Raw genomic sequence first — 56,302 nt, forward strand, 5'->3', positions numbered from 1 at the left:
TCGTCGGCGATGATGCCGAAGGGGCCGTCTGGGGTCTCTGTGAATTGGATCGTTGCCGTCATGGGGTGGTTGTCCTTGGTTTCTTGGCTGGCGCTGGGCGGCGTGGTGTGGTGGATGTTCCGATCGAGTCATCTCCCGCGTCAGCTTCGCCGACGCCTGCCAGGCCCACCAATGACTCGATCGGAACATCCACCACACCACGCCGCCCGGGTTTCGCAGAGGGCCTTGTGGGGGTGAGGGGGGAAGTGGCGGTGGGGCGGGGGGCTGAGGCTCGCCAGAGGTGGAGGGAGAGGTAGGTGCGCCAGGGGGTGAAGGGGGCCGACCAGGTGGTGAGGGACTTGGGGGTGTCGGGGAGGGTGAGGGCTCGGGCGCCGGCTCGGAGGGCCGAGTCGCCGGGGAGGAGGATGTCGGGGGCGTGGAGGAGGCGCATGGCGAGGTAGCCGGCGGTCCAGGGGCCGATGCCGGGGAGGGCGGTGAGGCGGGCGTGCAGGTCGTCGGGGTCGGCCGCGATGGAGAGGTCGAGGGCGCCCTCGGCTAGGGCCTCGGCGGTGGCGACGATGGTGCGGATCTTGGCGCGGGGGCCTGTGAGCACGGCCTCGGCGTGGGTGGCGACCTCGGCGGCGGTCGGGAAGAGGAGGGTGAGGGGCTGGTGGCCGTCGGCGGCGTCGCCGTCCTGGCTGCCCGGCGCGTGCGGGTAGGGGGTGCCGGCTGCCGCGGCGAGGCGGTGCAGGAGGGTGCGGGCGGAGGCGACGGAGATCTGCTGGCCGAGGATGGCGCGGAACAGCATCTCGTCCGGGTCGACCGCACCGGGCATCCGGATGCCGGGGAGTTCGCGGAGGTGGGCCTCGAGAGCGGGCGAACCCAGGGTCGCGGCGGCCTCGCGGAGGGCGTCGTCGATGGCTGAGGGGTCGGCGTCGAGGTCGAAGAGGCGGCGCACACGGGCCACGAGCACGGGGAGGTCGGCGAGCGCGGTGAGGTGGGCCTCGAGGTGGAGGAGGCCGGGGGTGCCGGGGTCGTGGCTCACCGTGAAGCGGGCGGGGCCGGCGGGCAGGCGCAGGGTGCGGGAGTAGTGGGCGGGGCCGGCGTCTTCGATGCCGGGGACCGCGCGGGCGGCGAGCCAGGTGAAGACGCCGGCCGCGTCGAAGGGCTCGCGGTACGGGAGGGTGAGCGTGAGAGCACTCGGCGCAGTGGGGCCGGACGCAGGGCCGGATGCAGGACCGGACGCGGGGCCGGAAGCAGGACCGGTCGTGGCGCCGGAAGCGGCCCCGGGGGCCGGAGCCCGGTGGGACTGGCGGGCGCGGACCTCGCTGGGGGTCAGCCGGAAGACCTCGGCGATGGTCTCGTTGAACTGGCGGATGCTGCGGAAGCCCGCGGCGTAGGCGATGTCGGCCATCGGCAGGTCGGTCGAGGTGAGGAGCGTGCGGGCGGTCTGCGCCCGGTGCGCGCGGGCGAGGGCGAGGGGCCCGGCGCCGAGCTCCTGGCGCAGCACGCGGGTGAGGTGGCGGGGCGAGTAGCCGAGCCGGGAGGCGAGGCCGTCGACGCCTTCGCGCTCCACGAGGCCGTCGCCGATGAGGCGCATGGCGCGGGCGGTGAGGTCGTGCCGGAGGTTCCAGTCGGGGGTGCCGGGCACCGCCTCAGGCAGGCAGCGCTTGCAAGCGCGGTAGCCGGCCTCGTGGGCCGCGGCGCTCGTGGCGTAGAAGGTGACGTTGCCGGGCTTCGGAGTGCGGGCCGGGCAGCTCGGGCGGCAGTAGATGCCGGTGGAGCTCACGGCGGTGATGAACTGGCCGTCGAAACGGGCGTCGCGCGACTGGATGATGCGGTAGCGCGAGTCGAAGTCCATGCAGGCAGTCTCACACGCGCCGCGGCCACCTGCTAGCGGAAATCGGACACGGCTGTGGAGGAGCGCGCCCGCGCCCCTGGGGGATGTCGGCGGGGCCACGTAGGGTCGGCCTCATGGCGCACTCCATCGTTCCCCCGTATCTGCTCGCCCGCCTCGCCGAGACGGATGCCGAAGGCCTCCAGCGCGCCGCCCTCGCCGCGCGGCGCTCGCTCGCCGCCGACCCGCCGCTCCGGGCGGAACGGCAGCGGGAGGGCGTGTTCGTGCCGTCGTCGGTGGTGCTCGACGCGGCCGAGCCGGGCATGGCATCCTTCACCGGGCTCGCCGGCGTCACGGAGCCCCAGCGCACGATCTCGGATGCCGAGGGGCGCGAGCGCCTGCCGGGCACCGTGGTGCGGCGCGAGACGGACGGTCCGGTCGACGACGTGGCGGTGAACGAGGCCTACGACGGGCTCGGCGCCACCCACGCCCTGCTGCTCGAGGCCTTCGGCCGCGCCTCGATCGACGGGCTCGGCCTGCCGCTGGACGCGACGGTGCACTACGGCGAGGACTACGACAACGCTTTCTGGGACGGCGAGCGCATGGTCTTCGGCGACGGCGACGGCGAGGTCTTCGGCCGGTTCACCGCGTCGCTCTCGGTGATCGGGCACGAGCTCGCGCACGGGGTGACGCAGTACACGGCGGGGCTCGCCTACGAGGGCCAGTCCGGCGCGCTCAACGAGTCGTTCTCGGATGTGATCGGGGCACTCGTGGAGCAGCACCGGCTGGGGCAGACGGCGGGAGAGGCCGGCTGGCTGATCGGCGAGGGGCTCTTCACCGATGCGGTGGAGGGGCGGGCGCTGCGGTCGATGATCGAGCCGGGGTCTGCCTACGACGACGACGTGCTGGGGCGCGATCCGCAGCCGGGCAACATGGCGGGCTACGTCGAGACCGACGACGACAACGGGGGCGTGCACCTGAACTCCGGCATCCCGAACCGTGCCTTCGCGCTCGCTGCGCGGGCGGTGGGCGGATTCGCTTGGGAGGGTGTGGGGGCCGTCTGGTACGACGCCATGACCGGGCCACTGGACGAGCGGGCCGACTTCGCAGCGTTCGCGGAGGCCACGCTCGTCGCCTCGGACGCGCGGTTCGGGGCGGGCTCAGAGGTGTCGAGCGCGATCGCGGAGGCGTGGCGTACGGTGGGCGTGAGGAGCGATGAGCGAGCAGACTGACGACGAGACGGGCACCGGAGCCGACGCGGGCGACGGTGCGGACGCGGGCGACACCGCGGCGGGCGACGCCGAGGCGGGCGCACGTGCGCTGCGCATCACGGTGGCGCGATCCGGCGGTGTGGCGGGCATGTCGCCGAGCTGGACCGTGACGGCCGAGGGCGAGAGCGATGTCGACGGATGGCTCGACCTCGTGGAGTCGTGCCCGTGGGATGCCGGCGATCCGGGTGATCCGGATGGAGCCGACCGCTTCGTCTACACGATCCGCGTGCTCGTGCAGGCCCCGAAGGTCGCGGGCGAGCGCGATGCGCGGGTGCCCGAGCGCGACCTCACCGGCCCGTGGCGCGACCTCGTCGACCGGGTCAAGGCCGAGGCGGCGCCCCGCCCCCGGCGCGCGAAGCGGTAGGTCCGCTCAGCCGAAGACGCCGTTGACGTAGTCGAAGGTGCGCGAGTCGATCGGGCTCGAGAACATCGCCTCGGTGCTGCCGTGCTCGACGATGGCGCCCGGCTGCCCCTGCGAGGCGAGGAAGAACGCGCACTGGGTCGAGACGCGCTGCGCCTGCTGCATGTTGTGGGTGACGATGACGATCGTGACGTCGTTCACGAGCTCGAGCATGGTCTCCTCGATCACTCGCGTGGAGGTGGGGTCGAGCGCCGAGCACGGCTCGTCCATGAGCAGCACCTTCGGCTTCACCGCGAGCGAGCGGGCGATGCAGAGCCGCTGCTGCTGTCCGCCCGAGAGGCCGCCGCCGGGGGCGCGCAGGCGGTCGCGCACCTCCTTCCAAAGGCCGGCCTTGGTGAGGCAGGTCTCGACGAGGTGGTCCTTGCGGTCGCGGTCGGCCTTCGTGCCGGTGAGCTTGAGCCCGGCGAGCACGTTGTCGTAGATCGACATCGCGGGGAACGGGTTGGGCTTCTGGAACACCATGCCGATGGCCTTGCGGGCCTCCACGAGACGACGCGACGGGTCGTAGATGTCTTCGCCGTCGATGAGCACCTCGCCCGCGAGGCTCGCGGAGGGGATGAGCTCGTGCATGCGGTTGAGGATGCGCAGGAAGGTCGACTTGCCGCAGCCCGAGGGCCCGATGAGCGAGGTCACGACGCCGGCGGGCATGGTGAGCGAGACACGGTCGAGCACCTGGTGGTCGCCGAACCAGGCCGAGATGTTGCGGGCGTCGAGCTCGGCGAGCGGCGGCCGCTCGGCCTGCACGATCGCCTGCTCGAAGCTCGCGGCCGAACCCGCTCCGGTGACCTGGTGCTGCACCGTGATCGGGCCGGGGTTCAGACGATCGGAGGGTCTCGCGAGCGGTGGGAGGAGGGCCGCGCCCTTCATGATCTTGCGCTGGTCGCGGCGGCTGAGCGGCGGCAGCACGGTGGTCACGTCGTCGGTGGGGGTGTCGGTCACGGCTTCATCACTCTCATCGGGTCACAGCAGGTTCGGGAGGAGGCGGGTGACCTGGTCGGCGACCAGGAGCCCGGCGAGGAACATCACGGGCACGAACACGACCCAGACCTTCTGGGCGCCGATGCGGCGGTAGGCCCAGACGGCGGCGATCTCGGCCACCACGAAGAACTGCAGGGCGAACACGAGCGCCCAGACCGTGGAGGTGTCGGTGGCCATCTCGAGGTCCTCGAGCGGCAGGGTGCGGTAGGCGGTCTGCCTCGCGCCCGCCGGCTCCGCGTCCGACACGAGCTGCGCATCCACCCGCGCCGTGCCGGACGGGATGAACGCGGGACCACGAGCGGTCTCGAGGATGAGCCGGCTCTCCCCCGCGATCGGGTTGGGAGGCGAAGGATCGCCGGCGTAGCGCACGCCGATGACCTCGAACTCCTGCAGCCCCTGGCCGGTGAGCACCGAGAACTCCTCGCCGGGGGCGAGCTCCTGGATGCGGCTGAACGGCCCGCCGTACGCGGCCGCTCGCCCCATGACGATGCTGAGCCCCTCCTGCCCGGGGAGCACGGTGTCTCGGCGATGCGCGGGCCCGGACGTCGTGTCGCCGGACGACGAGCCCTCCACGATCACCTCCCGCACTCCGAGCGACGGGATCTCGATGATCCCGACGGGTGCGCCGTCCAGCAGCAGCGTGTCGTCGAAGGCGCCCTCGCTCACGGGGGCGGTGCCCGCCGAGAGCTGAGCGCGGTAGGAGTCGGAGAGCTGCTGCTGCGCGACCGCGTGCTGCAGGTGGCTCAGCAGCATCAGGTTGAGGGCGAACGCGAAGATGAGCGACGCCACGACCACGAGGGCGCTCCGCGAGAAGACCTGCCCTGAGGTCAGCGGGGCCAGCGGCTGCAGCGATCGCGGGAGCCGCTTCGGCATGCGCGGAACCGGTGCGGGAGGGGGCGTGTAGGCGGTCGACCGCCTCGCCGTGGGAGCGCTCACGCGGCGCTCTCCGTGAGCGCGGGCACGCGCATGGCGCGCACGAGTTGCACGACCACGAAGGCCAGGCCGGCGAGCGCGGCGGTGCCGAGCAGGAACCACGGCGGCAGCACCACGAAGGCATCGCGCGTCACCGGGGTGAGCGCGACCCCGTCGACCGACTCGGGCGGGGTGAAGGTGTAGTGCGCGGTGGCGAAGGTGTACTGGCCCACCCCGGTGAGGGTCGCCGAGACGACCTTCGACTCCTGCGGCTTCAGCCCCGAGAGCTCCACGTCGTCCTGAGCACTGAGCTCGGTGCCGAAGGGGCTCGAGACCCAGAACCTGGCCGACCCCGAGAGCTCACCCGTCGAGACGTTGCGCACCGTGAACCAGGTCTTCAGCTCGCCGCCGAGCGGATCGATCGAGGGCAGGTACTCCGTGCTGAGGCCACTGACGTAGAGCACGCCGCCGATGCTGTACTCGTCGTCGGTGGGAGCAGGCGGGTTCAGGGGGTCGTTCACGACCACGGAGCCGCCCACGTTCGTGCTCGTGGTCGTGCTCGGCCGCGAGGCGGGCGGCACCGGTGCGGGCGACGACGTCGCGCCGCCTGGGCCGACCGTCACGGTGAGGCCGATGCCCTCCGGCGCCGGATCCGTCGCAGCAGAGGCCGCGCCTGCGCCCATCGAGACGGCGGCGAAGGCGGCGATCCCGGCGAGCACCGCCACGGCGGCACCGCGTCGGAGGACCGTCGGCAGCGCGCGCCTCATCGCCGCTCGTTCGAGGCGACCGGGGCCGACTCCTCGAGTGCCGCTCGCCGCGCTTCGGCCTGGGTGTAGGCGATCCACTCCCGCGCGGTCTTCTCGTCGCGCGCGCGGCGGATGCGCAGGAAGCCCCAGACGAGTGCCGCGAGCACGAGCGCGGCGAGCAGCAGCCACGGCACGGCGAACGCCACGGTGTCGCGGTTCACCTGGTCGAGGGCGCCCGGGTCCATGGCGTCGGCGTCGACGCGGGGCTGGAGGGTGACGTAGGGGTTGAGGTAGCCGAGCTGAGCGACGCCGGGCACGGTCATCGTGATGGTGCGCGTGGCGCCCGGCAGCATCTCGGAGAGCTCCTGGCGGGAGAGCTCACCGGCGCCGATGCCGAAGTACGTCTTCACCCCGGCCACCATGTCGGCCGACAGCGCCACGTTGCCGGCGTTGGTGACCGTGAAGGTGACGTCGGTGGTGCCGTCGAGCGGGTTGACCTCGCCGTTGTAGTCGGCGGCGATGCTCGAGATCGAGAGGGCGGGCTGCAGCTCGCCGGGAACGCGGACGTAGACGCGCGTGGCGACACGGCGGTCGACGACGATCTGGCCGTCGGGGGTCGCCACCGAGATCACGATGCCGGCCGCGTGGTCGCCGGGAGCGGCGTCGGCGGGGACGGTGACGGAGAACGGCACGACCTGCGAGGTGCCGGGCTCCAAGGGGAGGTCGACCTCGGCGGCGCCGTTGATGAACCCGAACCAGCTCCCGGCGTCGGTCGGAGCGGCGCCGGTCTCGAGCAGGCCGTACGATCCGTCCTCGGTGTTGAAGGCATCCGTGCCGTAGATCTTCATGACCTGTGGGGTGGTTCCGGTGTTGCTCACCTCGTAGTAGTCGAGGATCTGCTGGCCGGGCGCGACCTCGTAGCTGAAACGGCTCCGGTTGTCGGCAGCGGTCTCCCCAGAAGGCGATCCGGAGATGCCATCGGTGTCGTCCGCGACGGCGGGCGCGGCCGAGAGCGTCGAGGCGCCCACGGCGAGCGCAAGAGCCACGAGGGCGGCAAGACGCGGCACCGCATTCGTGAGCGGGCGGCTGGAGCGGACGGCTCGGGCCGAAGACAAGTAGGGAAGCACAGTTCATTCATCCAGGGTCGGTTGGCTTTACGGGAGAGTTCGAGCGAACTACAGGTGAACGAGAGGGGACCGCACCGTGAGCGCGACCCCCTCCCAGTGCGACTACTTCGAGACCAGCGTGAGCGTGAGCTTCGAGGTGTAAGTGCCGACCGGTGACCCCGCCGGAGCGACGAACTTCAGGTCGGCGTCGAACTCGACCGTGCCCGCCGCGGGCTGGTCGGCGTTCGCCTGCGCGAATACCGACGGGTAGGCGGCGGAGCCGGCGACCTGGGGAGCCGCGACGACCACGTTCGGGTTCTGCGCAGTGATCGGCGAGACGCCGAGCTGCCTCGCCCCGATCTTCTTGGTGGCGTCGGCCGAGTTCGAGAACTCGGTGACCGATGTCGTCAGGGTCCAACCCGGGTGCGTGCGGTAACGGGTGTCCGTCACCGAGAAGACACCGAGTGTTCCCGTGGAGGTCGAAAGGCCGTCGACGGCGGAGGGGCTGCCGATCGTGGCCGTGTTCGACTTCGGAGCGGTGAGGGTCAGTTTCTCGGGCACCGACGGATCGATGACCTCGGCATTCAGCGTCACGTCGAACTCGCCTCCGTTCTCGACGGGAGGGACGACGGCACCGGGCGTCGCGAACTTGAACGTGCCACCGTTGTCGACGTTGATGTACGTGAAGTACGCGCCTCCGTCGGAGACCGTCAGCCCGTTGTTCTTCATGAACGCGAAGCCGAGGCTGAAGTCACCCCCGGCCTTGACTGTGCTGAGGTTCCCGGAGGTCTGGTTGCCGAGCGACAGCACCGGGAGGTACATGTTCTTGTTGTCGTCGAGGTAGGTGTCGGTCCACGCGACCCACTTGCTCGGGTCGTTCTCCTGGCCGCGCGGGGCGACGAAGGTCTTGGCGATGGTCGTGTCCGGCGAACCCGGGAACGTCGCATTGATGTCGACGGTGTCGGGACGGGCGATGACCGGGTCTTCGAAGCCGAGCTGGGTGCCCTTGGGGTAGATGGTCCCGTCGGCGCCGCTGGCAGCGAAAAGGGGGCCTTTGGAGCCGACGGTGGCGACGGGCTCGGTGGCGGCGAGTGCGGCCGTCGCGGAGCCCGCGACGAGCGCGGCGGCGAGGATGCCGACCGCGGCAACGCGGATGCTGGTGGAGCGGATCATGATGATCGAATGCCTTTCAGGTTCTCGCGGCTCAGAGAGTCGCGTAGGCGCGGATGATGTCGGTGGTCGACGGCTCGAGGAAGCCGAACTTGCGCTTCACCGCACCGGAGGTGGAACCGAAAGTCCCCATGTTGGTCAGACCCGACGTGGTCGCCGGGTCGAGCAGACGCTGGAGGTTCGCGTCGAAGTTCGCGCTCGACGAGTCGATCCGCGCGTACTCGACGACGAGGAAGGTGTTGCGGCCGAACTTCGCGTCGGCGTAGAACGCGGCGCTCGGGGTGGTGACGGTGCCGGAGACCGACACAGGAGCCACGCCGGTGGGAGCGCCGAGCTTGACGTTCGTGCCGGCGATCGTGTTGCTCGGGGTTGCGCCGTTGGCCTGAGCGGTCCAGCTGGCCACCGAGAACGGGATGATCTCGTCGGCCTGAAGGATGGATGCGTCGTTCTCGGGGCGGGTGTTGTTCGTGTCGTTGACGGTCGAGCCGACGGCGGTCACGTTGATGGCACCGAGGAAGAAGCTGCGCGTGCCTGATCCGTTCTGGGGCAGGCGCGGCTTGACGGTGGTCCCACCGATGACGACGGGGGTGTTCGACTCGTAGATCTGCTTCAGCTGAGCCGCGGTGAGGTTCGCGAGGTCGCTGTTCGTGCCGTTGTAGGCATACGACACGGCGTCACGGGCGTAGGGGACGTAGGCGAGCTTGCCCTCACTCGAAGCATTGCTGCCGGGCGAGCTCGAGGAGCGCGCGATGTCGACCTGGCCGGTGATGACCTTGCCGTTGTAGAGGTTGCCCGAGATCGATGCACGCAGAGCGGTCACACCCGCGCCCGAACCGGCGGGGCGCACGAAGTACGGCCCACCCGTCTTGGTCTGGATCAGGCCGGAACCGAAGGCGTCGTACGAACCGAGGTTCGTGCCGCCGGAGGTGACGCGCACCGGCGAACCGGAGATGCGGGTTCCGTTGGTCAGGGCGTTCGTGGAGTCCTGAAGCGTGTCGGACCCGACGAGCACGTATCCGTTGGAGACGGGCTCGGCGTTCGCCGGCATGGCGAGGCCCAGTCCGGCGAGGGCCACGCCGACGGCCGCGCCCAGCGCGACCATTTTCTTCATCTTCACTTCGAGTTTTTCCTTTCGGGAAGGGTGACCGAGCATCCGCGGTGCGGGTGCATCGACTTGGCGTCGGGACGACGGACTTCGTCGGCAGGACGGACTCCAAGAACAGGGGGCATCAGATTCGTCTCCTGATGCGGGAGATGACCGGCACGGCGAGTGCGGCCAGGAGACCGGCGAGGATCGCCAGCGGAACGGCTCCTGAGATCCCGCCGAGCTCCTGGTCGACGGGCGTCGTCTTGCCGAGCAGCGAACCGGCCACCGCTCCGCTGGCGGAGGGCCCGGTCGAGACGGCGGCCGCCGGAGCGGGAGCCGGCTGCACCGCAGCGGGAGCCGGGGGCGTCACGGGCGCGGTCGGCTTCGCCGGTGTGGGCGTAGGAGTCGGAGTGGGTGCCTTCTGTGGGCCCGACTGGATGAGGGCGGCGGCCTCGAGAGCCTGGGCGCGCCAGCCCTCGGGGATCGGTGCATAGCCCTCCGGGAGCATTCCGAACCCGGTCCCCTGCTCCTGCCCGGAGGTCACGGCGTAGTCGATGAAGGCGGCGTAGTCGGCCCTGAGGTCGGCGTCGGTCATCTTCGGGTTGGCCGCGGCGTAGACCGGCACGGCCAGCGGATAGGCACCCGCGGCGCCACGAGCTGCCTCCGACAGGGGGTCGAAGCGGTAGACCTGGGGCTGGGCCGGATCGGCGGTCATGGCGGCAGCCGCGGCCGTGAGCGCCTCGGTGGTGGGGGCCACGAACTCCCCCGCAGGGTTCTGGAGCTCGGCGGAGAACACCTGGTACTTGGCGGCGGACGACGTGTCGGTGAGGCCGATCACCCGCTGGAAGCCCGCGAGGTTGCGACTCGCCTTGGTGTACTTCGGCGGGATCGCCACCGGATCCCAGGGACCGAGGACCTGCCCGTCACCGCGGAGCACGAGGTTCGCGCTCGTCGCCAGATCGTTGGTGTAGGGGCGCCAGGTGACGCTGTTGATAGCGGCGGGTCCGGCCTCGTCAGCGGGCTGCTCCGTCGGATCCGCTTTCGGGAAGTCGTCCCGGGGGAAGGTCAGCGGGAGCCCGGTGCCCCCGTTCGCCGCGTACACGGCCGCATCCGATGACGCCCACGGATTGACCTTCATGCCGAACTCGTCGGCCTCGCCGGCCAGGAACGCGGCCGCCGCCGCATCCGACGTGACGTAGGTCCACAGCGCGCGGGCGGTGTCGCTCCGGCCCTGCGGCACGATGATGTCGGCGACCGAGGGCGCCGTGATCGACTGGTCGGCCCACTCCGGGTCGTTGACCGCGAGGAACTCCGGGTCGAACGTGATGTTGCGGGCGTTGGCGCCGGGCGTCTCGGGGCTGAGGTAGCCCAGGTGGGACTTGTCGGCACCCGTCGGCAGCGAGTCGAGGTAGGAGTTCGTGAGCAGCTTCGCCACGAGGCGCGGCGTGAGCCGCAGTGTCTGGAACGGCAGCCGTTCACGGCCCTTCACCTCGTTCGAGACCTCGCGGAGCGCGGTGACCTCCCGGTCGATCGAGAAGGCGACCGAGATGCCGGTGAGGGCGATCGGCGCATAGGCGAGGCCGTCGACGACATCGGGAGCACTGAGGGCTCTCGACGTCAGGGCGAGTGGGCTCGTGCCGGTCCCGTTGGCGGCGATCACCGCATCCGACTCCGGACCGGTGATGGAGGTGTAGGCGGCGCCGTTCTCGGCTCCGCAGAGGCTCGGCTGCCACGAGGCGATGGCCTCGGAGACGAGCTCGCTGCCCGAGAGCTGGCGCTCGGCGGCACCGATGGTGCAGCGCACGCCGATGGGCAGGAAGTCGAGCTTGACCGCGATCCGGTGCTTCCAGGAGTCCCAGAACAGCCCCGAGCGCGCGATGTCGTTCGTGCCGGCGTCGGCGGTGCCGCGAGGCACCACCACGAGCCAGCAGGACGTGCCGACGTAGCGACCGCCGGCCACGGGCTCGGGGGTGCCGCAGCCGAGGCCGGGCGACTGAGCGGCCGTCTGCAGCTCGAACTTCACCGAGCCCGTGCCGTCGGCTCCCGATCCCGCCCAGCTCACCTCGTTGCTCGTGAGCTTGCTGAAGTACTGGTTGCTGTTGAGGTTGATCTTCTCGGGCCCGGGCTTGCCGCGGTCGGCGAGCACGTTCTTGCCGTTGTCGTCGACCACCTTGACGACCGATCCGCCGTCGGCGCCGTAGAACGGGATGCCGACGTAGGTGGGGTTGCTGAAGCCCGATCCGGTGACCGTGTGCGGCAGATCCTCGGCGGCCGGCACGGTCGAGCCGATCAGCGAGTCCCGGGTGGCGCCCGGCGCGTTCATGCCGCCGTACTGGCATTTGGTGCGGTCGGGCCCTGAGTCGTCGTCGGCACCCCAGCACTGCATGATCTGGAGGAAGTTGGAGCCGCCGGTCGAGGCGTTGGGGGCGATCGACTGGAGGCCGCCGCTCCAGCTGACCTGGATGCCCTGAGCGGCGAGATCCCGGGTCTGCGAGACCGTGACCTTGAGGTTCGGGAAGGGGGCCGTACCGAGATCGGTGTCCTGCTGATTCGCCGAGACCGTCACAGCACTGTCGCTGGCGGCCGCCGCCGGTGCCGACGTGGTGCCGAACCCCGTGACCGAGAGCAGCGTCGCGGTGAGGACGCCGACGCCCGTGCCCGCGACGAGGGCGAGCAGGAGGGACCGGCGACGAGCGTGCCGACGAGCGGCCCGGCGGGGTGATGACGCGGTCGCACGGGAACGGGTGGCCATCAGGCGTCGCCCCCCGCTCGCTTGAGGCGGCGCGAGACGAGCGGAGGCACGACGACCGCGCCGACGAGCAGCACTCCCGCGGCGACCATGAGCCACTGCTGCGGGCCCATGCCCTGATCGGGCAGCGTGAAGGGGCTCGACACCGCCGCCCCCGCGACCGCGCTGCCGCCGCTGATCAGACCGCCGTTCTCGTCGTACACGGGGGCGGAGCCCGCCGCTGCCGCCGCCGGTGACCCCGCTGCCGCTGCCGCTGCTGCTGCCGCCGCTCCCCCTGGCGCATCCGAGGCCGCGCCCCCGTTTCCGGTGCCCGAGGTCTCGGTGGGGGTCTCGGCCGCGCCGCCGGTTCCCGTGACGCACTGGTCAGGGCCCTGGCGGTCGCACTCGGCGGGTGCCGGAGCGGTGTTGGCGAGGGCGTTGCTGTTGGGGCTGTCGCCCGGGCTGAAGGTGGGGTTGTTGCAGGCGTTGACGTCGACGCCCGTCGAACCGGCCCCGGGGATCCGCTTGATCTGCTCGGAACCCGCCAGCACGAGGTTCATCGGCAGCGGCGAGTAGCCGAGCGTATCGGCCTGCTGCTGGCCCTCGCAGAGCATGTACCGGGCGAAGGCTCCGAGGGTGGAGCCCTTCGCGTCCGTGAAGTTCGGCGTGGTGGCCGTCGGCACGATCATGTACGAGTAGCTCGAGAGCGGGTAGGAGCGGTTGTCGCCGTTGTTGTAGACGTTGTCGAGGATCTGGGTGAGGTAGTCGGCCGACGCCGGATCCTCGTTGATCTGCGCCTGCAGGAGGGCCACCGCCACGCTCGTGGCCTTGGGCTCCACGTAGTAGCCCGCGTTGTTCAGCACCTTCGCCACGGGGAAGCCGGCGTTCTTGGCGTAGGAGTACTCCACGTAGGTGATGGCGCCCTCGCCGTAGCCCTGCGAGACGTAGCCGGCCACGCCGAGCGAGCCGTTCTGCGCCTTCATCGCGCCGCTCGCCGGATACTGCGACGTCAGGGCACCGGAGGGGAAGTAGGCGCTCCAGAGCGCCTGGTGCTGCTTCGACATCCAGAGCGTGAACTGGGCGGTGGAACCGGATCCGTCGGAGCGCACGACCGGCACGATGCCCTTGTCGGGCATCGCGAGGCCGGGGTTGTCGGCCTTGATGACGGGGTCGTTCCAGTTGGTGATGGCGCCCGTGAAGATCTTCGTGATCGTCTCGCCGCTCAGCCGGAGGTTCGTCACCCGCTTGCCGTTGATCTGCAGGTTGTACATGAACGCCGTTCCACCGGCCACGATCGGCATGTAGGCGTACGGGCTCTGCGGAGCCTCCGGGGCCGAGCCGTCCTCGGGCGCGGCCTGGAACGGGATCTCGCTGACCGCGAAGTCGACGGTCTGGGCGATGAAGTCGCGGCGGCCGGCGGAGGAGCCGACTCCCGAGTAGTTCACGGTCATGCCGTAGTTCGCCGCCACGTTCTTGCGCCACTGGTCGAGGGCGTTCTGCGACCAGGTCGAACCGGTGCCGGTGATGGGCACGTAGGTCTCGGCGTGCGCGGGGGCGACGGGGCCGGTGACGGCGGCCGTGAGGCACAGCAGGGCGAAGGCGGCCGTCGCGGCGACCGCGCGGAGGGCGCGGAGGGCAGGGGGTACTCGGGTCATGTCTCGGGTTCCGGGTCGGTCGTGCGGTGGGTCAGGAGGGGTCGGCGGTGGGGGGCGCCGTGGGTGGGGCGGAGGGGGCTGCGGGGGAGGGGGCGGCCTCGGTCTGCACGGTCGGCAGCACGCGCGGCGGGTACTCGCCGCGGGCGATGCGGTCGTCGAGCATCGTGATGCGCTGCAGGTCGCGGATCGAGTCGAGCTTCGCCGCACGGCGCTGGCGGTCGGAGAGCTGGCCGGGGCCCTTGCCTCCGATCATGCGGGCGATGATGAAGAGGCCGAGCACGAGCAGGATGAGCACGGCCGCCGTGCCGAAGCCGCGCGCGATCATGTTGGGCTCGGGCGAGCGCACGAAGTCGAAGACCTGCAGCGGGAGCGAGATCATCGGCCCCGAGAACGGGTTGACGTTCATCACCGCGGTGATGCCCGACGTGAGGAGCACGGGCGAGGTCTCGCCGATGCCGCGGGCGGTGCCGAGGATCACCGCGGTCACGAGGCCCGAGCGCGCCGTCGGCAGCACCACGTGCCAGACCGTGCGCCAGCGACTCGTGCCGAGCGCGTACGACGCCTCGCGCAGGTTTCCGGGCACGAGCCGCAGCACGACATCCGAGGCCCGGATGACGATCGGCAGCATCATGACGGTGATCGCCATGGCCGCGGCGAACCCCGAGCGCTGGTGCGTGACGAGCTGGATGATGGCGGCGTAGACGAAGAGCCCCGCGACGATCGAGGGCAACGCGGTCATGGCATCCGCGATGGTGCGGACGAAGCGTGCGAACCGGCCACCGATCTCGTTGAGGAAGACCGCCGTCGTGATGCCGAGCGGCACCGTGATGGCCAGCGCGATGGAGATCTGGATGAGCGTGCCGACGATGGCGTGCAGGATGCCGCCCGAGGAGAGCGGGTCCAGCGGGCCCGTGAGCTCCATGGTCTGCGTGAAGAAGTTGAGGAAGGGCAGCGCCTCGGAGCCGCGGACGAGCGTGTAGACCACGATGAAGACGAGGGCGCCGAACAGCAGCGCGCCGGCGCTGATCATGAGCACGGTGGCCACGCGGTCCTTGACCTCCTGCCAGTCCGAGCGGAGCGACACCAGCAGCACGTAGAGGCCGACGAACGCGAGGAACGCCACCACGAACCAGCCGACGATGCCCGAGAGCGGGCCGATCCAGCCGAACAGCAGGGTCGCGATCGCGAGACCGCCGGCGAGGGCGCCGACCACGTTGAAGCGCTCGTCGAGGGTCGCCGTGCGGAGGGTGCGACGGGGGCCGATCTCCACGCCCTCCGGCGAGGGGATGCGGGTGGGGGGCTCGAAGTCGACGGCGTCGAGGAAGTCGGTGTGGGCATCCGCTTCGGGGGCGTCGGGGCGGGTGGGGAAGGTCGTCGACATGGATCAGAGGCTCTCTGCGCCCGAGCGCGACCGGGCGACGATCGACGACGCCGTGAAGTTCACCACGAGGGTGATCAGGAACAGCACGAGGCCGGCGGCCATGAGCGCCGAGAGGCCGAACTCGCTCGCCTCGCCGTAGCGGAGCGCGATGAGGGCAGAGACGGAGTTGGTGCCGGTCTTCAGCACCTCCCAGTTGATGACGAAGATCGGCGAGATGATCATGTAGACCGCGATGGTCTCGCCGAGCGCACGACCGAGACCGAGCATCGTGCCGCCGATGATGCCGCCACGGCCGAACGGCAGCACGACCGTGGCGATCATGCCCCAGCGGGTGGCGCCGAGGGCGAAGGCGCCCTCGCGCTCCCCCACCGGAGCCTGCGAGAAGGCCTCCCGCATGACCGAGGCCTGGGTGGGGACCACCATCAGGCCCACGACGATGCCCGCGATGAAGGCCGACGAGGTGAAGGCGCTCGCCTCGGTGAGGGTGCTGCCGTCTTCGCCGGTGACCGCGAAGAACGGGATCCACGCGAAGTAGCGCGAGATCCATTCGGCGACCGGAATGATGTTCTCCTGGAGGAAGAAGACGCCCCACAGGCCGAACACGATGCTGGGCACGGCGGCCATGAGGTCGACGAGCGAGACCATGAATGAGCGCAGTCGTCCACGCACGACCTCCGAGAGCAGCAGTGCCGTGCCGAGGGCGAGCGGGAAGCCCACGATGAGCGCGATGACGGCGATCGTGACCGTGCCGAAGAGCACGGCGGCGATGCCGAACTGCTTGGTCTCGGGCGACCACTCCTGGGTGAACAGGAAGCCGATGCCCGCGACCTCGAGGGCCGAGCCCGCGCGGATCGAGAGGAACAGGCCCACCGCGAGCATGATGCCCACCGTCGTCGCACCGGCCGTGAAGGCGACCGTGCGGAAGACGGTGTCGGAGGTCGAACGACGCGACGCGAGCGATCGCCGTTCGGGCGATCCGCTGCCCCCGTCGCCAGGCGTCCCGCCGTTCGACCCCCCGGCGCCACCCGCACCAGGGGCGCCGTCACCGCCGCCGCCGTTGCGCGCGCCGCCGCTGGCGTCGCCGCTGCTGTCGTCGCCCGCGTCATCGACAGCGGTGAGGATGTCTGTCCGCTCGTTCTCGAGGAAGACGTCGTCGATCGTCTGGAAGACGTCGTCCTGCTTCACGATTCACCGGCCATGGCCCTGATCGTGGGCCGCTCAGGTGAACGAGCGACGGCGTCGACCTGAAGTCAGGATGGACGAGATGTGGAGAAAGTACTCAGGTGGCTTTAAGCCTATCCCCCATTGGGGGGTGTAGTCGAAGTGGGCGTGGGCACGGGCGGCGCCTGGGTGGGTGCCGGGGTCGGCGTGGCCGTAGGCTGGCCGGCTGCACGAGGCACCGCGAGCACGACCGTCACGGTGGTGCCGACTTGGGCTTCCGTGCCCTCGGCCGGCACCGTGGCGAGCACGGTGCCGGGGGGTGCGTCGTCCTCGCGCGTGCTCGTGGTCACGTCGAAGCCGGCGGCCCGGATGCTCGAGAGCGCCTCGACCTGGTGGGTGCCGAGAGCTCGGGGCACGAGGTTGGAGCCCGAGGCGACGACCACGTCGACCGCGGTGCCGGGAGCGACCGGGGTGCCGATGGCCGGGGCGACCCTGAGGACGGTGTCGAGCTGGCGGGGGGCGCGCTCGGCGGTCACCGTTCCGAGGGTGAGGCCGAGGGAGGCCAGGGCGGCGCGGGCGTCGGCGAGGGTTCCGTCGGCGAGCGCCGGGACGGGGATCGTCGCGGCGGCGACGGGCGCGGTGGTGGGGGCGGCGGGCGCGGAGGCGCTCGGGAGGGTCGAGGGTGGGCCGGAGGCCTCGGCCGTGGTGTCGGGCTGGGCTCCCGCCGCGAGGGGGGCCGGGGCGCCACCGACGGCCGCGAGCGACCAGGCGACCACGACGACCGCCACGAGGAGCAGGGCGACGAGGCCCAGAACGAAGGCGGGGCGGGAGGCGGCGGTGCTCGTGGGGGGCGGAGGGTCGGTGGCCTTTTGCGACGTGACGGGTGGCAGGGATCCGGAGCGGGTGCCGATGGGGGGCATCGGGCGGGCGGGCGTCGTGGCGCGCGGGGTTCCCGGTCGGTGGGGGGTCGGGGTCTGCGCGCGGTGGGTGGGGCGGGGGTGTGGGTGGGGGTCACGGTCGAACGAGGTGAGCGTGGCGGTGCGGGTGGCGTCGCTCGGCAGCCCTGGGAGGATCGCGGTCGCTGTGGTCGCGGCGGTGGCGGCGGAGGTGGCGGAGGCGGTGGCGGAGGCGGTGGCGATCGCCGGGGTGGTCGCCTCGTCGGCGCTCATCGGGGTCGATGGGCCGGCGCCGGATTCGGCGTGCTCGGGTGGGCGCGTTCCGGGGAGGTGCTGGCGCGCGGCTCGCACCGCGACCTGCATCTCGGCGGCGCTCTGGAAGCGCGTCGTGGGATCCTTCAGGAGGGCCCGCACCACGAGGCGGTCGACGGCCCGGGGCGTGCCCGGCCGCACGACCGAGATCACGGGCGGCGGGGCCTGCAGATGCGCGAGCATCGTGGAGCGGGCGTCGGCCCGCACGAACGGTGGTGTGCCCACGAGGGCGAGGTGGAGGACGGCGCCGAGCTGGTACAGATCGCCGCGGCCGTCGACGGGGTCGCCGCGCGCCTGCTCGGGCGAGAGGTAGTTGACGTTGCCGAGCACGCCCGGGGCGGCATCCGGGGGCGGTTCGGTGGCCGGGGTGAGGGCGGCTTCCGGCGCGGAGTCGGGCGCAATGGCGGCGACGGGATCGGGTGTTCGCAGGAGGTCACGGCCGACGGCGGGGCGGCCCGCGGCATCCGCGAGACCGAAGTCGACGAGGCGCACGCCGGAGGGGCGGAGGGCCCCGCGGCGGTCACGGGCGATGATGATGTTCGAGGGCGAGACGTCGCGGTGTGCGAGGCCCGCGGCGTGCGCGTGGTCGAGGGCCGAAAGCACGCCGTCCGCGAGGGCGAGGGCGTCGGTCAGGGTGAGTGGTCCGTCGCGCTCGACCTCCTCGGCGAGGGTGGTGCCGGCCGCGTGCTCGAGGGCGATCCAGGCCTGCGGGTCTCCCCCGGTCTCGTGCACGCCCATCCCGAGCACCCGCACGATGTTGGGGTGCCGGAGCGGCTCTGCGGCGCGCGCCTCGCGGAAGAAGGCGGTGCGGGCGGCGTCGGATCGGGAGAGGTGGGGGTGCAGGATCTTCAGGGCCACCGCTCCGCCCGTCTCGGTGTCGAGGGCGCGGAAGACCGAGGCGGAGCCGCCGGTGCCGAGGAGCTCGACGAGGCGGTAGCGGCCTGAGATGAGCCCGATGTCAGTCATCGGCACCGCTCGAGTTCGCTGGGGTCGCTGGGCTCGCTGGGCTCGCTGGGGTCGCTGGGGTCGCTGGGCTCGCCGCGGCTGCGCGGGCGGCGTAGTCGTTGGCGGTGGCGGCGATGAGGTCGACGTAGGTCTCGACGTGGTTGTAGGCGAAGACGGCGGTGCGCCACGCGGTGGGGTCGGCGAGGTCGCCGTAGTGGCAGAGGTACCGGCCGGCGGCGAGGGCTGCGTCGTCGATGCGCTGCGGATCGGCGAGGCCGTCGCCGTCGCCGTCGGCTCCCCACTCGGCCCACGTCCCAGGGATGAACTGCAAGGGGCCGGCTGCACGGTCGCCGGTCGGGTCGCCGTCGAGGCTGCCGCCGTCGGTGTCGTCGATGCGGTCGTAGACGGCGCCGTCGAGCGCGGGGCCGAGGATGGGCGGGACGGTCGCGCCGTCGGTGCCGATGGTGGACCCGCCGTGGGTTCCGTGGCCGGACTCGACGGCGCCGAGGGCGGCGAGGGTGTTCCAGCCGAGGCCGCAGCCGGGATCGGTGGCGGCGATCGCGAGGGCGGCACCCGCGTAGCCGCTGAGAGCTCGGAGCGGAATGCCGGTGGCGACCGCCGTCGACTCGGCCCATGCGGGGTCGACGAGGTCGGCGATGCGGTGGCCGCGCGGGACGGAGAGGGAGGAGGCGTCGCCCGTGCCGGTGGGGGTCGCCGCGGAACCGCCTGCCCCGGTGCCCGCTCCGTCGCTGGACGGTGCGGCGATGTCGAGGGGCGGTGCGCCCCCCTCTGCACCCGACGTCGTTCCGGACGTCCCGCTCGCCAGGACCGACGCGTCGGCGGGCACGCGGGCATCCGCCGACGCCATCCCGATCAGCAGCCAGGCGGCGAGGGCCAGCATCCCGGAGACGACGACTCCGAGTCCCACTCGGGCACTCATGCCCGAACCCTCCCGGCAGCCGGTGTCCTCCGCCCGGACACGAGATGAACGGACGGTGACCCCCAGGCGACGCCCTGCCGAGCGCCGTCCCCTCGCGCGCCCGGCAGCCCCCTACCGTCCCCTGCCGCGACTTGACACAAGATGTGCCAAGTGGGCCGTTTTGGGCGCAGCTTCGGTCAAGTCGGCGGTTCCGCGTCCGGGGGAAGTGAGCCGCGATGGGCATTGGGCGGGCGCGCCTTCCTACCCGGGCGGCCAGAATGGAGGGATGTCAGCATCCGCCTCCCCCGTGCTCGAGCTGCGGTCGGTGCGCTTCGTGCGCGCTGGCCGCGTCATCCTCGACGATGTCGATCTGAGGGTGCTGCCGGGTGAGCACTGGGCCCTGATCGGACCGAACGGGGCGGGCAAGAGCACCGTGCTGAGCCTGTGCGGGGCCGTGCAACATCCCACGAGCGGTGAGGTGCACGTGCTCGGCGAGCGGATCGGGCGGGTCGAGCTGCAGAGTCTCCGTCGGTCGATCGGTCATGTCAACCCGCGGCATCCGCTCACGTCGTCGCTCACGATCCGGGAGGTGGTGCTCACGGGACTGACCGGATCCGTCGAGCTCGTGCCGCGGTGGGAGGCTGACGCCGCCTCGCTCGCGCGTGCCGACGAGCTCCTCGACCTGCTGGGACTCGGTGCGAAGGCGTCGGAGCGCTGGACCACGCTCTCGCAGGGCGAGCGCGGGCGCACCCTGATCGCGCGGGCGCTCGTGACCGATCCGCGACTGATCCTCCTCGATGAGCCATCGACCGGACTCGACGTCGCCGCGCGCGAGCAGCTGCTCGACACGCTCGACCGGGTGCGGCTCGCTCATCCGGAGCTCGCGACCGTGCTCGTCACGCACCACCTGGAGGAGCTCCCGCGCTCGACCTCGCATGCGGCCCTCATCGCCGACGGCCGCATCACGGCGGTGGGAGCGGCCGGCGACGTGCTCACCACCGAGGCCGTGAGCGCCTGCTTCGCGCACCCCATCTCGATCGAGCACCGCCACGGCCGCTGGAGCGCCCGAGCCGCCCACGTCTGACGCCCGCGCCACCCCGGCCCGACGCCCGAGCCGCACACCTAGATCTCCCCGACTTGACAGAAGTCGCGCCCAAAACGCCCCACTTGGCACAACTTGTGTCAAGTCACGGAAGGGGTCGAGCCGCGGACCCCTCCCGGCAGTGCCGACTTGACAGAAGGTGCGCCCAAAACGCCCCACTTGGCACAACTTGTGTCAAGTCACGGGAGGGGTCGAGGCGCGGGCCCCTCCCGGAAGTGCCGACTTGACAGAAGTCGCGCCCAAAACTCCCCACTTGGCACAACTTGTGTCAAGTCACGGGAGGGGGCGAGCCGCGGACACCTGCCGGCAGCGTCGACTTGGCAGAAGGTGTGGCTAAGAGGGTCGACTTGGCACTTCTTGTGTCACGTTGCGGTGGGGGCGTGGAGGCGGGCGAGGTAGTGGCGGTGGGGGGCTCGGCGGAGGCGCTCGGGGAGTGCACGGTAGAGGGGGGCCGCCACTCGGATGAGGCGGCGGAAGAGGCGTTCGCGCCGGTCGTCCCAGGGGTAGCCGAAGGCCGCGCGCACTCGCTCGGGTAGGAGGGCGACCGTCACGAATCGCGCGAGCGGCATCCCGGCCCGGATCGGGAGCGGCGCCTTCTCCGCCCGGAGCAGCGCGGCGGCGACTCCGCGCACGGTGTCGTCGACAGTCAGCTGCTTCACGGTGCGGTCGAAGTACCTCCGGAAGGCTGCGCGGTCCGCGGGCCACAGTTTCTCGGGCATCTGCAGGGCGGTGCCAAGCAGCGCGTACTCACGGTAGACCCGATCGGCGGATGCTTCGTCGAGTGGCCCGTGCACCAGCTCGAAGACCGTGATGGCGGTGTCGTAGAGCGTCGCCGCGACCCACAGCTGCAGGTGCGGATCACGCGCGTCGTAGGCGGGGTCACCGGAGTGTGTCGGAGCGGCGTCGTCAGCGGGTGCGGTGTGAGTGGTGACGTCCGGAACGGAGTGCACGGCGGCGGCGGGCCCGGTCGGCCTCGCAGCCTCTGACGCGGTGCGGGTCGTGCCGTCGGGAACGGAGTGCACCGAGCCACCGGGCCTCGTCGGTACGCCGCGGTCTGACGCGGCCGGGACGGTGGGGGCGGTGGGGGCGGTGCCGTCGGGCGCGGGCGGCGCGGGGGCATCCGGGACGTGGCGCACGGGGCGGTGGGCGCGGTTCACCGCGCGGCGCACGGCTCGCTTGTCGGCCTCGGTGCCGGAGGTGAGCGCGTAGATGTAGGTGAGGGTGCCGTTGAGGCGATCCATCGGACGGCTAGCGAAGTCGCTGTGCCGGGCGACCCCGTAGCCGATGGCCGGGTGCGCGATCTGCAGCAGGATCGCGCGACCCGCGCCCGCGAGCAGCACGCTCTCGGGAGCGATGTCGGCCATCGTTGTCATGCCAGCGACGCTAGCCCATCCGCCCGGATGCTCCTCGCGCACGTCACTGCGCATCGAGCGGACTTCGCCACGCCTGCCGCCATCCGGGCTCGGGAGGAGACCGGTTTGCCGCAGACGTGGCGTTGTCCGCGAGATGCGGGCCGGTGGCCGTCTCCCGACATCCTGCAGGCTCCGCGCCACCCCGCACGCACCGCGGCGCCGTGCCCACCTCCGGCCCCCATGCACTCCACGGTGCCGCGCCCGGCAACCGGCACTCCCCCACATCCGCAGCACCGGCGGCGTCCGACAGGTGGCACGTGGTAGGTGGTTGGCGACCCGCCACCTCTCGGCACCGGTACCGGTATCGGCCCCGGGCTGGCGGCGGCGGGCGGATAGGCGGCGGGCTGGCGGGCGGACAGGCGGCGCGCAGTAGCCTGGAGCGATGACCAGCGGGCTCGACGGGACCACGTGGGACGTCGTCGTGGTGGGCGCCGGGCCCGCCGGCTCGAGCGCCGCGCGCGCCGCCGCCCTCGCCGGGTCCTCGGTGCTGCTGCTGGACCGTGCGGCCTTCCCCCGTTACAAGACCTGCGGCGGCGGTCTGCTCGGCGAATCGCTCGCGCTCATCCCGGAGAGCGCCCTCCGCACCGTCGAGTCCCGCGTGCGCGACACCGTGGTGAGCCATCGCTTCAGCCGCCGCTTCCGGCTGACGACCCTCGACCCGCATCTCGCCCTCGTGCGCCGCTCCGAGTTCGACGCCGCCCTCGTGGCCGCCGCCCAGGATGCGGGTGCGCGCTTCGCCGACGGCGTGACCGTGCGCGAGATCATCCCACCAGCCGACGGCGGCACTGGGGTAGCGCCAACTGCTGTTCCCGACGCGGTTTCGCGCAGTTGGCGCTACCCGGCCGGCGGGAGTGGCGGGCAAAACACGAGTGGCGGGCAAGAGGCGAAGACGACCGGGGTGCGCACCTCCGCCGGGACCGTGCACGCGCGGGTGGTGGTGGGCGCCGACGGCACCGGCGGGCGCGTGGGACGGCACGTCGGCGTGGAGGCCGGCGGCGTCGACCTCGGGCTCGAGGACGAGGTGACGATGCCCACCGACGACTCCCGCTGGCGCGACGTCGTGCACCTCGACTGGGGCGACTCTCCCGGGAGCTACGCCTGGGTGTTCCCGAAGCGCGATTCCCTGACGGTGGGGGTGATCCAGCAGAAGGGCGCACCGGATGCCACGCGCCGCTACCTCGCCGAATGGCGACAGCACCTGGGGCTCGACGAGGCGACCGCGCCCACGCTGCACTCCTCCGGCCACCTCACCCAGTGGCGCACAGCCGGCTCACCGCTCCGCCGCGGCGACGTGATCGTGGCCGGCGACGCCGCCGGGCTCCTCGAGCCGTGGACGCGGGAGGGCATCTCGTTCGCCCTCCGCTCCGGCAGCTGGGCGGGTGAGGCCGCGGCGTCCGGCGACCTCGACCGCTACGTGCGCCGCGTGCAGGCCGAGCTCGGCGCCGAGCAGCGCACCGGAGCCGAGCTCCTCCGCACGTTCGAGCGCCGCCCCGGCCTCGTGCACGCCGTGCTGCGCACGCGCCCGGGCGCCCGCTGGTTCGTGCGCTTCTGCCGCGGCGAGACCACCCTGGCCCGCTTCGCCCGCCACCGAATCGTCATGCTCCTCGCCCGCACGCTCGCACGCTGACCGTCGACAGCCCGGGCGGGGAGCGCGATCAGCGCGCGGTGAGGGTGAAGTCGGGAGTCCCGGGCGAGGTCGTCGAGGCCACCTGCACTCCCGCCGTGACCGTCTGGCCGGGCGCCACGAACGCCGCCCACTGCGCGCCCCGGCAGGTCACGACCCCGGAGGCGACCGAGCAGTCCATGCCCCAGGCGCTCACGACCGACGTCGCGCCGGCATCCGGCCACGAGATGCTCCAGCCCGACGACGCTCCCGCGTTCGTGACCGAGATCTCGGTGACGTAGCCGTTCTCCCACTCGCTCTGCAGCGCCCAGACCGCGGAGAGCGATGCGGAGCCGGCACCGGCACCCCCACCCGGCGTTCCCGGACGAGCCGTGCCCGTGGACGGCCCGGCACCGGGCGAGGCTGTCGCACCGGGCGTGGCTGTCGCACCGGGGGCGCGCGGCCCGGGCGCTCCCGGCCCCGCGGTGCCCCCGATCCGCTCGGTGGGTTTCAGCCACGGCGTGCCAGAGGACCCCGGTGACCCGCTCGGGGTCGGCGTGGCCGGAGCACCCGTGCCCGGCACCGGCGACGGGGCGGGCAGCGGCACCCCGGTGGCAGGCGCAGGCGCCGTCACCGCCGTCCCGCTCCCGATGAGGGGCGAGAGCGCGGCGATCTTCTCGGCCTGCGGCGTCGTCCAGTCGTCCTGCACGAGCCCGCCGGTGTCGCCGCTGTTGGGGTTGAACGACCAGTAGGAGAAGCTCATGCCCGAGCCCGCGAGATACGCCACGATGTTCTCGAACCAGGCCCGGTCGCCATCCGTCTGCAGCTTCGAGCCGAACTCGCCCACCAGCACGGGCGCGATGCCCTCCTTGGCGAGGTAGCCCCACTGCGAGTCCCAGAACGCCGGCAGGTTGGCCGGGTAGTCGGGGCTCGTGAACCACTCCTGCGGGTAGATCGACGCCGGGTAGTCGTGCGGCGAGTACACCACCCGGTCGGGCACCGAGAGCGTCACCGGATCGGACCCCGCGTCGGCGAGCCCGCCGCCCCACCAGGTGTAGCTGCCGTCGTTCTGCTTCTCGACGCCCTCGACGATGATGAGCAGTTCGGGGTTGACCGCGAGCACCGCATCGCCTGCCCGCGTGGCCGCGGCCTGCCAGTCGACCGCGGGATCGCCGCAGCCCCAGCAGGCGCTGCCGCGGGGCTCGTTGTGCAGGTCGAAGCCGATGACCGAGGGCTCCCCGGCGTAGCGCTGCGCGAGCATCTGCCAGTCCGAGATCCAGGTCGACTCGGGGAAGCGGTCGGTGTACCAGAGCTCCGACTGCGCCTCGGAACCCGGCCGGTGCCGGTCGAGGATGACGTTCAGCCCGTAGGCCTTCGCACGCTGCACGAACGCGTCCATGAGCTGCAACGGCGTGAGCGAGGCGAGCGTGGGGTTGGCGTAGGCGTTGACTGAGGAGCTCGCAGGCGATGCCAGGCACTCGTTGGAGTAGGGCAGGCGGATCGTGTTGAAGCCCCAGCCCGCGATCTGCGCCAGTCCCGCATCGAGGCTGATCGACCAGAGCCCGTGGGGCGCGCAGTTGCCCGTCTCGAGCCCGAACCAGGAGACCGCTTTGATGACGTAGGGCGAGCCGCCGGCGGTGACGATCGTGCCGCCGTCGGTGTGCAGCCACCCGGGGAGTGCAGCCTGAGGGGCCCCATCGGCCGAGGCCGGAGCAGGAGCCGGACCGGGTGCGGGCACGGCAGGCGATCCGGGCGCACCCTCACCACCCGCAGCCGGGCCGGGCATGACTGTCGGCACGGGAGAGCCTCCGATCGGTCCGGACTGCGCGACGCCGGAATGCTTGGGCCCGGGCACCGAAGAGGACAGCACCGAAGAGGAGAGCCCGGAACCCGCCGTCGCGGCGGACGCCACCGACGCCGTCGCCACGACCCCGGCGACGAGCACGACGGCGGCCAGTGCGCCACCCCAGCGACGCACCCGCCCGAGTGGCGTGCTCTCGATCGAACCCTTCACGGCCACCCTTCGCGGTCGACGACAGATCCGCAGAATACCAGCCACCGCCGACACCCTCCGACACAGCCGGAGAACAGGACAGCCGGAGAACAGGAGCACACTGGAACGATGCCGGCACCCAAGGACCACGACCTAGCCCTCACCTTCGGCCGGGAGGCGGCCGCCTACGACCGAGGCCGCCCGGGCTACCCCGACGAGGCGGTCCTGTGGATCCTGGCGCGCGCGGCATCCGGATCGGGTCGCCCGCACGTGGTGGACGTCGGCGCCGGGACGGGCAAGTTCACCGCGTCCCTGGCGAATCGCCCCACCGAGGTCACGGCCGTCGAGCCCGACCCGGCGATGCGCGACCGTCTCGCCGCCTCCTTCCCCGGAGTCGCGGCCGTCGAGGGCAGTGCCGAGCGCCTCCCCCTCGCCGACTCCTCCGCCGATCTGGTGACGATGGCGCAGGCCTGGCACTGGGTCGACGTCGAACCGGCCTCCCGCGAGATCGCCCGCGTGCTGCGACCCGAAGGGGCTCTCGCGCTCGTCTGGAACGTGCGTGACGCGGAGGTCCCGTGGGTGTCCGAGCTCACCCGGGTGATGGGCAGCTCCATCGCCGAGGACTTCGACACGGAGAAGCCCCCCGTCGCCGCCCCGCTCGAGCGCACGGAGTACGCCGAGTTCCGCTGGACGAACGAGCTCGACCGCGCGGCGTTCCGCGACATGGTGGCCTCGCGCAGCTACGTCATCGCGATGGCCCCGGAGGAGCGCGAACACCTCTTCACCGAGCTGGACACCTTCCTCCGCACGCATCCCGACCTCGCCGGCCACGACCTCATCCCGCTCCCCTACGTGACCCGCGTCACGATTGCGAGGCCCACCGCGGTCTGAGCCGCCGAAGAACGGAGCCAGCAGCCGCTCGGGCCCGGGCCCTCCGCGCCGCTATCGTGGACCCATGGCCCGCCGCCCCCGCCCCGCCAGGCCCCGACGCTTCTCGATCAACGCGCTGCTCGACAACCTGTTCTTCGTGGTGGCGGGTGTCGCAGCCGTCTGGCTCGCCTATCTCGTCCTCTCCGAGGGCTTCTCCTCCGGCTGGGCGCAGCTGTGGTTCTACCTCGTGTTCTGGATCCTGGTGGCGTACATCGCGCTCCCGCGCCTCCACCGCATCCTCACCAACATCTACGTGCCGAACTACTTCATCGGCCGCACCCGCACGAGCGACGGCCTCCTCGGCGATCCGGTCAACCTCGGCCTCCTCGGCAGCGAGGAGCAGGTGCACACCGCCATGGCCGCCGCCGGCTGGACCCGCGCCGACGACCTCACCTTCCGGAGCGCACTCAAGATCGTGGCGTCGACGGTGCTGCGCCGGAGCTACCACGAGGCGCCTGTCAGCCCCCTCATGCTCTTCGGCCGCAACCAGGACTTCGCCTACCAGCAGGAGGTCAAGGGCAACCCCGCCAAGCGCCATCACGTGCGATTCTGGCGCTGCCCGGAGGGCTGGCTGCTGCCGGGCGGCCACGCCACCGACTGGCTCGCCGCCGGAACCTACGACCGCGCGGTCGGCTTCTCGCTCTTCACGCTGCAGATCACCCACAAGATCGACGAGAACACCGACGTGGAGCGGGACCACATCGTGGAGACCGTGCAGACAGCGGATGCCGCCGTGCGGGTGACCGTGCTCGAGGACTTCGCCACGGGCTATCACTCGAGGAACGGCGGCGGCGACGCGATCGTGACCGACGGCGACCTGCCGGTCATCGACCTCCGCGCGGTCACCCCCACGGCGGTGGCGGTCGACGAGGCCGAGGCGCCCGTGCCCACGCCGCACACGGCGACCGCCACGAGCCCGGCTCCCGACAAGGTGGTGCGGCGCCCCGCCCCCACGCTGTTCGGCGCCGTCGTCGTGATGCTGAGCGCCATCACCCCGGTCGTCATCCTCCTGCTCGTGCTCTTCGACTGGCAGGGAGTGCGCGACTCCATCCTCCTCGACACGGATGCCGACCTGCCGAAGACGCTCGACTTCCGCGACGTGACGGTGTGGGCGATCGTGGTCGGCACCGCCGTCTTCGCCCTGTTCGAGCTGGTGCTCGGCCTGTTCGTGCTGTTCGGGAGCAACGCCGCGCGCATCGCCGTGCTCGCCTTCAGCGTGATCGGCATCGTCGCGGCAGCGGTCGACCACGTCGAGGGCCACCAGGCCATCACGCTCGGGACGAACCTGATCAGCCTGTCGCTCGACATCCTGATCCTGATCGCCCTCTCGAGCGATCGCGCCCGCGACTACGCGAGGCGGCCCCGGGAGAAGAAGTCGGAGCTCAGGCCGCGATCATCGTGAGGCTCATGCCCGCGACGGAGATCGCGACGACGGCCGAGACGAGCGCCACGTTCGAGAGCAGGCCGTCGCGCATCCGGAGCCCACTGGCCCGGTCGTCGACGGCGGCCATCGCCTGGGCGACATCGCTGTAGCTGCCGAAGCGCTCCCCAAAGGGTCCGGTCGCGACGAAGTGGCCGGCGGTGTACTCGACCATGCCGGCGTACTCACCGGAGCGGTTGCCCACCCAGAGCTTGGGCTCGGGCGAGTTCCACGCGATGGACTCGCCGGAGACCGAATCCTCACGGACCGACGTGATGCTGGTGACCAGTGCCATGGGTGCTCCTCCGCTTCGGTCGACTGACTATTAGTTAGACTAGCGAAACAGATTCGTTTCGGCAGGGGATTGCATTCCGCGTGTCGCAAGCGCTATAAGCGGTGATCGCGGTCAGCCGCCTGCCGGGACCGCGACGGCGCCCGCGTAGGCTGGGTCGACGGTGAGCGGATCGACGAGAACTCGGGTGGTGGGCGCCGTGCTGGCGATCGCCGGAGTGCTCGCGGCCGCCGCGCTGGCGGGGTGGCTCGTGGTGGGTCTGAGCTCCGGGCAGCGACCGGATGCGACGAGCGGCGACAGCACCGCCACCGCAGCGACACCAGCACCCACCCCGGTCCCGGCCGCGGGCGACGGCGGCTCCGAAGCGGCCCCCACGGGCATCTCGAGCCTTCCGGATGCCGCGTGGGCCGCGCGCACGGCCACCGCGACGGGCGTGCCGCTCCGCGCCCTCCTCGCCTACGCCGGCGCCGAGCTGCGGCTGCGGGCCGAGCAGCCGTCATGCGGCCTGGGCTGGAACACCCTCGCGGCGATCGGCTGGGTCGAGTCCGAGCACGGCTCGATCCACGGCGGCACGATCGGGCCCGACGGGCTCGTCTCCCCCGCGATCGTCGGCATCCCGCTCGACGGAGCGGGCGTCGAGGCGATCGCCGACACCGACGGCGGGCTCCTCGACGGCGACACGGTGTGGGATCGCGCCGTGGGCCCGATGCAGTTCATCCCGGGGACCTGGGAGCAGTTCGCCGCGGACGGCGACGGAGACGGCCGCGCCGACGTGCACCGGATCGACGACGCCGTTCTCACAGCGGCCCACTACCTCTGCGCGTCGGGCGGCGACCTCCGCGACCCCGCCGACTGGATCACGGCCGTCTCCTCCTACAACTCCTCGATCGACTACAACCACCGTGTGGCCGCGGCCGCCGACAGCTACGCCGCCCGCGCCGAGGGCCGGGGCTAGAACCCCGGGAAGTCCGACCCGAAGACCGTCCGCAGGTAGGCCCCGGAGGTCTCGAGGTCACCATCGAGGTAGGCGTTCACGGCTGCGCGAGAGCTCGTGGCAGCCCGCTCCACGGGATACTGCGCCGCCACCGCTCCGGCCAGGGTGGCGGTGGCCCGAACCCCCTGCCTGCCGTCGGGCGAGGTGGGATCCGGCACGCGCGTGAGGCCGTCGAGCCGGAGGCGCTCCCAGACCCAGCAGGCGTCCCAGAGCACGCTGAACGAGTGCTGCTGCAGCGCCTGCCGCAGGGCGACGGTCTCGAGGTAGTAGGAGGAGATCGGTACGGCCTGGCGGTGCTTCCATGCGAGCAGCAGCCGGATCAGGGCACGCACCCCGCCCAGGCTCCCGTCGAGTCGCGACAGCAGCACCGATCGCGCGACCGGGCGGTGCCGCACCCAGCGGCCCGACGCATCCGGAACCCGCAGCTCGCCTGCGCCTGCAGACTCCCCCACGTCGTCCGGATGCTCCGACTCGAGCGCCGGGATGAGCCGGAGCCCCGGGGTGCCCAGCCGCTCGAGCACGAGTGAGCCGTCGGTCTGCGGCTCGACGAGGAGATCGGCGGGCAGCAGCGGGACGAGTGAGCCGGCGAGGCGTGCGGGCGGCCGGGCCCGCGAGCCCACGACCACGAACAGGTCGAGCCGGCTGCGGTCGCGCACCGCCGTGCCGTTCAGCCACGAACCGCCCTCGACCACCCGGAGCACGGTCGGATCGGCCTCGAGCCCGAGGGCGACCTCGTCGCGGAGCGCCCGCACCGGGGCGACGTCGTCCGGCCCCGGTCGCAGGTCTTCGTCGAAGGCCTGGAAAGCGATGCTGATCTCATCGGCCACGGTCGTCCTCCGAGACCGAATCTACTCCCGCACCGGCCGATCACCGAGAGCCCGAGAACCAGCGAGCCCGTGAGCCCGAGAGCCCGAGAGCCCGACGGATCAGCGACGCACCGTGCGCCGGCCGTAGTTCTGGTCGGCCAGGTGCCAGAGGTCGAACTCGCGGAGGCGCCGCATGCGCTCGTCGCGATCGCGCAGGTACTCGTCGTCGACCACGAGCGACGCCGACACCCTGGCGTCGTCGAGTCGCGACTCGATCTCCCGGCTCAGGTCGTCCCACGCCTTCACCCTCGCCTGCTCGACGAGGTCGGCGATGTACTCCGGATCCTGCGCGTCGAGTCGCAGCCGCGCGGCCACCTCGCGGTAGACCCGGCGGCGGGCGTTCAGCAGCTCGAGGTCGCGCAGCTTGTAGTCGTGCTCGTGCCGGGCGGCACCCGAATCCGTCTCCGCGAAGCCGATCACGTCGACGGCGTGCAGGGCGTTCTCGTCCTGCTCCGCCGCGATCGACTCGAGCACCTCGCGGGCGAGCTCCGACGCGTTTTCGGTGCTGAACGGCACCTCGTCGCGGATGGACGCCACGATCAGGCGGTTCTTGAGCGTCAGCGCCGCGGAGAAGCGCGCGATCAGCACACCGTCGGCGATGGCCGCCTCGACCTCGTGCTCGGGCAGCGGCTCCGGCGGCTCGACCGCGCGACCGGTCGCCAGCCACCGCGGACCACGCCCTCTGCGCCGTGCCATCGCGACCTCCTCCACCACCAGGATAATCGTCTGCGGCCCTCGCTTTCCCGTGCGCGGGAGGTCGATCCGGAACCGCATCAGCCGCTACGATCCGAAGTGCCCCGCGCTCACCTGCCGCGGCGTGGCATCGAGGAGGACAAGGGTGGGAAGGCTCGTCTACGGACCGCACAGGTCGGAGTGGGAGTTCGACGATCGGATGCTCGCGCACCTGCGCGTGGTGATCGTCACGAAGTTCCGCCGCCGCGAGTCGTTCACCCTCAGCTGGGAGCTCCACCGCGAGAACGGCGGTGGGCGGATCTCGCTCTGGCTCGACCCGGCCATCCCGCTGGAGTTCCACTTCGTCGGCGGCCGCGAGCCGTCGCTGAACCGCGAGTGGATCGAGCAGCTCGCCACCATCGCCGGCACCACGACGGGCCTCGTGCCCCTCGACGAACCGGGGCCCGGCCCCGCGCGCTGACCCGCGAACTTTCGCGTTGCGAAAACTTTCATGCTGTGAAATTATTGCGGCATGACCGACACCGCCACCCGCGAGCAGCCGGGCCTGCGTGAGCGCAAGAAGCGCGAGACCGCGCGGGCGATCGAGGTCGCGGCGGTCGAGCTCGTCTCCGAGTCGAGTCTCGCCGAGGTCACCGTCGAGGCCATCAGCGCCCGTGCTGATGTGACGAGCCGCACCTTCTTCAACTACTACGCCGGCAAGGAGGACGCGGTTCTCGGCAACTCCCGCGCCTTCCCGCCACCCGACCTGCACGACCTCGCGCACACCCCCGGTGTGCCGATCGTCGACGCCGTGCTCGACGCCGTGCTCGCCGAGTTCGACGCCTTCGATCTCGGCCGGCCCGACCTCGAGGAGCGCAAGCGCGCCATCCTGATCGAGAACCCGGACCTCTTGGCGCGGAGCTTCCGCACCCTCGGCGACATCGAGGAGAACCTGGCCCGGCAGGTGACCCGCGTCCTGACCGACGAGGGTCTCGTTCCGGAGGCCGAGCGCGAGAACCGCGCCTGGTCCGTCGTCTTCCTCGTGGGGGCCGTGCTACGGCTCGCCCTCCGCAACTGGAGCCTCGACGCCGACACCACGCATCCCATCGCCCACCACATCACCGGAGCCCGGCAGTCCCTGTTCGCCGCGGCCGGCCGCTGATCGCCCGTTCCCCTCCCCTTCTCCCCCGACCCGCGAGGAACCCCCATGTCAACCACCCCCAAGGCCGGCACGCCCACCGGCTCCACCCCCGCCGTGTCAGGCGCCGCACCCGCACCGGCGGATCCGCCCAAGCTCGGCGCGAAGCAGGTCAACCTGATCTTCGCCGCGCTGCTCGTGGCGATGCTGCTCTCGGCCCTCGACCAGACCATCCTCGGCACTGCGCTCCCCACCATCGTGGGCGAGCTCGACGGCGTCAACCACATGCTCTGGGTGGCGACCGCCTACATCCTCGCGTCCACCGTCGTGATGCCGGTCTACGGCAAGGTCGGTGACCTGATCGGCCGCAAGTCGCTGTTCGTGATCGCGCTCTCGATCTTCGTCTTCGGCTCGGTCGTGGGCGGTTTCGCGACCTCGATGGAGTGGCTCATCGCCGGGCGCGCCGTGCAGGGCCTCGGCGGCGGCGGGCTCATGATCCTGTCTCAGGCGATCATCGCCGACGTCATCCCCGCCCGCCAGCGCGGCAAGTACATGGGCTTCGTGGGCGTGGTGTTCGGGCTCGCCTCGGTGGCCGGCCCCCTGCTCGGCGGGCTCTTCACCGACGTGCTGAGCTGGCGCCTCGCGTTCTGGATCAACGTGCCACTCGGCATCGCCGCGATCGTGGCCGCCGTCGTCTTCATCAAGCTGCCGAAGATCGAGAACCTCGTGCGGCCGAAGATCGACGTGGCCGGCATGGTCACCCTCGCGATCGCCGCCTCGGGCCTCGTGCTCACCGCCTCGTGGGGCGGCACGGAGTACGACTGGAACTCCCCCGTGATCATCGGCCTCATCGTCGTGACCGTCATCGCCGCCGTGGCCTTCGTGCTGATCGAGCGCCGGAGCTCCGAGCCCGTCATCCCGATGTCGCTCTTCGCGAACCGCAACTTCACGCTCACCACCCTCGGCGGTCTCGCCATCGGCATCTCGATGTTCGGCGCGCTCGGCTACATGCCCACGTTCCTGCAGATCGTCAACAGCGTCAACGCCACCGAGTCGGGCTTCATGCTCCTCCCGATGCTCGCGGGCCTCATGATCACGGGCATCGGCGGCGGCTTCCTGATCTCGAAGACGGGCCGCTACAAGTGGATGCCGATCGCCGGCACGATCGTGGTGGCGGTCGCCCTCGTGCTCTTCTCCACCATGCGGGCCGACACCCCGCTCTGGCTCATCCTCGGCTACCTCACCGTGCTCGGCCTCGGCATCGGGCTCGCCATGCAGGTGCTCGTGCTCATCGTGCAGAACTCGGTGCCGCACAAGATGGTGGGAACGGCGACCGCGGGAAACAACTTCTTCCGCGAGATCGGCGCCTCGCTCGGGTCGGCCATCGTGGGCTCACTCTTCGTGGCGCGGCTCACCGAGCAGCTGAGCTCGCTCGGCAGCTCCGCGGGTGCTGCCGGTGGCGCGGTGCCGACCGACACCAACGCGCTCACTCCCGCGGCCATCAACGCGCTGCCGCCCGAGGTGCACACGATGATCGTGGAGGCCTACTCCAACGCTCTCAGCCCGGTCTACCTCTACCTCGTGCCGCTCATGCTCGTGGCCGCGGTGCTGCTGTGCTTCGTCAAGGAGATCCCGCTCGAGACCACCGTGGTGCAGCAGGAGCACTGAGCCCGGCCGGTCGCCGGTCTCCGCTGACCGGTCAGGCGGATGCTCCATCGGGCGCGGTCCAGAACGGATCGCGCCCGATGAAGCCGGCCAGGCGCTGCTCGGTCGTGGCGTCCTCCGGCACGACGATCCGCGGGCCGTACTGGCCCGACGCGCGGAGCATCTCGTCGAGGGGCGCCATGCCGGCCAGCAGCTGGGCCGCGTAGGCCTCGTCGAGGCCCGGCGCCTGGCCGGTCGCGGTGGCGAGATCCCAGGAGTGCATGAACACGTCGGCCGTGTAGAAGCGGTCGATCGCGTCGGCCAGCGGGAGGTCGCCCGTGTGCGGGTTGCGGAACATCCGCTCGGCCGTCTGCGGGTCGTCGAGCACGGCCTGCACCTGGGCGGCGTGCACGCGCCAGGCCTCGACCGGATCGTCGTCGACCGAGGGGCCCGCGAGCAGCACGATGTCGCTGCCGCCCGCGAGGAAGCCCGGGAACCAGGTGGTGAGATGGCGCACGACATCGCGGGCGGTCCAGCCCTCGACCGGGGCCGGGGCGTCCCAGGCCTCCGGATCGGCACCGACGGCGAGCGCTTCGAACGAGCCCGCCACCCTGCGGTGCCGGTCGGCGGGCGAGGCCGTGGTCACGTCGTCGGATGCCATGCCGACAGCGTAGCCACGACCTCGCGCCGTGTCAGGGGGACGTTCTCCGGCGCGTCCGCTCAGGCCGGTGCGGCGACCTCGCGCGGCAGGCGCTCGAACAGGCGGTCGAACACCGCGTGCCGGTCGAACTGCAGGGCGTACTCCCGCGCCTCCTCGGCCCAGCGGGCGCGCTGCTCCGCCGTCGTCTCGAGGATCGCGCGGTCGATGGCGGCCGCCACCGCATCCGGATCGTTCACCGGCACCACGATCGCGTGGTCGCCGATGGCCTCGCCGATGCCGCCCGTGAGCGTCGTGATGACGGGCCCGCCGCCCGCGAGCATCTTCTCGGCGAGCGCGATGCCGAAGGTCTCCACGAACTCCGGCCGCGGCTTCGACGGCAGCACGAACGCGGCGCAGCCCGCCATGAGGAACGGCTTCTCGGCGTCGCCCACATCGTCGAGGAAGCGGATGCGGTGCGCGAGCGGCGACGCGGCGGCGAGCTCCTGCAGCGCGGCGGCCTGGGGCCCGCGCCCGGCGATCATGAGCGGCAGCTCGGTCTCCCGGCCCACCCGGCTGCGCTCGAAGCCGTGGATGAGGTCGTCGACGCCCTTCGCATCCGTGAGCCGGGAGAGGAAGAGGAGGTAGCCGTCGCGCTCGAGCCCGCGCGCGGCGAGCAGACGCTCCGTCTCGGCGTCGTCGAGCCCGAGGTACTGGGCGGCGTCGATGGCGGGGTACGAGATGCGGATGCGCTCGCGGCACTGCTCGGCGAAGCGCGTGCCGTGCTGGTCGTCGACCCGCTGCGCCTCCTCGATGATGAGGTCGCGGGTGTACTCCGAGACGGCCACGCAGTGGTCCTGGCTCAGGTAGCTCGAGAGGATGTGGGCGGCAGCTCCCAGCCGCCCCTCCTCGACGGCGGTGCGCACGACGTTGGTGACGTCGGAGCCGACGGCCTCGGCGATGGTCGTGACGTTCACGGGCAGCCCCGTGCCCTGCGCCGCCCGCACGGCGTCGGCCACCGCGAGGGTGTGCGGGCTGAGGTAGAGCGAGAGGGCCACGGTGGGCACGCCGTCGGTGAAGAGCTCCACGAGGCGGCCCGTGATGCCGGCGACGTAGCGGCCGTCGGGAACCTTGTAGTCGCCCACGGGCGCGGGTCGCTCCACGATGATGCCCGGGCTGTAGGGCAGCACGGAGTCGGCGGGCTTCAGCGGCAGGCCGGCAGCCTCGAGGCGCTCGAGCGGCCAGGTGACGATGCGCACCTCGTCGAAGCCGCGCACGAGGGCGGTCTCGGCGAGGTTGCGGCCCTCGACGGAGTGCCCGCAGATGACGGGATCGGCGCGGTTGATGATGACGAGGCGCTTGCGGATCGAGGTCACAGGGTGTCTCCTTCGCTCGGAGGCGTGTCGGGGTTGTCGGGGGCGGCGGTGCGGGCGTCGGCGTCTTCCGGCTCCGGATCGGGGACGGCCACTGTGGGCGAGGCGGTGTCGGTGATGATGACGTCGGGCTCGGGGGCCGCGGCCTCCGGATGCGCCGTGAGCATCTCGTCGTCGGCCGGCCACGGGGCGGCCCCGCTGGGTCGACTGGAGGGCGGCACGTCGACGGTCCCCCACGCGCTCGGCCGGGGACCGAGCTCGAGCACGAGCTCACCGCCGGCGTGCAGCTCGGTGCCGTGGATCCAGGTGCGCTCGAGCGGCTCGCCGTTCAGCCACGCGGCCTGCACGTACTGCGCGGGACCGCCCGCGACCGGTTCCACGAAGCCGCGGGTGCGCATCCGGAACTCGCCGCCGGCGACCGCGAGGCGCGACTCGGCGAAGGAGGGGGCGTTGACGAGCACGATGCTCTGCCCGGCCACGGGGAAGAGGCCGAGCGAGGCCCAGACGTACCAGGAGCTCAGGCCGCCGGAGTCGTCGTTGCCCGGGAGGCCGCCGCGGCCCACGCCGAACTGCTGCAGCACGATGTCGTGCACGACCTCGGCCGTGCGGTCCGGGCGGCCGGCGTAGTGGTAGGCCCACGGCGCCTCCATGTCGGGCTCGTTGTTGAGCCCCTCGAAGCGCCCGAGGGCGTAGCCGGCCGCGAGCTCGTCGGCGGGCGGCTTGTTGCCCGGCTGCACCACCGCATCCGCCCCGTAGCCGAAGAAGGCGTCGAGCTGGGCGATGAAGCGCTCGCGGCCGCCGCTCACCGCGATGCGGCCGGCCATGTCGTGCTGCAGCCGGAACGAGTAGTTGTAGCGGCTGCCCTCGTAGTACGTGCTGTCCTTGAGGAGGCCCGACTCGGGGTCGTAGGCGTTGACCCAGCGCTCGGCGAGCTCCTCGAACTGGGCGGCGAGCGCCCGGTCGCCCACGTGGCGGGCGACCTTGGCCGTGCACCAGTAGCCGAAGGCGATGTCGAGGGTGTGGCTGATCGGATGCGCCTCGCCGCGCAGCAGGTACTCCTCGCCGTAGGTGCGGCGCAGGTCGTCGCTCATGTGCACGAGTGCCCAGTCCCAGTCGATGCCCTCCACGCCGAGCTGGCAGAGGTCGGCGAGGAACGTGTGCGCGAGGGCGCTCGCCTGCCGCGAGAAGCGGTCGCCGCCGCGGGCGAGCCGGTAGCCGATCGGGAAGTTGCCCTCCTCCTCGCAGATGGTGAGCAGAGCGTTCGCGAGCTCGACGGCCTTCTCGGGCTGCACGGCCGTGAGCAGGGGCAGCTGGGTGCGGTAGATGTCCCACATCGTGGCGATGTCGAAGGCGAACGGTCCCTCGCTCGGCCAGAACGGGCTCTCCGACTCGGCGAAGCTCGGCTTGATGAGCGAGTGGTAGAGCGCCGTGCGGAACACGGTGCTGCGCTCGGCCGACGGGGTGTCGATGGCGATGGTCTTGAGGTGCTTGCGCCAGGTCTTCTGGGTGCGCTGGCGCCGCGCCTCGAAGCGGGCGGGGCCGGGGCCGCAGTCGTGGCGGAGGTTCTCCTCGGCCTGCTCGACGCCTCGCAGCGAGAAGCCGATGCGGAGCTCGATGGTCTGGCCGGCCCCGCTCGGGCCCGCCCACATGAGGCCGAAGGGGCGGAGGGTCGTGGGGCGGATGTGGTCGAAGTCGAGCCGGGTGCCGCCCGGCATGAGTCGCCGGTCGTACCAGAGCATCTGCCGCCACTGCGGGGTGTCGCACTCGACGTGCACGGCGATGGGGGCGCCCTCGGCCACGATCTCGCCGCGGGCGACGCCGGGCTCCACGGTCTCGAGGTGGGCGCGCAGGGGGATGGTGGAGCCGTAGGGGATGCCGAGGCCGCCCATCGAGAAGTCGATCACGATGCGGGCGTTCGAGTGCTTCGGGAAGGTGTACCGGTGCACCGCGCTCTTCGGGCCGACCGTGATCTCGGCGCGCACGCCGGAGTCGAGGGTGGCGGCGTAGTAGCCGGGCTCGGCGCTCTCGTCCGAGAGGTCCCAGGTGCGGCCGAGCACGTCGAGCGGCTCGATCATGGGGGTGACCCGGAAGTAGTTGTAGTACTTGCGGATGGCTCCCGTGCCCGACTGCTGGAAGTGCGTGAAGCCGCTCGCGAGCTGCCGGTCGTGGATGGTGCTCGGGATGCCCTCGAGGCTGAGGTCGTAGCGACCGTAGCCGGTGGGGTACGCGCCCGAGTAGGAGCAGGCCGAGACCATGCCGAGGGGGTAGGTGGCGCCCGGGTGGGTGTTGCCGATCTGGGGCTTCGGCCACCACCAGGTGGCGGCGAGGCCGGACTGGGGCGGGAGGGCCGTGACGTCGGTGCCGATGAAGGGGTCGACCTGGTCGATCATGCGGGGGCTCCTTCCTTCATGGGCTGCGGCGTGACGGCGGTCGGTGCGAGCGTCGCTGTGGTTGTGGTCGCTGTGGCCGTGGCCGTCGCTGGAGAGTACGCACGGTCGGGTGCGCACGGGTGAACACGGGGTGAATGGCGGGGGCGGGGCTGCATGCTTCTCCTCGGCTCGGGTGGGTGGGGCTACGGGGGCGGGGCGGTGAGCAGGTCGGCGCGCTCGGCGAGGTAGGGCTCGAGCGGCGCGAAGGCGGTGCTGCCGGGCTGTAGGTTCCAGCGCACGAGCACGGTGCCGTCGGGGGCGAGGGCGAGGAGGTGGGCGGCGGCGGCGGGCGCGCTCGTGGCGGGGCCCGGTCTCGTCGGGTCGGTGCTCCGGATGCTGGCCGCATCCGTTGCCACCGGGGTCGTGTCGAAGTTGACGGTGTCGCCGTCGGCGAACTTCGCCTGGAAGGCGGCGCGCCGGTGATCGCGGCGGATCTCGGCGCGCTCGGACTGGTTCGTGACGCGACCGGGGTCGACGGCGCGCGTGATGGTGCCGATGGTGTGGAGGCCGCCGCTCTCATCCAGGAGCAGCACGCCGAGGCGCCACACCCGCCCCTTGGCGACCATCACGGGCCCGCGGGCGATGCCCAGGATCGGCTTCCGCGCCCGGTACTCGGCGAGCGCCTCGGTGCGGGCGCCGGATGCCTGCAGCTTCTGCACGGCGCCCCGCAGGATCTGCTGCACCCGCTCCTCGAGAGCCCCGTCGCCCATCCCGCCGTCCATACCCAGACGCTACCCGGCCGCGTATGTCGCCCGTGTTACGAGTTCCTGCCGAGTGGTCGTCTGGCATCTCGCATGTCTGCGTAGACATCCAGAAGGATCACGCCGCCCACGATGGCGAGCGAGCACTGAAGTGACAGGACGACCGCCTCGGGGTCACCTGTCGTCCACGCCGCCATGCACCAGACTGTCGCGGCGACCGGCGGGATCGCGACGAGCGAGACGAACGCCGCGCGCCCCAGCCCCAGTGGACGGACCACGGCCATCCCGACCGCGATGAGGCCACCCGCGAGAGCCCCCGATGCTTGGCCGACGACCCAGGAGCCGAGGAGCGAGAGGATCAGAGTGACCTCATTCCCCGTCGACGCCAGCGCAGGATCCGACGCGAGCGTCAGGGCTGTCAGGTAGACGACGCCGTGCAGAACACCCGTGATGCCTCCGGCTGCCGCGCCGGCCGGTGGTGCGATGAGAATCGCGGCGAGGGGAGCACACGGGCGCCGGGATGGAGTGCTGGAGGTCTTCACGAGACGATTATTTCATGACGAATGATCACTTCTGCGCCAGGCCGGCGTGAACCAGAGCACGACGGTGAGCCCACCTCCCGCTTCCACTCCGGCCCACACCGCCAGGACAGCGATCTCGCTGATCTCGATTCCGGCGGCACCGAGGCCCGCCATGATCGACAGCGTCGTGACGACTCCCCCGACCACCGCGGGGATGAGGATCCGCTGGACCACGAGGAGTACGAGAGAGACGACGATGGCCACGAGGCTGCCGATGATCAACCCCGACGCCGCGCCCGCCACAGCGCCGATCACGACTCCGTGGAGAAGGAGCCCGCCGATCCCCGACAGCGCCCGAGTGGGATCAGCGAAGGAGTTGGTGGCGACGGTGATGACGCCGAACCCGATGCCGGTGCCGAAACCGAGGACGACACCGCCGGGAATCGAGAGGAAGGGGCTGAACCCCGGGATGGGACGGGCACCGGACAGCGCCCGCCCCTCGTTCCCAGAGTTCACACGCCACCGGTGCCGTCGGCCCGGTCGGCGACCCGCCGCCAGAACTCCATCCAGGTCAGCCCGGCCGCCTTCGAGTTGGCGACGTTCGCGAGAGTACCGAGATCCTTCTTGACCATGGCATGGACGTAGAGATGGAGGTATCCACTCGGGTCGTTGTACCAGGAGAACGTGATGATCGAACCCTCGCCGTCGAAGTGACCCGGCGCGGCGACGAACTGCAGCGCCCCGCCCATCGCATGCTGCACGATGACCGGCGCCCAGACCCAGCCGAGCTGAGTCCACGGACTCACCTTGAGCATGAACACGGTGCCGTTCAGCGGGTAGGCGCGGGTGGCGCCCTCGATGGGGAAGTGGCAGCTGAAACAGGCCTGCAGGAGCCGCTTGGCCGCCGATTCCGAGGCTTTCGGGTAGTGCACAGGGAAGCTCGGCTTCGCGGCGGAGAAGTCGTAGGCGTAGTACCAGGTGGGGTCGAGGAGGACCGGGAAGGCGGTGTCGGCGGCGAGGTCGACGTGCTGGGTGAGGGTGTCGCCGTTCCAGGTGTAGCGGGTGGGGAGGGAGGCGCCGGTGGCGTCTCGGGCCCAGGCCGGTTCGAGGGTGCCGATGTAGGCGTGGGTGGCGTCGGCGAGGAGGGTCTGGCCGGTGGGGAGCTCGGTGGCGTAGGCACCGTCGGGCAGGTCGAACGTGTAGTCGAAGGCCGTGCCCGCCGCCGGTGAGGCGAGGGCCGTGAGGAGGCGGACGCCGTTCTGAAGGGGCTGGATGTAGGCCGCGGCGGTGGCTTCACCGTCGTCGGCGGGCGATGCCAGGTCGAAGGACGTGATGCCGGAGTCGGAGCGCGGCTGGCCGACCGCTCCCCCGATCGTGAGCGACACGGCCTGGCCGGCCCCCTCAGTCTGCGCGGGCGAGAGGGCGAGGGGCTCGGTGGGCGAGTTCGGCAGGCCGAGCCGGAACGGGTCGATGCCGACCTCAGCCCGCAGTGCGTCGGCCTCGGCGGGGGTGGGCGGGGTGCTGGTCTGGGCGAGCTCGTCCGGCGCGAGTGCTTGCAGGAGTGCGATGGGGTCGTGGATGTCGAGGGCCAGACCGGGCGGCTGCTCGGAGGCTGCGAGGGCAGCGCCGGCCGGGGCGAGGAGCACGGCGCAGAGGGTCGACGCGACCACGGCCGCGGCGAGGGAGGCGCGCCGCGGCGTGGATCGGCGGGAAGAGGGCATGGAGGAACCTTTCGTCGTTCGTCGACCGTTCCCAGGGCCTGCCGCTGCAGACAGCATAGACACATGTGGCGTTCGATGCGCATGCTTTCCGAGCTTTTCTCAGTGGCGTTCGCGGGTGTCGGCGGTCGGGTGCAGAGTCGCCTCATGGACGCATCCACCCGCTCCGCAGACCTCGCGATGATGCACGGCTACCTGAAGCTCAGGCGCTCCGATCTGCTCGGCAAGCTCGACGGCCTCGGCGAGTACGAGGTGCGCCGGCCGCTCACCGCCTCGGGCACGAACCTGCTCGGCGCCCGCTGACCGCGTCACCCGCTCGCTCACTCGCCCCGTCGAGTTCCGTAGAGTTCCGTCGAGTGTCATCGAGTCGCGTCGAAGTGTCGCCAAACGGACCTCACCGCCCGAAATGGGAGCACTTCGGCGCGACTCACAGGTTGTCGCGCGACTCCCGCGGGCGCGGGGCGAGGGAGGGGCGCGGGCGCGGGGCGGGGGTGCGGCGGGAGCGGCCGGGGCTTGCTACTCGGGGTCGCAGTGGGTTAGGTCGGTCTCGGCGAGGGGGTCGCCGGCCGGGATGATGTAGGTCACGAGCAGCACCACGTTCTCGGTGCCCTCGTTCTTGCCCTCGTGCACGTAGCCGGGGCCCTCCTCGATGGAGTCGCCCGTCTCGTAGACGTGCACGCCCTCGGGGTAGATCGGCGCGTAGTGGGTGAGCGCCCCCTCCTCCACCACGGCGATCAGTCGCCCGTCGTGGCAGTGCTTGCCGGTGCCCGCCCCCGGCTTGATCGTGATGCGCCGGAACGCCACCTGCACCGGACCCTCGACCTCGACGTCGACCGCCGCATCCTGCTCGCCCTTGCCGAGTTCCTCGACCACGACGGGCGCGTCGGTGTCCGCGGGCGTCGGGGTCGGGGTGGGGGTCGCCGCGGCGGAGTCCAACGGGGCGGCCGCTGTGGCGGAGGCGTCGGCAGACGCTGCGGGAGCGGCCGTCGTCGTGCCTCCCGCGCATCCGGTGAGCAGCAGAGCGGATGCCAGGACCACGGCGATCCCTGCTCCGACGCCGGTGCGGTGGTGGGGGCGACGAGTCACGGGAACCTCTTCGTTCTGGGGCGTCCGCCCCGGTCGGGTGGCCTTCATCGTGACAGAGCGAGCGGGGCCACGGCAGGCGACCCGCACCCCCAATTCGGGGCTTCTAATCACCTTCGAGGGCCGCACTTCCGCGCGATCGCAGGGAACTGCGGCGGAGGTCACAGATAACGCTTCGGCCACGGGCACGGCATACCCCGCGTCGCCACCGCGGGGGCAGGACCCCGTCGCCTATCCTGATCGCGTCCACGGACCGCGGGGTCGCCGAGCACACGCATCGACTCCGATCCGAGCTTTACCAGCCCCCGACGCCCCACCCGAACCACGACGAGAGCACGATCCCATGACCACGCGCGAGAGGCTCGACCGGCGTCGGTCTCCGCTGCGCCTCGTCCTGGTGCTCGTGGCGTCGACGCTCGTGCTGCTCGGGATCGCCGCCGCCGTGGCCGTCGCGCTGCTCCCTCCCGTGCTCGCCGAGACTCCGCGCGAGCGGATCACCGCGACCTCCGCGACCACCGCGACCACCGCCGAGACGCTCCGCAGCGCGACCGGATCCGCGACGGTCGCCGTCCCGGCCGGCTGGCTCGTGCTCGGGGTGGGGCCCTTCCTCGCCGAGGGCACGACCACCGTGGTTTCCCCCGACGACGCCTACCGCGCCGAGTTCACGGTCCTCCGGGTGACCTCCGCCTCCGCCGGGCGCTCCGCCTACACCGAGCTCCTGGCCGCCCACGACATCACCAAGGCGGAGGCGACCGCCGCCTGGAACACCGAGACCCTCTCCTCCGGCTACTCGGTGCGGTGGACCGAGCTGACGGCCGACGACGCCGCGGAGGGCGCATCCGCCACCGAACGCGAGAAGGGCATCGCCGGAGAAGCCGCTGAAGACGACCGGGGACCGACGATCGTCCTCGCCACCCTCACCGCCCCGGATCCGACGATCCCGGTCGAGCTGGTGCTCGTCGCCACGGTGAGCGCTCCGGATGCCGCCGCCTACCGCACCGTGACGGCCGACCTCCTCACCGAGGCGACCCTGTCGGCGACGGCGTCGACCACACCTCCCACGAGCCCGGCGACCGGCGGAGGCTCCTCGTGATCCGCCTGCCCACGTCCCCTCGGCACCTCGGCCCACGACGCCGAGTGGCCGTACTCGCGAGCATCCTCACCACCGCCGCCCTCCTGGCGGGCTGCGCGAGCATCCCTCCCGCTCCCGCCGGCTGGGCACCTCGCGATGCCGCCGTGCCCGCCGTCGCCCTCTCCGGCGCCCCCGCCGGCCTCGGCGAGGCCGCAGGCGAAGCCGCAGGCGAAGCAGACCCGGGCTCCGAGGAGTCCGCACCGGTCACCGCCCCCGGCCTCGACGAGCGCCTACTCTTCAACGCCGACCCCGCCGCGGCGGTCGGCGCCCGCTGGGGCGAGATCCCGGGCAACGCCACCTTCACCGGCATCGTGCGCGGCCGCGTCACCGACGCCCTCCGCGGGCTCGAGGCCACGACCGGTGTCGCCTACTCGCCCGCCGCCGACGCCCCCGACCTCTCCCCCGAGAACCGCGGGTGCGTCGCAGGGTCCTCGACCCGCCCGGCGGCGGAGCTCGTGGCCGACCCGGCGTTCACACCGCAGGGCGCCGCGGCGAGCGTCACGATGACCTGCGAGGTCGTCGCCGCGGTCGGCACGGTGCTCGTCGAGGCGCTGCGCATCACGACGGCCTCGGCCGGCCAGGTCACCTCCGACGAGACCACCGTCTACTACGCCGACACGATGGGATCCTTCGTCACCACGAGCGACGCCCTCATCAGCGACGACGGACTCCGCACCCTCCTCACCGAGACCGTGCAGTCGCTCAAGGTGTCGGCAGGGGCGCTCCGGCCCGAGATGGTGCAGAGCGTCGACGACTACCCGGTCGAGCAGCTGCGCTCGTGGTTCTCCCTGTTCTCGTTCGCGGCCGACGGCGCGCTCGTGCTGCACCTCCCGAGCGACTTCACGGTGCCCGAGCTCGACGAGCTGGGACGGCTGCCGAGAACCGATCCGCTCTTCGTCACCCTCCCGCCCGAGCGGGCCGCCGCGCTCCTGAGCGAGAACGGGCGCCTCATCCAGGCCCCCCTCGCCTCAGGTGCCCCGTTCACCGTGCCGCCCGCACCGACGCGCGGCCAGGAGGCCGTCGACTGCGGGCTCTTCGCCTGCGTGGCCGTGACCTTCGACGACGGGCCGGGAGCCTTCACGGAGCAGATCCTCGACGATCTCGACGCCCGCCGTGCCGCCGCGACCTTCTACGTGCAGGGCTACCGGAGTGCGAACAACCCCTCGACGCTCGCGCGCATGCAGTCGACCGGACACCAGATCGGCAACCACACCTGGGACCACCCGGACCTCACCAAGCTCACCGACGAGCAGATCAAGGCTCAGCTCGATCGCACGAGCCAGGCGGTGCAGGATGCGACGGGGTCGAGGCCGTCGACGTTCCGCCCTCCCTACGGCGCGGTGGACGAGCGGGTGCTGAAGCAGACCGACCTGCCGGCCATCCTCTGGACCGTCGACACCAACGACTGGCAGCTGCCCGACGATCCGGTGCTCCTCGACCGCGCGGTGCAGCAGCCGGGGCCGGGATCGATCGTGCTGCTGCACGACGTCCACGAGAACACCGCGCGCCTGACGCCGGCGATGCTCGACGGGCTCCTCGGCCGCGGCTTCACCCTCGTGACCGTGCAGCAGCTGCTCGGCACGCCCGCTCCGCACACCACGACCACCCGCGGCTAGACGTCTTCCCCTGCCTCTTGTCTTCAGGCTCCTTGCGGCGTAACGTACAACCAAATGGTTATACAAGAACTGAGCGAGGCCGAAGCGGATGCGATCTTCCGCGCTCTCGCCGACTCGACCCGGCGCGACATCCTGCGCCGGGCCATCCGGCACGAGCAGTCGATCTCCTCGCTCGCCGAGCGCTACACGATGAGCTGGGCGGCGGTGCAGAAGCACGTGACGGTGCTCGAGCGCGCCTCCCTCATCGTCAAGGAGCGTCGCGGCAAGGAGCAGATCGTGCGCGCGAACCTCGATTCGGTGCGCCGCGCGTCGCTGCTGCTCGACCAGTTCGAGCAGCTGTGGCACGAGCGGTTCGACCGGATCGGCGACATCCTCGGCTCGCCCGCCGAGGCACCGACCGACACCGGGGTTCCACTCGACTCCGCACCATCCGACACCGCACCACCCGACAAGGAAGGAACAGAACGATGACCGTCATCGACGTGAACCGAGACACCGAGGCCCTCACCCTCACCTTCGTGGCCGAATTCCCCGAGCCGCCGGAGCGCGTCTGGCAGGTCTGGGCCGACGCCCGGCAGCTCGAGCGCTGGTGGGGCCCGCCCACCTGGCCCGCCACCTTCGACCGGCACGACTTCGTGGCGGGCGGCGAATCCCGCTACTACATGACCGGCCCCGACGGCGACAAGGCGGGAGGCTGGTGGCGCAACGAGGTCGTCGACGCCCCCACTCGCTTCGAGTTCGAGGACGGCTTCGCGGACGCCGACGGCGTGCCGAACACGGAGCTGCCCACGACCCGCACCGTCGTCACACTGACCGCGACCGAGAACGGCACGCGCATGACCACGGTGGCGTCGTTCGGCTCGCTCGAGCAGCTCGATCAGCTCGTGTCGATGGGCATGGAGGAGGGCATGCGCCTCGCCATGGGTCAGATCGACGACCTCCTGGCGGCCTGACGTCCCGTCTGCACGTCCTGTCCGCGCCGGGTAGCGCCAACCGCTCGAAACCGCCCGATTTGCGTCTGTTGGCGCTACCCCGGCTGAGGGTTTCCGCGTTGTGGAACGGTTGGCGCTACCCCGGCTGAGGCTCGGGGGCAGGCGGCGCGACGTTGTGTACGCTGTCCACATGAGTGAACGCCGCACCGAGGAACCGCCGCGCACCCGCGTCTGGGTCTCCGAGCCCGAGACGCCCGACCGCTCCATCGTCGAGGCGACCGGGCGGCACTGGGAGGAGTGGGTCGACCTCATCGATGCCGGGCCCGGGCGCGAGGCGGGGCACACCGCCATCGCCGCGTGGGTGCTGAGCGAGCACGGTCTCGGTGGCTGGTGGGGGCAGGGTGTGGTGGTCGGCTACGAGCGGATCACCGGCATCCGGGCACCCGGCCAGATGCCCGACGGCACCTTCTCGATCAGCCGCTCGAAGATCCTCGAGCTGTCCGCCGACGAGCTGCGCGACGCTATCGTCGACGACGGCACGCGATCACGTCTCGTACCCGGGTTCCAGACGGTCCTGCGCTCGCGGGCCGGGTCGAAGTCGCCCCGATTCAGCCTCGCGGATGCGAGCGGCGAGCCGCTCGGCGTCATCCTCCTGACGCTCGATCCCGCTCCGAAGGAGCGCGTGCGTGTGACCGTCACGCACGAGAAGCTGCCCTCGGCGGAGGCGGGCGCCACGTGGAAGGAGCACTGGGGCGGCTGGCTCGAGGGGCTCGCGGAGTCGTTCCAGGCTCTCGGCCGCTGAACCGGGCCGAATCCGCCGCCGCGGTAAAGCCCGGATCAGGCCTGCCGGTCGCCCTCTCCGGTGTTCTTCGGGGCGTCCTGCCGGCTGCGGTGGCGGGCCCGGGCATCCTTCGCGACCCCGTAGGCCTTCTTCGCGGCGCCTTCTGCGGTGCGACGCACCTTCTTCGCCCCGTCGAACTCGGTCGAGAGGATGCCGAGACCACCGAGGGCGATCAGGGCTCCGGGGCCGGGAAGCGGCATGAGCACCACGCCGAGCGCGACGGTGCCCCCGCCGACGACCCCGACACCGGTGCGGTAGGCGGTGTTCGCGGTGGGGTTCTTGCGGATGCCCTCGCGAGCACCGTGGGCGGCCTTCCCCGCCGTGCGCCCGGCGGCCCGTCCGAGGGCGCGGCCGAGGTTCTTCGCGGCATCTCCCACGCCGCCCTGGGGCTGTGAGGGCGCGGTCGGCCGGTCACCGGATGCGCTCGACTCGTCGTCGGAGGCGGTCGGTGCCTGCGGGATCACGATCACGGGGCACTGCTGCGGGGTGGTCATGGTTCCAGTGTAGGAAGGGCTGCTCCGGCGACCCAGAGGCATCGATCGGCCCGATGGTTATTCACAGCAGCGGCCGCCCCGGTGATTCCTCCACAGATCCCCGCCCCACCGACCTCGCCCTCGGATTCCCGCGATAGCGTCGAAGTCGGCCCGGTCGCATCCGGCGCCCGCACTCGAGGAGACCCATGACCGACGCCCCATCGCACTCGCCCGCCGCCGCTGCTCTCGCTTTGACTCCGGCTGGCGCCCCGACCCCGGCTGACGCCACGATCCCGGCCGATGCTCCGACCCCGGCTGGCGTTCCGACCCCGGCTGGCGCTCCTGGCTCCCCTTCGGCGAACGCCGCATCCACGCCGCCGGCCACCGGGCGCGCTGCCCGGCCACCGCAGCCCCAGCGTGCCCTGACGGTGAAACGCGTCGAGGCGGTCTCGCCGCACCTCGTGCGCATCGTCGCCGAGGGCGAGGCGATCGCGAGCATCCCCGAGTCCACGCAGACCGACCGCTACTCCAAGATGCTCTTCGCCCCGAAGGGCTCGGCACTCGTCCCGCCCTACGATCTGGCGGCCCTCCGCGAGACGCTCGCGCGCCAGGAGCTCCCCACCCAGCGCACCTACACCCTGCGCCGCGTCGACCGCGAGGCGGGCGAGGTCTGGATCGACTTCGTGGTGCACGGCGACACCGGCGTGGCGGGCCCCTGGGCAGCGGATGCGCGACCCGGCGACACGATCGTGCTCGCCGGCATCGGCGGTGGCTACGAACCCGATCCGGCCGCCGACCGCCACCTGCTGGCGGGCGATGAGGCGGCCATCCCCGCCATCGCCTCGGCTCTCGAGGCCATGCCCGCCGATGCGCAGGGCATCGCGGTGCTCGAGGTCGACGGTCCGGCAGACGAGATCGCCCTCACGGTTCCCGTCGGGATCGAGCTCGTGTGGGTGCACCGCGCCGGTGCGGAGCCGGGAACGAGCACGGTGCTCCTCGATGCTCTTCGTGCACTTCCCGCTCCCGTCGGAGACACGCAGGTCTTCGTGCACGGCGAGCGCGGCGCCATGAAGGCGCTGCGGCCGCTCCTGCTCGAGCAGTGGGGCATTCCGCGTTCGCGCCTCTCGCTCTCGGCCTACTGGGCGCACGGCCGCGCCGAAGACACCTTCCAGGCCGAGAAGCGGGAGCCCGTGGGCCAGATCTTCACCGACTGACCGCCACCGCGGCAGCCCGCCCTGTCGGCACCGCCCGGCACCCACCCCACACGCGCTCGCCCGCCGGATGTTCACGGGCAGCGCTCAGGAGGTCGGCGGGATGCTCACGAGGAAAGCCCAACGCGTCCGGGTACGGTGAGGGGCATGCCCCGTCGCCGAGCCGAGCCCGTGTACACCGTCGCCATCGGGGTGGGGCGCACGCTCTTCGCGTCGTGGCGGCTGAAGCGCCGGGCCACCGGCCTCGAGAACATCCCGGATGCGGGCGGTGCCGTGTTCGCCATGACGCACTTCGGCTACCTCGAGTTCGCGCTCGTGGAGTGGCAGACCTGGCTGCACAATCGCCGACGCGTGCGCTTCATGGCCACCAAGCGCGCCTTCGACAAGCCCGTCGTGGGCAGTCTGCTGCGGGGCATGAAGCACATCCCGGTCGACATGAGCGCCGGCGGCGAGGCCTACGCACAGGCCGTGGCGGCGCTCGGGCGGGGTGAGATCATCGGTGTCTTCCCCGAGGCGGGCGTGAGCGCGAGCTTCACGGTGCGCGACCTCAAGTCGGGAGCCGTGCGCCTCGCCGCTCAGGCCGGGGTGCCGATCATCCCGGTGGCGGTCTGGGGCGGCCAGCGATTGCTCACCAAGAACCGCAAGATCCGGCTGCGCGACCGCTTCGGCGTGCAGGTCCACTTCGCCTTCGGTGCCCCGCAGGTCGTCGCCGAGGGAGACGACGTCGCGGCAGCGACCGCCCGGCTCCGCGAGACGCTCCAGGAACTCACCGACACCCTCCAGCGCGACTACCCCGTCGACGGCACCGGCCAGTGGTGGCAGCCCAAGCACCTCGGCGGAACAGCTCCCACCCCGGAGGAGGCGGCCGCCTCCGACGCCGAGCGCGACCGCCGCCGCGCCCTCCACGGCACCTGAGCCCGGCCCGCCCCGCCGCAGCGTCAGCCTCAGCCCCCGCCGCAGCGTCAGCCTGAGCTCCTGCCTTAACCCCCGCCGCAGCGTCAGCCTGAGCTCCTGCCTTAACCCCCGCCGCAGCCGCAGCCGCAGCCCCAGCCCCGCCGCAGCCGCGGCCTAAGCCCTTGCCGCAGCCGCAGCCCCTGCCCCCGCCGCAGCCTCAGCCCCTGCCGCAGCCTCAGCCTCAGCCTCAGCCTCAGCCTCAGAGGACGTAGACCTTCCGCAGCGTCTCCGTGATCGTCCAGCGCGTGCGGGTGCCGGCGGCCAGCCGCCCAACGGTCCCCGGCGCGAGCTCGAGCGGCTCGGGCAGCTCCCCGCCGCCGCCTCGCCGGCCTCCGAATCATCGCCACGGCTCAAGAACTCGACCCGCCCACGTCCCGCCAGCACCACGAAGACCTCGTCGGCCTCCGTGTCGGTCACGACGCCGGGTGTGATCTCCCACAGCCCGATCCGCCGATCGCCCTCCACCACGAGCTCCGCGGTCGCGGTCGTCGGTGCACCCGCCACCACGTCGTCCGACGCCACGGCCTCGTGCGAGAGCTCGCCCTCGAGCGCCGCCACGGCGGCGTTGGCCGCCAGACCGGATTCGTCCCGGACATCAGTCATGTCACGTCCCTCCCTCATCGTTCGAAGTCACACGCGACCACGGGGATCCGCTCACCACGGGGACCACGCGCGGAGCTCGTCCGCCGTCATGGGCCTGAGCGAGTCGGGCATCGGCCACGGAAGCTCGAACTGCTCGAGCGATGCGGTGATGTCCCCGAAGTCGTCCCTCTTCACCACGATCCTCGCAGTGCTCACCTCGACGATCCGCACGCGAACGTCATAGACCCCACCACCCACCTCGTCGGTGGGATCACCAGCCGCCAGGTCGTCGGCTGCACCGCTCCCCTCGCCCACCCCGGCGCCCCCACCCCGCCGCAGCAGATACGCGTCGGCGAGGTACCCGATCCCCAGCTCGTCGAGCAGTTCCTCGGCCGCGAGCCACTCGACCGCGGCCGATCGGTCCCGCCCCAGCAGATCCACGGCCACGAAACCCTCGCCCTCCGGCCGCATCCACCCCACGAGCTCGCCGTCCCCACGACGATGCTCGATTCAGGAGTCGCTCGGGCCGCCGTTCATCCACACAGGCTAGCGGGCGACGCCCCAGACCCCGGTGTCACCCGCACCCTGTCGACCACCCGCGGCGACCCCGCATCCGCCCGTTTCGATTCAGAAGTGCAAACCTCCCGACATCCGAGCCGCATACCGCGCCGGATGCACGCTCGTTTGGCGAACCGAACGGATCCCGTCGCCGTACACCCGCAGACAGCACGGCGAGCCCGCACCTCACCGCTCGACGACCTGCCCCGCCTCCACCACCCACTGCCGATCGAGCCGCACGGTCGAGAGCATCCGCCGGTCGTGCGTCACGAGCAGCAGCGTGCCCGTGTACGACTCCAGCGCCTCCTCCAGCTGCTCGATCGCCACCAGATCGAGGTGGTTCGTCGGCTCGTCCAGCACGAGCAGGTTCACCCCGCGGGCCTGCAGCAGCGCGAGCCCCGCCCGCGTGCGCTCCCCGGGCGAGAGCTCGTCGACGGGCCGCCCCACGTGATCCGCCTTGAGCCCGAACTTCGCCAGCAGCGTGCGCACCTCGGCCACCGGCCACTCGGGCACCTGCTCCTCGAACCGGGCGGCGAGGGGCACCGAGCCCGCGAGCACGGCCCGCGCCTGGTCGATCTCACCGATCGCCACCGACGCCCCGAGCGAAGCCGTCCCCGAGGAGGGGGCGACCCGTCCGAGCAGCAGCCGCAGCAGCGTCGACTTGCCGGCACCGTTGGGCCCGGTGATCCCGATCCGGTCGCCCGCCGACACCTGCAGCGACACCGGACCGAGCGTGAACGACCCCTGCGTCACCGTGGCGGCAGACAGCGTCGACACGACCCCCGACGACCGCGGTGCCGCCCCGATCGTGAACTGCAGCTGCCATTCCTTGCGCGGCTCCTCGACCTCGTCGAGCCGCGCGATCCGGCTCTCCATCTGCCGCACCTTCTGCGCCTGCTTCTCGCTCGACTCGGCCGAGGCCTTGCGCCGGATCTTGTCGTTGTCGGGCGACTTCTTCATCGCGTTCCGCACGCCCTGGCTCGACCACTCGCGCTGCACGCGGGCCCGCGAGACGAGGTCATCCTTCTTGGCGGCGAACTCGTCGTACTCCTCCCGCGCGTGCCGGCGCGCGGTGGCCCGCTCCTCGAGATAGGCGTCGTAGCCACCGCCGTAGACCCGGTTCGTGCCCTGAGCGAGGTCGAGCTCGAGCACGCGCGTGACGCTCCGCGCCAGGAACTCGCGGTCGTGGCTCACGAGCACGACCCCGCCGCGGAGTCCGGTGATGAAGGCCTCGAGCCGCTCGAGCCCGTCGAGGTCGAGGTCGTTCGTCGGCTCGTCGAGCAGCACGATGTCGAAGCGCGAGAGCAGCAGCGCCGCGAGCCCCACGCGCGCGGCCTGACCGCCCGAGAGCGAGGTCATGAGCGCCGAGCCCGCCACCTCGAGCCCGAGCTCGGCGAGCACCGCGGGCAGGCGCTCCTCGAGGTCGGCGGCCCCGCTGGCGAGCCACCGCTCGAGGGCGCTCGAATACACGTCGGCCGGATCCGGGGCACCGGGCTCCGTCGAGGACAGCACGGGCGAGGCGAGCGCGTTCGCGGCCGCATCCATCTCGGCGGTGGCGAGGGTCGTGCCCGTCCGCCGCCCCACGTACTCCGCCACGGTCTCACCGGGCACGCGCTCGTGCTCCTGCGGCAGCCAGCCCACGAAGGCATCGGCAGGAGCGAGCGACACGGACCCCTCGAGCGGCTCGTCGATCCCGGCGAGGATCCGCAGGAGCGTCGACTTGCCGGCCCCGTTGGCCCCCACGACGCCCACGACGTCGCCGGGCGCCACCACGAGGTCGAGCGAGCTGAACAGGGTGCGGTGGTCGTGCCCACCGGCGACCCCCTTGGCGACGAGCGTTGCGGTCATCCCCCCATGCTCTCGCAGTTCACCGAGCGGATGCGACGCAGCAGTCGGCCCGAGCCGCCAGGCCCCTCACGCGGGGCGCCACAGAATGCGGTCGCGACGCTCCCTCAGCCGTAGATCCGCCGCGACGCGATCCGCGCCCCCTCGCCGAGCGCTCGCAGCTTCGCCTCGGCGATCTGCGGGTGCACGCGGCCGCCGAGCCCGCAGTCGGTCGATGCGATCACGTTCGCGGGCCCCACGAGCGACGCGAAGTTCTCGATCCGGTCGGCGATGAGCTCCGGATGCTCCACCACGTTCGTGGCGTGGCTCACCACCCCGGGCAGGATCTTCCTTCCCTCGGGCAGCTCCACGTCGCGCCACACCTTCCACTCGTGCTCGTGCCTCGCGTTGGCGGCCTCGAACGTGTACTGCCCGGCGTTCACCTCGAGCATGAGCGGCGCGATGTGCCTGAACTCCAGGTCGGTGGTGTGCGGACCGTGCCAGCTGCCCCAGCACAGGTGGTACCGGATGCGATCGGCCGGCAGCCCGCGGAGCGCATGGTTGAGCGCCTCGACCCGGATGCGCGTGAAGGCGAGGTAGTCCTCCACGCTGGGCGCGGGGTTGATCTGGTCCCAGTTCTCGGCCATCGACGGGTCGTCGAGCTGGAGGATGAGGCCGCCGTCGATGATGGCGGTGTACTCCTCGCGCATGACCTCGGCCCAGGCCCAGATGTGCTCCTCGTCGGTGGCGTAGAAGTCGTTGCGGATGCGGGCTCCCGATCCGGGCGCGATCGAGGTGATGAAGCCGTCCTGGATGCCGGCGGCGTCGAGGGCGCTGCGGAGGTTCCGCACGTCCGAGGCGATCGCCTCCTGACCGATGTAGCGGAGCGGGCCCGTGGTGCTCGGGAACGCCGTGGCGCGCGAGCCCGTGGCGATCCCCGAGTCGGGGTCGGCGTAGGCGTCGGCGAACCGCTGCCGATCGCGGCGATCGGTGAAGCTCGTGAGGCGCACCCGGCCGGGCTCGGAGCGCACGGGGCCCTCGTTGAAGACGTTGACGTCGGTCACCGAGAGGCCACCCACGCGCTGGAACGAGTACGACCACCAGGCGCCGTAGTCGACCGCGCTCGTCATGGCCTTGCCGAACTCGCCGTCGCCCGGCACGGTGATGCCGTAGTCGGCCTGGCGCGCCACGAGGTCGGCGACGGCGCTCGAGAGCAGCGCGTCGAACTCGGGTGTGCGCTCGAGGGTGAAGCCGTCGTCGGCGAGCCGCCGCGCGTCGTTGGCCGCGATGAGCTCGGGCGTGCGGGGAAGGCTTCCGGCGTGGGTGGTCTCGATCCGGTCGGTCATGCCGCCCAACCTACTGCGCGGGCAGCCCTACTGGTCGAGCAGTTCCGAGGCGTTGGTGGTGCAGCTCGCGGTCGCGTACGCGCCGGAGCTCTCCTGCTCCACGAGGATGCGGCCGTCGAGGATGATGCGGCAGATCACCGTTCCGTCGTCGGCCCCGTTCACGGCCGTGAGCGTGTAGCTGGCGTAGCTGTCGGCGCCGCCGTAGGCCACGTCGAAGTCCTCCTCGAAGGGCAGTCGTTGCGAGGTGACCTGCTCGGTGGTCTCGACGCCGTCGGTGGAGACCGTGTAGGTGATGTCGACGTCCGATCCGGTGCCGTCGACCTGGTAGACGAGCGGGATCTCGGCGCCGAGCACGCCGTCCGGGCTGCCCGCGGGGTCGAGCAGGTTGCCGAAGAAGACGAAGGTGTAGACGATCGCGAGGATGCTCGAGAGCACGAGCGCGATGAATCCGAGGACGGCCCCGGCGACGGCCGACCCCTTGGGCCCCGTGCGGATGATGCCGATGATGCCGAGCACCACGGCCGCGAGCGCGATGAGCACGGCGAGGAAGTTGAAGATCGGGATGAAGGCGCCCACGAAGGCCACGATCCCCGCGATCAGCGCGGCGAGCCCGAAGCGGTTGCGGGCGGGCGCGCCCGAGGCCGGTGTCGTGTGGCCGGGAGGAGTCTGCGGAGCGGGCTGGTAGGGCGGCGGCTGCGAAGTCATGCCCCGATGATGCCAGAATCCGGCCTCGATGCCTCGTCATCATGACTACTGAGGTATACTCACCCCAGCCGGGGGTCGAGAGGAATCAACATGACAGACCTACCCTCCTGGATCGGTGATCTGCCAGCGTGGATCACCACGCTCGCGGTCGCCATATCCGCGTCCCAGTATCTCGCTGAGCGCTCGAAGCGGCGTGAAGAGGTCGAGCGCGCCTCCCAGGCGCAAGCGACCCATCTCTCCGCGTGGGCCGTAACCGATGCCGGCGAGCGTCGCACCTACGGCATCCGGCTCTCGAACACGTCCGGTTCGACGTTCCACGATGTGCGGATCGACGCGGTCATTCACGACCGTCCGGTTGCGCGCCCGATAATCCTGAAGATCGTGCCTCCGGGTGATTACTTCATCGAGCACACCAAGAACGGCGATGCCTCGTGGGAGCTCGCACAGTCGGTCGATGAACATGACGGATGGCTCCGTCCCCTGATGCAGTCCGACAAGTACCGAGTCACCCGGATGACCTTCAACGACAACCGCAATCGTTCCTGGGCCACCGACGACCACGCCGTCCTTCGCATGGATACCGAGCGCTGACTTCTTCCAGCCCACGCTTCCGCGAGTGAGTCGCGTCGAAGTGTCGCCAAACCGGGGATCTTGGCCGGATTGAGGACACTTCGACGCGACTCACTAGCGGGGCGCGCGGGGTGGGGGCCGCTCGCTAGGGTGGACGGATGCTCCTCGTCTTCGCCGGCCTCGCCGCGCTCGCGGGCGTGTGGTGCCTCGTCGCCCCGCCGCGCGCCATGCTCTTCGGATCGCGCTGGCAGCTGCGGGACGGCGAGCGGGCCGAACCGAGCCCCGCGCTCATCGGCTGGACCCGCGCCTCCGGCGTGCTCCTCCTCCTGCTCGCCGCCGCGATGACCGTGGGCTACTTCGTGACGCAGGGGCAGGGCGAGGCTCGCGAGTCGCTCAAGGAGGCCTGGGGCATCGGCCGCTACCTCTCCTCCGACGAGCTCGAGATCGAGCTCGACCCGGAGGTCGAACGGGTCGAGAGCGTGGAGGCGACGCTCGCCGGCTACACCGATGTCGAGCAGGGCCTCCGGGTCTGGCGCTCGGCGATCGTGGGGGTCGACCCCGTCGGCGACCTCGGAGGCGACGTCGAGGACGGCGATCTCATCGTCGCCGTGCGTGCGGGAGCCTGCCGCCCTGGCCCCGTTCTCGTCGAGGAGTCCGACACCGCGGTCACCGTCTCGGTCACCGGTGTCGGCAACGCCTTCTCCTCCGGCGAGGTCATCCCCTGCGGCGCGAGCGGCACGAAGCTCCTCATGGACCCCGACGCGGAGGAGCTCCGACTCGTCCGCATCCCCCTCGACGACCCCCTCGGCGACCGCGAGCTCATCCTCCCGGATCCGCCCGAGCGCGAAGGCGAACCGGTGACGATCCCCGGCTCCTGAGCCGAAGGCGGCCGGGCCCAGCCCGGTGCAGAATGCCCGATGCCGATCGCCGGTGCCGACTGCCGAACCCGTCGCCGAACCCCCTAGCGCCCCCCGCGCCCCGAGAACACCGCGTGCAGCAGCGGCACGACCGACCCGATCATGAGCACCGTGCCGAGCACGGCATCGTCGGCCCGCAGCACCGCGCCCGCCACGAGCAGCGCCGCGAACACGAGCGCCGACACCACTCGACGGCCCGCACGCTCGAGCCCCTCGACCCTCCGCTCGAGCTCGGGGTTCCGGAACGAGACCGTCCCCTCGTCGAGCTTCGTGAGCATCGCGTCGATCTGACGCGGCAGGCGCCAGGCGATCTGCAGGTTCTCGAGCGCCTGCTTGCCGAGGTCCTGGGCGAGGTTGCCCCGCTCCTCGCGGATCAGCTGCTGCGCGTACGGCTCGACCGAGTTCCACAGGTTGAACGACGGATCGAGCGCACTGCTCACCCCCGACGTCAGCGACATCGCGCGGATGATGAGCAGGAAGTTCTCCGGCAGCTGGAACGGCAGCGAGCGCACCACATGCCCGAACTGCAGCCCGAACTCGCGGAACTCCCGCGGGTCGACCTCCCGCAGCTCGGCGAACCCCATGCCGCCGAACCGCGCGAACAGCTGG

Annotated in this window: 53 protein-coding genes (1 of these 53 cut by a window edge); 20 read left to right on the forward strand and 33 right to left on the reverse strand. The window is 71.6% G+C overall.

Going from position 1 to position 56,302, the window contains the following annotated elements; translation table 11 throughout:
• Positions 1–58: 58 nt before the first annotated feature.
• The gene (locus Q0D57_RS02420) at positions 59–1,840 is read right to left on the reverse strand and encodes an AlkA N-terminal domain-containing protein (protein WP_291037569.1); all 1,782 of its coding nucleotides are present in this window, start codon (positions 1,838–1,840) and stop codon (positions 59–61) included.
• 113 nt (positions 1,841–1,953) lie between these two features.
• Between Q0D57_RS02420 and Q0D57_RS02425 the strand changes: the two genes are divergently transcribed.
• Positions 1,954–3,048 carry a M4 family metallopeptidase gene (locus Q0D57_RS02425; RefSeq protein ID WP_291037571.1) on the forward strand — a complete coding sequence of 365 codons (1,095 nt, stop codon included), beginning with the start codon at positions 1,954–1,956 and terminating at the stop codon, positions 3,046–3,048.
• Positions 3,032–3,451, forward strand: coding sequence for a protealysin inhibitor emfourin (locus Q0D57_RS02430; protein ID WP_366518572.1), 420 nt, complete (start codon positions 3,032–3,034; stop codon positions 3,449–3,451). Before Q0D57_RS02425 ends, Q0D57_RS02430 begins: the two co-directional genes overlap by 17 nt.
• Before the next feature lie 6 nt (positions 3,452–3,457).
• Here Q0D57_RS02430 and Q0D57_RS02435 read toward each other — a convergent pair whose 3' ends face one another.
• The 12 genes from Q0D57_RS02435 to Q0D57_RS02490 form a co-directional block, all read right to left on the reverse strand.
• A complete protein-coding gene (locus Q0D57_RS02435) occupies positions 3,458–4,252 on the reverse strand; it encodes a phosphate ABC transporter ATP-binding protein (RefSeq protein ID WP_291037812.1) in 795 nt (264 codons plus the stop codon).
• A 216-nt stretch (positions 4,253–4,468) separates the two neighbouring features.
• Positions 4,469–5,422 (reverse strand): sortase, encoded by a 954-nt coding sequence (locus Q0D57_RS02440; RefSeq protein WP_291037574.1) that lies wholly within the window; start codon positions 5,420–5,422, stop codon positions 4,469–4,471.
• Positions 5,419–6,165, reverse strand: a complete 747-nt coding sequence (locus Q0D57_RS02445; RefSeq protein WP_291037576.1) for a hypothetical protein — start codon at positions 6,163–6,165, stop codon at positions 5,419–5,421. The genes Q0D57_RS02440 and Q0D57_RS02445 overlap by 4 nt, the downstream gene beginning before the upstream one ends.
• Positions 6,162–7,211 (reverse strand): hypothetical protein, encoded by a 1,050-nt coding sequence (locus tag Q0D57_RS02450; RefSeq protein ID WP_291037579.1) that lies wholly within the window; start codon positions 7,209–7,211, stop codon positions 6,162–6,164. Before Q0D57_RS02450 ends, Q0D57_RS02445 begins: the two co-directional genes overlap by 4 nt.
• Positions 7,212–7,373: 162 nt before the next feature.
• On the reverse strand, positions 7,374–8,423 hold the full coding sequence (locus Q0D57_RS02455) for a hypothetical protein (protein WP_291037582.1): 1,050 nt from the start codon (positions 8,421–8,423) through the stop codon (positions 7,374–7,376).
• 31 nt (positions 8,424–8,454) lie between these two features.
• Positions 8,455–9,537 carry a hypothetical protein gene (locus Q0D57_RS02460; RefSeq protein ID WP_291037585.1) on the reverse strand — a complete coding sequence of 361 codons (1,083 nt, stop codon included), beginning with the start codon at positions 9,535–9,537 and terminating at the stop codon, positions 8,455–8,457.
• A gap of 112 nt (positions 9,538–9,649) precedes the next feature.
• Positions 9,650–12,259: a hypothetical protein gene (locus Q0D57_RS02465; protein WP_291037588.1), complete on the reverse strand. Its 2,610-nt coding sequence runs from the start codon at positions 12,257–12,259 to the stop codon at positions 9,650–9,652.
• Positions 12,259–13,890 (reverse strand): phosphate ABC transporter substrate-binding protein PstS, encoded by a 1,632-nt coding sequence (gene pstS / locus Q0D57_RS02470; protein WP_291037591.1) that lies wholly within the window; start codon positions 13,888–13,890, stop codon positions 12,259–12,261. Before pstS ends, Q0D57_RS02465 begins: the two co-directional genes overlap by 1 nt.
• A gap of 31 nt (positions 13,891–13,921) precedes the next feature.
• A complete protein-coding gene (pstA, locus tag Q0D57_RS02475) occupies positions 13,922–15,271 on the reverse strand; it encodes a phosphate ABC transporter permease PstA (RefSeq protein ID WP_291037594.1) in 1,350 nt (449 codons plus the stop codon).
• 3 nt (positions 15,272–15,274) lie between these two features.
• On the reverse strand, positions 15,275–16,456 hold the full coding sequence (gene pstC / locus Q0D57_RS02480; protein ID WP_291037599.1) for a phosphate ABC transporter permease subunit PstC: 1,182 nt from the start codon (positions 16,454–16,456) through the stop codon (positions 15,275–15,277).
• A 110-nt stretch (positions 16,457–16,566) separates the two neighbouring features.
• Positions 16,567–18,606 carry a PASTA domain-containing protein gene (locus Q0D57_RS02485; protein WP_291037602.1) on the reverse strand — a complete coding sequence of 680 codons (2,040 nt, stop codon included), beginning with the start codon at positions 18,604–18,606 and terminating at the stop codon, positions 16,567–16,569.
• The gene (locus tag Q0D57_RS02490; RefSeq protein ID WP_291037604.1) at positions 18,599–19,525 is read right to left on the reverse strand and encodes a murein transglycosylase; all 927 of its coding nucleotides are present in this window, start codon (positions 19,523–19,525) and stop codon (positions 18,599–18,601) included. The genes Q0D57_RS02485 and Q0D57_RS02490 overlap by 8 nt, the downstream gene beginning before the upstream one ends.
• Before the next feature lie 265 nt (positions 19,526–19,790).
• On the opposite strand from Q0D57_RS02490, the gene Q0D57_RS02495 reads away from it, so the two are divergent.
• Positions 19,791–20,588: an ATP-binding cassette domain-containing protein gene (locus Q0D57_RS02495; RefSeq protein WP_291037606.1), complete on the forward strand. Its 798-nt coding sequence runs from the start codon at positions 19,791–19,793 to the stop codon at positions 20,586–20,588.
• 380 nt (positions 20,589–20,968) lie between these two features.
• Here Q0D57_RS02495 and Q0D57_RS02500 read toward each other — a convergent pair whose 3' ends face one another.
• Positions 20,969–21,970, reverse strand: a complete 1,002-nt coding sequence (locus Q0D57_RS02500) for an oxygenase MpaB family protein (RefSeq protein ID WP_291037816.1) — start codon at positions 21,968–21,970, stop codon at positions 20,969–20,971.
• A gap of 430 nt (positions 21,971–22,400) precedes the next feature.
• Between Q0D57_RS02500 and Q0D57_RS02505 the strand changes: the two genes are divergently transcribed.
• Positions 22,401–23,645, forward strand: coding sequence for a geranylgeranyl reductase family protein (locus Q0D57_RS02505; protein ID WP_291037608.1), 1,245 nt, complete (start codon positions 22,401–22,403; stop codon positions 23,643–23,645).
• Between the two features lie 28 nt (positions 23,646–23,673).
• Here Q0D57_RS02505 and Q0D57_RS02510 read toward each other — a convergent pair whose 3' ends face one another.
• The gene (locus Q0D57_RS02510) at positions 23,674–25,635 is read right to left on the reverse strand and encodes a cellulase family glycosylhydrolase (RefSeq protein ID WP_291037610.1); all 1,962 of its coding nucleotides are present in this window, start codon (positions 25,633–25,635) and stop codon (positions 23,674–23,676) included.
• A gap of 108 nt (positions 25,636–25,743) precedes the next feature.
• Between Q0D57_RS02510 and Q0D57_RS02515 the strand changes: the two genes are divergently transcribed.
• On the forward strand, positions 25,744–26,505 hold the full coding sequence (locus Q0D57_RS02515) for a class I SAM-dependent methyltransferase (RefSeq protein ID WP_291037612.1): 762 nt from the start codon (positions 25,744–25,746) through the stop codon (positions 26,503–26,505).
• Positions 26,506–26,569: 64 nt separating this feature from the next.
• Positions 26,570–27,946, forward strand: a complete 1,377-nt coding sequence (locus Q0D57_RS02520; RefSeq protein WP_291037614.1) for an LssY C-terminal domain-containing protein — start codon at positions 26,570–26,572, stop codon at positions 27,944–27,946.
• Here the strand turns inward: Q0D57_RS02520 and Q0D57_RS02525 are convergent.
• A complete protein-coding gene (locus Q0D57_RS02525; RefSeq protein WP_291037616.1) occupies positions 27,927–28,259 on the reverse strand; it encodes a hypothetical protein in 333 nt (110 codons plus the stop codon). The genes Q0D57_RS02520 and Q0D57_RS02525 overlap by 20 nt on opposite strands.
• Positions 28,260–28,419: 160 nt before the next feature.
• On the opposite strand from Q0D57_RS02525, the gene Q0D57_RS02530 reads away from it, so the two are divergent.
• A complete protein-coding gene (locus tag Q0D57_RS02530) occupies positions 28,420–29,211 on the forward strand; it encodes a lytic murein transglycosylase (RefSeq protein ID WP_291037618.1) in 792 nt (263 codons plus the stop codon).
• Here Q0D57_RS02530 and Q0D57_RS02535 read toward each other — a convergent pair.
• Together Q0D57_RS02535 and Q0D57_RS02540 are read right to left on the reverse strand one after the other, a co-directional pair.
• Positions 29,208–30,077 (reverse strand): hypothetical protein, encoded by an 870-nt coding sequence (locus tag Q0D57_RS02535; protein WP_291037620.1) that lies wholly within the window; start codon positions 30,075–30,077, stop codon positions 29,208–29,210. The genes Q0D57_RS02530 and Q0D57_RS02535 overlap by 4 nt on opposite strands.
• A 99-nt stretch (positions 30,078–30,176) precedes the next feature.
• Positions 30,177–30,812 carry a hypothetical protein gene (locus Q0D57_RS02540; RefSeq protein WP_291037622.1) on the reverse strand — a complete coding sequence of 212 codons (636 nt, stop codon included), beginning with the start codon at positions 30,810–30,812 and terminating at the stop codon, positions 30,177–30,179.
• Between the two features lie 142 nt (positions 30,813–30,954).
• Here Q0D57_RS02540 and Q0D57_RS02545 point away from each other — a divergent pair, with 142 nt between their 5' ends.
• The 3 genes from Q0D57_RS02545 to Q0D57_RS02555 are packed head-to-tail and all read left to right on the forward strand — an operon-like array spanning position 30,955 to position 33,594.
• The gene (locus Q0D57_RS02545) at positions 30,955–31,269 is read left to right on the forward strand and encodes an ATP-dependent DNA ligase (RefSeq protein ID WP_291037629.1); all 315 of its coding nucleotides are present in this window, start codon (positions 30,955–30,957) and stop codon (positions 31,267–31,269) included.
• Between the two features lie 51 nt (positions 31,270–31,320).
• The gene (locus Q0D57_RS02550) at positions 31,321–31,950 is read left to right on the forward strand and encodes a TetR family transcriptional regulator (protein WP_291037632.1); all 630 of its coding nucleotides are present in this window, start codon (positions 31,321–31,323) and stop codon (positions 31,948–31,950) included.
• Between the two features lie 45 nt (positions 31,951–31,995).
• Positions 31,996–33,594: an MDR family MFS transporter gene (locus Q0D57_RS02555; protein WP_291037634.1), complete on the forward strand. Its 1,599-nt coding sequence runs from the start codon at positions 31,996–31,998 to the stop codon at positions 33,592–33,594.
• A 31-nt stretch (positions 33,595–33,625) separates the two neighbouring features.
• Here Q0D57_RS02555 and Q0D57_RS02560 read toward each other — a convergent pair whose 3' ends face one another.
• The 7 genes from Q0D57_RS02560 to Q0D57_RS02590 form a co-directional block, all read right to left on the reverse strand.
• Positions 33,626–34,231, reverse strand: a complete 606-nt coding sequence (locus Q0D57_RS02560; RefSeq protein WP_291037637.1) for a TIGR03086 family metal-binding protein — start codon at positions 34,229–34,231, stop codon at positions 33,626–33,628.
• 59 nt (positions 34,232–34,290) lie between these two features.
• On the reverse strand, positions 34,291–35,583 hold the full coding sequence (locus Q0D57_RS02565; RefSeq protein WP_291037640.1) for a glycosyltransferase family 4 protein: 1,293 nt from the start codon (positions 35,581–35,583) through the stop codon (positions 34,291–34,293).
• Positions 35,580–37,970, reverse strand: coding sequence for a glycoside hydrolase domain-containing protein (locus Q0D57_RS02570; protein WP_291037645.1), 2,391 nt, complete (start codon positions 37,968–37,970; stop codon positions 35,580–35,582). Before Q0D57_RS02570 ends, Q0D57_RS02565 begins: the two co-directional genes overlap by 4 nt.
• Before the next feature lie 182 nt (positions 37,971–38,152).
• Positions 38,153–38,731, reverse strand: coding sequence for a hypothetical protein (locus tag Q0D57_RS02575; protein WP_291037648.1), 579 nt, complete (start codon positions 38,729–38,731; stop codon positions 38,153–38,155).
• 35 nt (positions 38,732–38,766) lie between these two features.
• On the reverse strand, positions 38,767–39,252 hold the full coding sequence (locus tag Q0D57_RS02580) for a hypothetical protein (RefSeq protein WP_291037651.1): 486 nt from the start codon (positions 39,250–39,252) through the stop codon (positions 38,767–38,769).
• Between the two features lie 12 nt (positions 39,253–39,264).
• The gene (locus Q0D57_RS02585) at positions 39,265–39,747 is read right to left on the reverse strand and encodes a hypothetical protein (protein ID WP_291037654.1); all 483 of its coding nucleotides are present in this window, start codon (positions 39,745–39,747) and stop codon (positions 39,265–39,267) included.
• Entirely contained in the window at positions 39,744–40,952 is a 1,209-nt protein-coding gene (locus Q0D57_RS02590) for a hypothetical protein (protein ID WP_291037656.1), read from the reverse strand. Before Q0D57_RS02590 ends, Q0D57_RS02585 begins: the two co-directional genes overlap by 4 nt.
• Before the next feature lie 144 nt (positions 40,953–41,096).
• Here Q0D57_RS02590 and Q0D57_RS02595 point away from each other — a divergent pair, with 144 nt between their 5' ends.
• Positions 41,097–41,252 (forward strand): hypothetical protein, encoded by a 156-nt coding sequence (locus Q0D57_RS02595; protein ID WP_366518574.1) that lies wholly within the window; start codon positions 41,097–41,099, stop codon positions 41,250–41,252.
• Between the two features lie 213 nt (positions 41,253–41,465).
• On the opposite strand, the gene Q0D57_RS02600 is transcribed toward Q0D57_RS02595, so the two are convergent.
• On the reverse strand, positions 41,466–42,035 hold the full coding sequence (locus tag Q0D57_RS02600) for a cupin domain-containing protein (RefSeq protein ID WP_291037659.1): 570 nt from the start codon (positions 42,033–42,035) through the stop codon (positions 41,466–41,468).
• A 340-nt stretch (positions 42,036–42,375) separates the two neighbouring features.
• Between Q0D57_RS02600 and Q0D57_RS02605 the strand changes: the two genes are divergently transcribed.
• From Q0D57_RS02605 to Q0D57_RS02625, 5 genes are all read left to right on the forward strand, one after another.
• Positions 42,376–43,125: a hypothetical protein gene (locus tag Q0D57_RS02605; protein WP_291037662.1), complete on the forward strand. Its 750-nt coding sequence runs from the start codon at positions 42,376–42,378 to the stop codon at positions 43,123–43,125.
• A 44-nt stretch (positions 43,126–43,169) separates the two neighbouring features.
• Positions 43,170–44,780, forward strand: a complete 1,611-nt coding sequence (locus Q0D57_RS02610) for a polysaccharide deacetylase family protein (RefSeq protein WP_291037665.1) — start codon at positions 43,170–43,172, stop codon at positions 44,778–44,780.
• Positions 44,781–44,834: 54 nt separating this feature from the next.
• Entirely contained in the window at positions 44,835–45,251 is a 417-nt protein-coding gene (locus Q0D57_RS02615) for a helix-turn-helix domain-containing protein (RefSeq protein ID WP_291037668.1), read from the forward strand.
• On the forward strand, positions 45,248–45,733 hold the full coding sequence (locus Q0D57_RS02620) for an SRPBCC domain-containing protein (protein ID WP_291037671.1): 486 nt from the start codon (positions 45,248–45,250) through the stop codon (positions 45,731–45,733). Before Q0D57_RS02615 ends, Q0D57_RS02620 begins: the two co-directional genes overlap by 4 nt.
• A gap of 169 nt (positions 45,734–45,902) precedes the next feature.
• Positions 45,903–46,514, forward strand: a complete 612-nt coding sequence (locus tag Q0D57_RS02625; protein ID WP_291037673.1) for a DUF4287 domain-containing protein — start codon at positions 45,903–45,905, stop codon at positions 46,512–46,514.
• A 35-nt stretch (positions 46,515–46,549) separates the two neighbouring features.
• Here the strand turns inward: Q0D57_RS02625 and Q0D57_RS02630 are convergent, their stop codons facing one another.
• Positions 46,550–47,047 carry a PGPGW domain-containing protein gene (locus Q0D57_RS02630; protein ID WP_291037674.1) on the reverse strand — a complete coding sequence of 166 codons (498 nt, stop codon included), beginning with the start codon at positions 47,045–47,047 and terminating at the stop codon, positions 46,550–46,552.
• Positions 47,048–47,454: 407 nt separating this feature from the next.
• Between Q0D57_RS02630 and Q0D57_RS02635 the strand changes: the two genes are divergently transcribed.
• Positions 47,455–48,240: a siderophore-interacting protein gene (locus Q0D57_RS02635; protein WP_291037675.1), complete on the forward strand. Its 786-nt coding sequence runs from the start codon at positions 47,455–47,457 to the stop codon at positions 48,238–48,240.
• A 144-nt stretch (positions 48,241–48,384) separates the two neighbouring features.
• Positions 48,385–49,152: a lysophospholipid acyltransferase family protein gene (locus tag Q0D57_RS02640; protein WP_291037677.1), complete on the forward strand. Its 768-nt coding sequence runs from the start codon at positions 48,385–48,387 to the stop codon at positions 49,150–49,152.
• A 153-nt stretch (positions 49,153–49,305) separates the two neighbouring features.
• Here Q0D57_RS02640 and Q0D57_RS02645 read toward each other — a convergent pair whose 3' ends face one another.
• The 5 genes from Q0D57_RS02645 to Q0D57_RS02665 all read right to left on the reverse strand — a co-directional run bounded on the left by Q0D57_RS02645 (position 49,306) and on the right by Q0D57_RS02665 (position 54,206).
• Entirely contained in the window at positions 49,306–49,794 is a 489-nt protein-coding gene (locus Q0D57_RS02645; RefSeq protein ID WP_291037679.1) for a hypothetical protein, read from the reverse strand.
• Between the two features lie 51 nt (positions 49,795–49,845).
• A complete protein-coding gene (locus tag Q0D57_RS02650) occupies positions 49,846–50,220 on the reverse strand; it encodes a hypothetical protein (protein ID WP_366518573.1) in 375 nt (124 codons plus the stop codon).
• A 297-nt stretch (positions 50,221–50,517) separates the two neighbouring features.
• Positions 50,518–52,179 carry an ABC-F family ATP-binding cassette domain-containing protein gene (locus Q0D57_RS02655; RefSeq protein WP_291037682.1) on the reverse strand — a complete coding sequence of 554 codons (1,662 nt, stop codon included), beginning with the start codon at positions 52,177–52,179 and terminating at the stop codon, positions 50,518–50,520.
• A 104-nt stretch (positions 52,180–52,283) separates the two neighbouring features.
• Complete coding sequence (locus tag Q0D57_RS02660) at positions 52,284–53,501, reverse strand: cobalamin-independent methionine synthase II family protein (protein ID WP_291037685.1); 1,218 nt, start codon at positions 53,499–53,501, stop codon at positions 52,284–52,286.
• Between the two features lie 27 nt (positions 53,502–53,528).
• A complete protein-coding gene (locus tag Q0D57_RS02665; protein ID WP_291037688.1) occupies positions 53,529–54,206 on the reverse strand; it encodes a hypothetical protein in 678 nt (225 codons plus the stop codon).
• A gap of 90 nt (positions 54,207–54,296) precedes the next feature.
• Between Q0D57_RS02665 and Q0D57_RS02670 the strand changes: the two genes are divergently transcribed.
• Positions 54,297–54,797, forward strand: coding sequence for a hypothetical protein (locus Q0D57_RS02670; protein WP_291037691.1), 501 nt, complete (start codon positions 54,297–54,299; stop codon positions 54,795–54,797).
• 137 nt (positions 54,798–54,934) lie between these two features.
• On the forward strand, positions 54,935–55,654 hold the full coding sequence (locus Q0D57_RS02675) for a hypothetical protein (RefSeq protein WP_291037694.1): 720 nt from the start codon (positions 54,935–54,937) through the stop codon (positions 55,652–55,654).
• Between the two features lie 83 nt (positions 55,655–55,737).
• Here the strand turns inward: Q0D57_RS02675 and Q0D57_RS02680 are convergent, their stop codons facing one another.
• Positions 55,738–56,302, reverse strand: the end of a protein-coding gene (locus Q0D57_RS02680; RefSeq protein WP_291037697.1) for an AarF/UbiB family protein. It continues 1,229 nt past the right edge of the window; only the last 565 of its 1,794 coding nucleotides appear in the window; its start codon lies beyond the right edge, outside the window; the stop codon is at positions 55,738–55,740.

Source organism: Herbiconiux sp., from assembly GCF_023264895.1.
GTDB lineage: Bacteria > Actinomycetota > Actinomycetes > Actinomycetales > Microbacteriaceae > Herbiconiux.

Bases quoted from the DNA above. Each gene is read 5' to 3' on its own strand.
- Q0D57_RS02420 (WP_291037569.1), bottom strand. From the start codon at position 1,840: ATGGACTTCGACTCGCGCTACCGCATCATCCAGTCGCGCGACGCCCGT.
- Q0D57_RS02425 (WP_291037571.1), top strand. From the start codon at position 1,954: ATGGCGCACTCCATCGTTCCCCCGTATCTGCTCGCCCGCCTCGCCGAG.
- Q0D57_RS02430 (WP_366518572.1), top strand. From the start codon at position 3,032: ATGAGCGAGCAGACTGACGACGAGACGGGCACCGGAGCCGACGCGGGC.
- Q0D57_RS02445 (WP_291037576.1), bottom strand. From the start codon at position 6,165: ATGAGGCGCGCGCTGCCGACGGTCCTCCGACGCGGTGCCGCCGTGGCG.
- Q0D57_RS02455 (WP_291037582.1), bottom strand. From the start codon at position 8,423: ATGATCCGCTCCACCAGCATCCGCGTTGCCGCGGTCGGCATCCTCGCC.
- Q0D57_RS02465 (WP_291037588.1), bottom strand. From the start codon at position 12,259: ATGGCCACCCGTTCCCGTGCGACCGCGTCATCACCCCGCCGGGCCGCT.
- pstS (WP_291037591.1), bottom strand. From the start codon at position 13,890: ATGACCCGAGTACCCCCTGCCCTCCGCGCCCTCCGCGCGGTCGCCGCG.
- pstA (WP_291037594.1), bottom strand. From the start codon at position 15,271: ATGTCGACGACCTTCCCCACCCGCCCCGACGCCCCCGAAGCGGATGCC.
- Q0D57_RS02485 (WP_291037602.1), bottom strand. From the start codon at position 18,606: ATGACTGACATCGGGCTCATCTCAGGCCGCTACCGCCTCGTCGAGCTC.
- Q0D57_RS02490 (WP_291037604.1), bottom strand. From the start codon at position 19,525: ATGAGTGCCCGAGTGGGACTCGGAGTCGTCGTCTCCGGGATGCTGGCC.
- Q0D57_RS02495 (WP_291037606.1), top strand. From the start codon at position 19,791: ATGTCAGCATCCGCCTCCCCCGTGCTCGAGCTGCGGTCGGTGCGCTTC.
- Q0D57_RS02500 (WP_291037816.1), bottom strand. From the start codon at position 21,970: ATGGCCGACATCGCTCCCGAGAGCGTGCTGCTCGCGGGCGCGGGTCGC.
- Q0D57_RS02505 (WP_291037608.1), top strand. From the start codon at position 22,401: ATGACCAGCGGGCTCGACGGGACCACGTGGGACGTCGTCGTGGTGGGC.
- Q0D57_RS02515 (WP_291037612.1), top strand. From the start codon at position 25,744: ATGCCGGCACCCAAGGACCACGACCTAGCCCTCACCTTCGGCCGGGAG.
- Q0D57_RS02520 (WP_291037614.1), top strand. From the start codon at position 26,570: ATGGCCCGCCGCCCCCGCCCCGCCAGGCCCCGACGCTTCTCGATCAAC.
- Q0D57_RS02525 (WP_291037616.1), bottom strand. From the start codon at position 28,259: ATGGCACTGGTCACCAGCATCACGTCGGTCCGTGAGGATTCGGTCTCC.
- Q0D57_RS02540 (WP_291037622.1), bottom strand. From the start codon at position 30,812: ATGGCACGGCGCAGAGGGCGTGGTCCGCGGTGGCTGGCGACCGGTCGC.
- Q0D57_RS02550 (WP_291037632.1), top strand. From the start codon at position 31,321: ATGACCGACACCGCCACCCGCGAGCAGCCGGGCCTGCGTGAGCGCAAG.
- Q0D57_RS02555 (WP_291037634.1), top strand. From the start codon at position 31,996: ATGTCAACCACCCCCAAGGCCGGCACGCCCACCGGCTCCACCCCCGCC.
- Q0D57_RS02560 (WP_291037637.1), bottom strand. From the start codon at position 34,231: ATGGCATCCGACGACGTGACCACGGCCTCGCCCGCCGACCGGCACCGC.
- Q0D57_RS02570 (WP_291037645.1), bottom strand. From the start codon at position 37,970: ATGATCGACCAGGTCGACCCCTTCATCGGCACCGACGTCACGGCCCTC.
- Q0D57_RS02575 (WP_291037648.1), bottom strand. From the start codon at position 38,731: ATGGACGGCGGGATGGGCGACGGGGCTCTCGAGGAGCGGGTGCAGCAG.
- Q0D57_RS02590 (WP_291037656.1), bottom strand. From the start codon at position 40,952: ATGCCCTCTTCCCGCCGATCCACGCCGCGGCGCGCCTCCCTCGCCGCG.
- Q0D57_RS02595 (WP_366518574.1), top strand. From the start codon at position 41,097: ATGGACGCATCCACCCGCTCCGCAGACCTCGCGATGATGCACGGCTAC.
- Q0D57_RS02605 (WP_291037662.1), top strand. From the start codon at position 42,376: ATGACCACGCGCGAGAGGCTCGACCGGCGTCGGTCTCCGCTGCGCCTC.
- Q0D57_RS02615 (WP_291037668.1), top strand. From the start codon at position 44,835: ATGGTTATACAAGAACTGAGCGAGGCCGAAGCGGATGCGATCTTCCGC.
- Q0D57_RS02620 (WP_291037671.1), top strand. From the start codon at position 45,248: ATGACCGTCATCGACGTGAACCGAGACACCGAGGCCCTCACCCTCACC.
- Q0D57_RS02625 (WP_291037673.1), top strand. From the start codon at position 45,903: ATGAGTGAACGCCGCACCGAGGAACCGCCGCGCACCCGCGTCTGGGTC.
- Q0D57_RS02630 (WP_291037674.1), bottom strand. From the start codon at position 47,047: ATGACCACCCCGCAGCAGTGCCCCGTGATCGTGATCCCGCAGGCACCG.
- Q0D57_RS02640 (WP_291037677.1), top strand. From the start codon at position 48,385: ATGCCCCGTCGCCGAGCCGAGCCCGTGTACACCGTCGCCATCGGGGTG.
- Q0D57_RS02645 (WP_291037679.1), bottom strand. From the start codon at position 49,794: ATGACTGATGTCCGGGACGAATCCGGTCTGGCGGCCAACGCCGCCGTG.
- Q0D57_RS02655 (WP_291037682.1), bottom strand. From the start codon at position 52,179: ATGACCGCAACGCTCGTCGCCAAGGGGGTCGCCGGTGGGCACGACCAC.
- Q0D57_RS02660 (WP_291037685.1), bottom strand. From the start codon at position 53,501: ATGACCGACCGGATCGAGACCACCCACGCCGGAAGCCTTCCCCGCACG.
- Q0D57_RS02665 (WP_291037688.1), bottom strand. From the start codon at position 54,206: ATGACTTCGCAGCCGCCGCCCTACCAGCCCGCTCCGCAGACTCCTCCC.
- Q0D57_RS02670 (WP_291037691.1), top strand. From the start codon at position 54,297: ATGACAGACCTACCCTCCTGGATCGGTGATCTGCCAGCGTGGATCACC.
- Q0D57_RS02675 (WP_291037694.1), top strand. From the start codon at position 54,935: ATGCTCCTCGTCTTCGCCGGCCTCGCCGCGCTCGCGGGCGTGTGGTGC.